Consider the following 55,262-nt stretch of genomic DNA (forward strand, 5'->3'; position numbering starts at 1 on the left):
GTAACATTGAGTCTCCAAGGCCGATGAAAGTCCCGCACCTTAACAATGGGACATGCCATGAGACAAGGCTTAATAAGCTGGTCGGATCCCGTGTTCGGCTGGCAGCCAGGGTGCGCGGCCATAAAAAAACCGGAGCTGGGCTCCGGTTTTGGCAAGGGTGACAAGGCGTCTCAGCGGCCGGATTCGGCGATCACCCGGGCAATGATGTCGGCACGCTTGCTGGCTTCCAGCTCACCCAGGGCGATCAAGCCAGCCTTGAAAATCACATTCTTCGGCAGGCTGACGTCGTCCAGGGTGGCGATGGCTTCGACGTGCATACCGTTCAGACGGCTGGCATCGCGCGGGCTCAGGTTGACCTGGGTGTTCAGCACCTGCTTGCCTTTCTTCTTGGCAGGGGCGGCTTTTTTCGGTTGTTCCTGCTCGTCTTCCGGCAGCTCGTCATCAAAATCGTAAATAGACATAGTCAATCCTGTTGGTTAGGCAATGGGGCATGGTTGCCCGATGTCGTTTTTCAGAGGGGTCGATCAGCCCATATCCTCGTTGCGGATAAAGGCGCGCCAGGAGCCTAGCACCTGGGCAAAATCTTCCAGCCCGCACATGGCCAGCTGTTCATCATCGTAGTAGGCGAGATCGTCGAGATCCTCATCCTGCTCGATATTGAGGACGTTGGCTTTCACCTCGGCCTCCTCGTGGGTCAGCAGCAGGGAGTAGTCGCCGCCCAGCAGCCGGTATTCGATACGAGTCCGGCTGGAGAGCTGATCGATGATGGCGAACAGCTCGTCGAGTTTCTCCTCGTCCTTGCCCACTTCGTCGATCAGCCACTGGCCGATGGCCTCATGGCCCATGGAGAACCGGGCGCGATAACCGCCGAACGGATCGCGGCGAAATTCATAATCCATAGTTCAGTCCATAGCGGAAGAGTGAGTCGTCATGGGCAGGGCAAATCCTGCTCCATGGCGGGGCGCATATAGCGTAAAGTGGCCTATTCTAGCGAGCCCCCCCTCGCTTGTCTTGAAGATGTGGCATCTTTGCCCCGCTACCGGCGCTTTGTGGCCGGTCCGGCCCCCGCTTTGGAGATGTGATGCAGCTAAACGATACCCTCGCGCGCCAGCGCCAGATAGTCAGTCGGGCGGTAAGGATCCGTTCGTGCTCGGCCAACATGATGGACGAGCCACAGAGACTCATCATCGCCTCAGGCTATTCCCGGTTCATTCAGCGGAGTATCTATGCAGCTCAATGACACGCTCGCACGGCAGATTGTCAGCCGGGCGATGAAGATCCTGTCGTTCTCGGTCAACGTGATGGACGAGCACGGCCTGATCATCGCGTCCGGTAACCCGGAGCGGCTCCATCAGCGTCACGAAGGGGCCGTGCTGGCATTGACCGAAAACCGGGTGGTGGAGATCAGCGAAGCGACTGCCCGCGAGCTCAAGGGGGTACGCCCCGGCATCAACCTCCCCATCGCCTATCAGGGGGAGCTGCTCGGGGTCATCGGCATCTCGGGCGATCCGGACGAAGTTCGTGCTTACGCCGAACTGGTGCGCATGACCGCCGAGCTCATTCTGGAGCAGGCGGCGCTCACCGAACAGCTGCAGTGGGACAAGCGCCACAAGGAGGAGCTGGTGCTGCAGCTGATCCGTGGTGAAGGGCGGGAAGATCAGCTGCAGCAGGCGGCCCGTTTCCTTGGGCTGGATCTGGCCCAGCCGCGGGTGGTGGCGGTGCTGGCGCTGGAGGAGGCCGACCCGGCCCGGCTGCGGGAGCTGGTGCATCTGCTGGAAAACCCGGAGCGGGACAACCTGGTGGCCATCAACGGCCTGGACGAGATAGTGGTGCTCAAGCCGGCCCAGCTCAGCGACGGCATCTGGCAGTCGGCGCAGGAGCGCAGTCGCATCAAGCAGCTGCTGGCCCGCATCCCCCACTTTCGGGTGCGCATCGGGGTGGGTGATTACTTCGCCGGCACCGGCGGGCTGGCGCGTTCCTACCAGACGGCGCGGGACACCTTGCGCCGCGGCATGCGACAGGCGCCGCGCAAACAGGTCTATTTCTTCGAGGATTACCGGCTGCCGGTGCTGCTCGGCAGTCTGGCGGACTCCTGGCAGGCGGATCAGCTGCGGGCCCCGCTGCACAAGCTGGCACAGGAGGACACAAAGGGAACGCTGCAGAAGACGCTGCGCCAATATTTCTTGCAGGATTGTGATCTGCATCCCTGCGCCGAAGCCCTGTTCATCCACCCCAATACCCTGCGCTATCGGCTGACCCGGATTGAGCAGATAACCGGGTTGAATTTCAACAAGTTAGATGACAAGTTTCTGCTCTATCTCGGGCTCAACCTCGACAGCTGATTTGTTCATTAATACAAAAAGTTGCGTTATAAAACGCTGATATTTGGTTTTTTGACCAAAGCATTCCGATCCCGGATCACCATAATGGCCACCACTCACTCATTTGAAAGGTGCCCGTCATGATCCCTGTATCCGCGCTCGGCGCTCTCGCCGCGCTCTCCATCGCCATCTTCCTGATCCTGAAGAAGGTGCCGCCCGCTTACGGCATGATCGTCGGCGCCCTGGCCGGCGGCCTGATCGGCGGCGCCGATCTGACCCAGACCGTCGCCCTGATGATCGGCGGCGCCCAGGGGATCACCACGGCGGTGATGCGGATCCTGGCGGCGGGCGTGCTGGCCGGCGTGCTGATCGAATCGGGCGCCGCCACCACCATCGCCGAGACCATCGTCAAGAAGCTGGGCGAGACCCGCGCCCTGCTGGCGCTGGCGCTGGCCACCCTGATTCTGACCGCGGTCGGCGTGTTCGTGGACGTGGCCGTCATCACGGTCGCCCCCATCGCGCTGGCCATCGCCCGCCGTGCCGACCTCTCCAAGGCTGCCATCCTGCTGGCGATGATCGGCGGCGGCAAGGCGGGCAACGTCATGTCTCCCAACCCCAACGCCATCGCTGCAGCCGATGCCTTCCATCTGCCGCTCACCTCGGTGATGGCGGCCGGCATCATCCCGGGCCTGTTCGGGCTGGTGATGGCCTACTGGCTGGCCAAACGCCTCAACCACAAGGGCAGCAAGGTCGCCGCCGACGAGGTGGTGAGCTTCAATGGCAGCAAGCTGCCGGGCTTTGCCGCCGCCATCAGTGCGCCGCTGGTAGCCATCCTGCTGCTGGCCCTGCGCCCCATCGCCGGCATCGTGGTGGATCCGCTCATCGCTCTGCCCCTCGGCGGCCTGGTCGGTGCCCTGATGATGGGCAAGTTCAGCAAGGTGAACCAGTTTGCGGTCTCGGGTCTCGCCCGCATGGCGCCGGTGGCCATCATGCTGCTGGGTACCGGTACCCTGGCGGGTATCATCGCCAACTCCGGTCTCAAGGATGTGCTGATCAGCGGCCTGACCGCCTCCGGCCTGCCCTCCTATCTGCTGGCTCCCATCTCCGGTGCCCTGATGTCGCTGGCAACCGCCTCGACCACCGCCGGTACCGTGGTGGCCTCCAACGTGTTCAGCTCCACCCTGCTCGAGCTCGGCATCAGCAGCCTGGCGGGGGCCGCCATGATCCACGCCGGTGCCACCGTGTTCGACCACATGCCCCACGGCTCCTTCTTCCATGCCACCGGCGGCAGCGTCCACATGGGCGTGGGTGAGCGGCTCAAGCTCATCCCCTACGAAACCGCGGTCGGTCTGACCATTGCCGCCGTCTCCACCCTGATGTTTGGCGTGTTTGGCCTCGCCTAAGGAATTGATATGAAAATTGTTATCGCCCCCGATTCATTCAAGGAGAGCCTCAGCGCCATGGCGGTGGCCGATGCCATCGAGGCCGGCTTCAAGCAGGTGTTGCCGGATGCCACCTACGTCAAATTGCCGATGGCCGATGGCGGCGAGGGGACGGTGCAGTCCCTGGTGGACGCCACCGGTGGCCGCATTCTGCCCTTCTATGTGACCGCTCCCCTTGGCAACAAGGTACAGGGCTTCGTCGGTCTGCTGGGGGATGGCGAGCGCGCCGTCATCGAGATGGCGGCGGCCTCCGGCCTGCATCTGGTGGCGCCTGAGCTGCGCAATCCGCTGCACACCTCTAGCAGCGGCACCGGCGAGCTGATCCTGGCGGCCCTCGACATGGGGGTGAAGCATCTGATCCTCGGCATCGGCGGCAGTGCCACCAATGACGGCGGTGCCGGCATGATCCAGGCGCTTGGTGGCAAACTGCTCAAGCGCGACGGCACTCCCATCGCGCCGGGCGGCGCCGGTCTGGCCGAGCTGGCCACCATCGATCTGAGCGGGCTCGATTCGCGCCTCGCCAAGATCACCATTGAAGTGGCCTGCGACGTGGACAACCCGCTGTGCGGGCCGAAAGGGGCCTCCGCCGTGTTTGGTCCGCAGAAGGGGGCGACCCCCGCTATGGTGGCGCAGCTGGACGCCAACCTGGCCCACTACGCCGACTGCATCGAGCAGGCGCTTGGCAAGAAGGTGAAGGAGATTGCGGGGGCGGGCGCCGCCGGTGGCATGGGCGCGGCCCTGGTGGGTCTGCTCGGCGCCGAACTGAAACCCGGCATCCAGATCGTCATCGAGGCGCTGAAACTGGCCGAGGCGGTGGCCGACGCGGATCTGGTCATCACTGGTGAGGGACGCATCGATAGCCAGACCATCCACGGCAAGACGCCAATCGGTGTCGCACGCTGCGCCAAGCAGTTCGGCAAGCCGGTGATCGGCATTGCGGGCTGCCTGACCGACGATTACGGTGTGGTGCACGAGCACGAGCACGGGCTGGATGCGGTGTTCGCCGTGGTCAACCGTGCCATGTCGCTGCCGGAGGCGCTGGCCACCGCCACCACCAACCTGCAGCTCACGGCCCGCAACGTGGCGGCGCTTTATCTGCTGCGACCCTGACTCTCTTCTGGCCGGTGCATGGCGCCGGCCAACCTAGCCCCGTGTCGCGGTGACGACCTGCCCCGCAGCAGGTCTGCCCGAAACACCTTGCCGATCAGATGATCGGCTTTTTTCATTATCCTGCTGTATAGCCAGTGCTTTTCTGCGGTTTCTGTATTCTGGCCGCCGACTTTGCGGCATAGTGATCCCCCATAGTACAAGGAGCAACCCATGATCTTGCTGACCCTGGGGGTACTGCTGTTTACCCTGATCCACCTCTATCCCTGCTTCGCAGGTGCCCATCGGGCCCGCTTGCGCGAGCGGCTGGGGGAGAATCGCTACAAGGGACTCTTCTCGTTGCTGGTGTTCATCGCCATCGCCTGCATCATCGCCGGCTGGCGTACCGCCAGCCCGCTGCCGCTCTATTTTCTGCCCGCCTGGGGACCGACCCTGATGATGGCGGTCATGCCCATCGCCCTGATCCTGTTCTGCTCCGGTCAGGGGCCCAACCACCTGCGGCGCTGGCTGGTGCATCCCCAGCTGCTCGGCACCCTGCTCTGGGCTGGCGCTCATCTGGCAGTCAACAGCGAGGCCCGCTCCCTGGTGCTGTTTGGCGGCATCGGCCTGTGGGCGCTGGTGAGCATCGTCTGGATTTCGGTGCGGGACTGGCAGCGCCATCCCCGTCCGGTGGCCAACTGGTACGGCACCGGGCTCAGCGTGGGGGCCGGGCTGGCGCTCACCGCCCTGTTGATCTTCTGGGGGCACGGCATGCTCACCGGCATCCCCCTCTATTGAGCGGGTGAACCGGCCGGCGTGCCCGCGCGTATGTCACTCATCTGTCTGACAGGAGTCGCTCGATGAAATGGATCATGTTGTTGCTGACACTCGGGGCCGGGGTGGCCGTCGCCTCCTGCCCGGACTACTTCAACGTGGAGATGCGGGAGCTCAACAGCACCCAGCGCCACAACCTCTGCCAGCTGACCGAGGGCAAGGTGGTACTGGTGGTCAATACCGCCTCCTACTGCGGCTATCGCGGCCAGTTCCGGGATCTGGAGACGCTCTACCAGACCTACAAGGAGAAGGGATTGGTGGTGCTCGGCTTCCCCTCCAACGACTTCTGGCAGGAGGCGGGGGAGGAGGGCAAGACAGCCTCGGTCTGCCGACGCGATTACGGGGTCACCTTCCCCATGTTCAACCGGATTGCCGTGCGCGGGGCCGATGCCAGCCCGCTTTACCGGGGGTTGGCCACGGCGGCAGGCGAAGCGCCGGGCTGGAACTTTCACAAGTATCTGATCGGGCGTGACGGCAAGCTGGTCGCGAGTTATGGGGCGAACCAGAATCCGGCGGACGATCCCCTGCAAAAAGAGGTCAAACGGGCGCTCGGCCTTTAGCGCTACCCCGCGGCGGGCGGCTCTGGAATAATGGGGGCCCGCTCTTCTCTCTGGTAATCCCGTGCTGCAACGTCTGCCCCAAATGGTGATCTTCGATGCCCTGGTCCGTGAACAGGGCATCTCGGCGGCCGCCCGGCGGCTTGGGGTCTCCAAATCCCACATCAGCAAGCAGCTGGCCCAGCTGGAGACCGAACTCGGTGCCCAGCTGGTGCAGCGCACCACTCGCCGCTTCTCCCTCACCGAGCTTGGTCAGGAGTATGCCCGCCACTGCCGCGCCCTGGTGGCGGTGGCACTGGAGGCGGACTCCATGGTGGCGGAGCGGCGCGGCAAGGTGAGCGGTATCCTGCATCTGGGGGTTGGCCAGTCTTTCGGCCGGCTGCACGTGATCCCGCGCCTCAAGGCGTTTCAGGATCGCTACCCCGAGCTGGAGCTGGAGGTCTCGCTGTTCGATCACCGTACCAACCTGGTGGATGAGGGGCTGGATCTCTGGATCACCACCTACGAGGACAAACCCGAGGCCCTGGTGGGGCAGCGGCTGGCGGACATTCACTTCGTGCTGGTGGCCTCGCCGGACTATCTGCTGAGCCACGGCACCCCGCTGCACCCCAGAGACCTGGCCCAGCACAACTGCATCACCTACCAGAGCCGGGAGCGGCGCTACCACGAGTGGTCGTTTCGCCAGGGCAAGGAGCGCCAGACGGTGCAGGTGGCCGGCAACTACCGAGTGGATCTGGCGGAGGCGGTGCGCGACGCCGCCCTGGCCGGGCTCGGCATCGCCTACGTGGCCAACTACCTGCTGGACAAGGAGTTGCAGTCCGGCCAGCTGATCCCGCTGCTGCCCCAGTGGCGGCCGAACCAGAAGATGGCGGTGCACGCCGTCTATGCCAGACGCGAGCACCTGGATCCCAAGATCCGGCTGTTCATCGATTTCCTCAAGGAGAGCTTCGGCCCGAATCCCTACTGGGAGCAGCGGCTGGCCCCCTGGCTCGGCGGCAAATTGTCCGGCACGGAGGAATAATCGTTTCCATATAAGAACACTGGCTTTCGCTTGAAACCAAAATCGAGTCAAATCAGCCAGTTGCCGCAACCGGTATCGTGCAAACGTTTTTTCTAACAGGGCTGTAACCAAGTGGACTTGCAGTGGCGAGGCCGGGAGCGCAGAATCCGCGCCCATCTTTCGCCCCACCTGATGGAGTCCCTATGATTGCCCTGCTCGGCATCCTGAGCATTCTGGCCGTGGCCACGCTCTGCTCTGATAATCGTCGTCGTATCCCGTTGCGAACAGTGGGCCTGGCCCTCTGCCTGCAGATCCTCTTCGCCGGCCTGGTGCTCTGGCTGCCCGCCGGTCAGCATGTACTGAACGGGGTGAGCGAAAGCGTCAGCAGCGTGATCGGTTACGGTCAGGAGGGGATCGCCTTCCTGTTTGGCGATCTGGCCAAGTTCAAGCTAGGCTTCATCTTTGCCTTCAACGTGCTGCCGGTCATCATCTTCTTCTCTGCGGTGATCGCCATCCTCTACCACATCGGCCTGATGCCGAAAGTGATCGCCCTGCTCGGCGGCGGCCTGCAGAAGCTGCTGGGCACCGGCCGCGCCGAGAGCCTCTCCGCCACCGCCAACATCTTCGTCGGCATGGTGGAGGCGCCGCTGGTGGTCAAACCCTATCTCTCCAAGATGTCCGACTCCCAGTTCTTCGCGGTGATGAGCTGCGGCCTCGCCTCTGTGGCCGGTGGTACCCTGGTGGGGTACGCCAGCATCGGGGTCGAGCTGAAATACCTGATCGCGGCGGCCTTCATGTCGGCACCGGCTGGTCTGGCCATGGCCAAGATCCTGGTGCCGCCTGCCGCCGAAGAGCAGGACCACCATCAGGACGTAGTGATCCCGCGCGCCACCAACGTGATTGAAGCGGCCGCCGATGGCGCCATGTCCGGCCTCAACATCGCGGTTGCCGTGGGTGCCACCCTGCTGGCGTTCGTCGGGGTGATCGCCATGCTCAACGGCCTGCTGGGCTGGGCCGGCGACCTGGTGGGGCTGGAGCTGAGCTTCCAGATCATCCTGGGCTGGCTGTTTGCACCCGTCTCCTGGCTGATCGGCATTCCCTGGGAGCAGGCTCAGGCCGCCGGCGCCCTGATCGGGGCCAAGATAGTGGTGAACGAGTTCGTCGCCTTCATCGCCCTGGTGCAGGATCAGACCCTGAGCGAGTCGAGCAAGGCCATCGTTACCTTCGCCCTGTGTGGTTTCGCCAACATCTCCTCCATGGCAATCCTGATCGGTGGCTTGGGCGCCATGGTGCCGGAGCGCAAATCCTTCATCGCCCGTTACGGCATGCGCGCCATCCTGGCGGGTGTGCTGGCGAACCTGATGAGTGCCTCGCTGGCAGGCTTGTTCCTCGCCCTCTGATTGACCCTGAAGCTAGCACCTTCCGGTCAGAGCCCGCTTCGGCGGGCTTTTTTGTGGCCGCTTGCCGGCAAAAAAAAGCGCCTCAGGGAGGCGCGGGGAAAAAGACAGATTGGAAGCGTCACATGGGTGCCACTTGAATGAGGGATGAGCCATGCAATCCAAGTGTGAAGCCATGATGCCTGATGCTGTCTGAAGCCCTTCTGAGGCGATTCTTCATACTATGTTCATTTTGCTAAACGCAATGGGACTGACTGGTTAGAGGCTCAGGGGTCAGCGCGAAGTTGTCGGCGGTCTGTTGCTCCAGCGCTGGCAGCCAGCGTTGTGAACGGGATGCCGCTGGCTGGTCAGGGGTCAGCACGACGTCGTCAGTGGGGCTGCGGCGCCGGTGTCTGCCCCGTGTTGTTAACAGGGTGCCTCTGGTTGGTCAGGGAGTCAGCACAAAGTGATCGGCAGTCTGCTGTTCCAGCGCCAGCAACCAACGTTTGATGGGAATGCCGCCGGCATAACCGGTCAGCTCGCCGCTGCGGCCGATCACCCGGTGACAGGGCACTATGATGCTGAGCGGATTGCGCCCGTTGGCGGCACCGACCGCCCGCACTGCCTTGGGATTGCCGATGGCCTGGGCAATCTCGAGGTAGCTGACGGTCTCGCCATAGGGAATATCGCCCAGGGCGCGCCACACCGATTGCTGAAAAGGGGTGCCTCGGGCGGCGAGCGGCAAATCGAAGCGGCGCAGGCGACCGGCGAAGTAGGCAGCGAACTGTTCGACGAAGGGGGCCAGCGCCTGATCGTCGCGCTGCCACTCGTCGGTCGGGGTCACCGGCTGCTCGCCTAGCACGAACTCCACATAGCGCAGCCCGTCCCGGTCGATGGCGATGAGCAGGGGGCCGTGGACGCTGTCGCAAAAACTGAATTTCATTCTGTCATCCTCGGGCGTTGGGCAAGGGCCCGGCTAGTCCACTACCGGCTTGCCGCGGGTCGATTTTATCTCCCCCTTGCGCTTCTTGGCATCGACCCGCTTGCGCTGGGAGCTGCGGGTCGGCTTGGTGGCGTGGCGGGCCTTGGGGCGCCAGGCCGCTTTCTTCAGCAGCTCCACCAGACGGTTCATCGCCTCCTTGCGGTTCATGTCCTGGCTGCGGTGGGTCTCGACCCGGATCATGATGAAGCCGTCGTGAACCCGGCTGTCGCTCAGCTTGTCGAGCCCCTCCTTGTAGAGCGGGGTGAGGCTGGGGGAGTTGCGGTAATCGAAGCGCAACCAGACGGCGGAGTCGGTCTTGTTGACGTGCTGGCCACCGTTGCCCTGCGCCCGCATGGTCTGGAATTGCAGTTCATGCCAGGGCAGGGTAACGCTGTTGGAGATGACTAACATACTGCGGTGCTCTTGTTTGGTGCATCGGCTGTGGCTGGCTCAGCTTGGTGCCTCATAATGGGGCGAGATGCGCTCCCTTGGTGATGCCGGGAGAGTCCTGCTCCAGGCCTGAATGCTATCTTTTTGAAATTAAACAATAAAAAGACTTGGCACAAGAATTGATTCCCCATTCATGACATACCATGGATTGGGAGCAACCAGATGAAGCTGATTACTGCGATTATCAAACCCTTCAAGTTGGACGACGTGCGCGAGGCCATCGCCAACCTGGGGGTCGAGGGTCTGACCGTGTCTGAGGTCAAAGGGTTTGGCCGCCAGAAGGGGCACACCGAATTATACCGGGGAGCCGAGTATCAGGTCGACTTCCTGCCCAAGGTAAAGCTGGAGATAGCGACGGCCGACGACAACGTCGAAGGGGTGATCGAGGCGATCTGCAAGGCCGCCTATACCGGCAAGATCGGTGACGGCAAGATCTTCGTCTACGACCTGCTGCAGGCCGTGCGCATTCGGACCGGTGAGAGCGACGACGAGGCGCTCTGATCGCGCTGGATGGGGCGAATGATCGGTACTTTGTCGCTGATTGACTCCATGGTGGGGCCGGATAGGATTCTATCCGGCTCCTTTGTTTGAACAGGGTTTAAATATGTGATCCCGCCACATCAGGATTTCTTGATCCGGCTGTCGAGCTCAATGCAAAATGCAAACAGCAATGGTTCTCACTCGATATAGCAACTCAAGGAATGGATGATGAAAATGAAGATGTTGGCACTGGCTTTCTCTGCGTTGGCGGCTCAGTCGGCATTGGCGGCAGGGGAGGTGAATGTCTACTCCAACCGGCAGGATGAGCTGATCAAGCCCATCATCCAGCAGTTCGAAAAGGAATCGGGCATCAAGGTCAACGTGGTGTTCGCCAAAGAGGGGCTGAACGAGCGTCTGGAGCGGGAAGGCAAGCTCTCCCCGGCTGACCTGATGCTGACCGTCGACATCAGCCGGCTGACCGATCTGGTGGACAAGGGGCTGGTGCAGCCGGTGGACAGCAAGATCTTGCAGGAGAACATCCCCGCCATCTATCGCGATCCGGACAACCGCTGGTTCGCGCTGACAACCCGGGTGCGTGCCATCTATTCCAGCAAGGATCGTCTCGGCAAGCTCGATACCATCAGCTACGAAGATCTGGCCAAGCCTGAATTCAAAGGAAAAATCTGCACCCGTAGCGGCAAGCATGAGTACAATGTGGCGCTGGTCTCCTCCATGATCGCTCATCACGGCATGGCCGAGACCAAGAGCTGGCTGGAAGGGGTCAAGGCCAACCTGGCGCGCAAGCCGCAGGGCAACGACCGGGATCAGGTCAAGGCGATCAAGGATGGTATCTGTGACCTGTCGCTCGGCAACAGCTACTACCTGGGTGCCATGCTGAAGGACCCGGCGCAGAAAGCCTGGGCCGATGCCGTCTACATCAACTTCCCGAACCAGGCTGACCGCGGCGCCCACGTCAACGTGAGCGGCGTGGCCATGACCAAGTACGCCAAGAACAAGGCCGAGGCCCAGCAGCTGATGGAGTTCCTGGCCGGCGACACCGCCCAGCACATGTATGCGGACGTGAACGCCGAGTATCCGGTCAAGGCCGGGGTCGAGCCTTCCGCCATGGTCAAGTCCTGGGGCAGTTTCAAGTCTGATGCGCTACCGGTCAGCGATTACGCCAAGCACCGCAAGGACGCCTTGCAACTGCTGGATGAAGTGAAATTCGACTTGTAATCAGATGGGGCCAATGGCCCCATCAACCTCTGTGGTCTCATGAAAAATTTTGGATGGATTACCGGCAGCTGGGCCAGCGCCCTGCTGCTGGCTTTGCCGGTGCTTGCTCTGGTCTTCTCAGCCTTGTCGGCCGACGGAGATCTGTTTGGCCACCTCGCCGATACCGTGTTGTTCGACTATCTGGCCAATACCCTGGGGCTGGTGGTCGGTGTCGTGCTGCTCAGCCTGCTGTTCGGGGTGCCGACCGCCTGGCTGGTGGCCATGTGCCAGGTGCCAGGGCGGCGCGCCCTGCAGTGGGCGCTGATGCTGCCGATGGCCATGCCCTCCTATATCGTCGCCTACGTCTATACCGATCTGCTCGACTACTCGGGCCCGCTACAAGCCGGGTTGCGAGCGCTCTTTGGCTGGAACAGTCCGGCCGATTACTGGTTTCCGGCTATTCGCTCCCTCGGCGGCGCCGCCTGGGTGCTGGCGCTGGTGCTGTTCCCCTATGTCTATCTGCTGACCCGCGCCTCTTTTCTGGAGCAGTCGGTCAGCCTCATCCACTCCAGCCGCCTGCTCGGCTGTACCCCGTGGCAGAGCTTTCGCCGCCTCAGCCTGCCGCTGGCGCGTCCCGCCATCATGGTGGCGGTATCGCTGGTGGCGATGGAGACGTTGGCTGACTTTGCCACCGTCCACTTCTTTGCCATCAACACCCTGACCACGGCGGTCTACGACACCTGGCTCGGTTACGGCAGTCTGGCCACTGCTGCCAAACTCTCCTGCCTGATGCTGCTGGCAGTGGTGCTGTTGATCGCGCTGGAGCGCCGCTCGCGCAGTCAGCAGCAGGTGTTCCAGAAGTCGATGGGCCACGAACAGCCGCTGCGCTACCCGCTCAAGGGGATTCGCCGCGCTCTGGCCGGGCTCTGGTGCTGGGGACTGGTATTGGCCGGCTTCGGTCTGCCGTTCGCCATCCTGCTCGATTACGGCGTGCGCTACTTCGAATTGTCGTGGACGCCGGAGTTTGTCCGCTTCGCCGGCAACAGCTTGGCTATCTCGGCGCTGACCGCCCTGCTGGCCATGGGCATCGCCCTGCTGCTCGGCTTCTTCCGCCGCCTCGATGGCGGAGTCAAGAGCCTGTTGCCCCTGCGCATCGCCGCCATGGGCTACGCCATGCCGGGTACCGTGCTGGCCATCGGGGTGCTGGTGCCGCTCACCGCCCTCGACTTTGCCATCAACGATCTGGCCGAGTGGCTGGGGCGTCAGGGGCCGGGGCTGCTGCTGACCGGCACCATCACCGCCATCGTGTTCGGCTATCTGGTGCGCTTCGTGGCTATCGCCATCGGCTCGGTGGAGAGCAGCATGGGCAAGATCTCCCCCAGCCTCGACATGGCGGCCCGCTCCCTGGGGCAGGGGGGTGGCGCCATGCTGCGGCGGGTGCACCTGCCGCTGGTGCGGCGCGGCCTGTTTGCCGGCGCCATGCTGGTGTTCATCGAATCCATGAAGGAGCTGCCCGCCGCCCTGCTGCTGCGGCCGTTCAACTTCGATACCCTGGCGACTCACGTCTACCAGTTCGTGTCGGACGAGATGCTGGAGCGCGGTGCGCTCGGCGCCATCGTCATCGTGCTGGTGGGGCTGTTGCCGCTGATCTGGGTCAACCGCAACCTGGATGGGGCGAGGCACTGAGTTCGCCTACCCTGGAATGTTGTCCGGCCGCCGGTCGGTCTGGTTCAAAAGAATATGAGGAAGTCAGCCTTGTCCTGTTTGCAGGTTGAAAATGTCAGCTGCCGTTACAACGGCCGCAATGTGCTGGAGCAGCTCTCCCTGACGGTGACAGACAACGAGATCGTCTGCCTGCTGGGAGCGAGCGGCTGTGGCAAGACCACGCTGCTCAAGGCCATCGCCGGCCTGCTGCCGCTGGCGGAGGGCACGATCCGCCTCGGCGATACCCTGCTCGACGGGCCAGATACCAGCGTGCCGCCCGAGGCGCGCAACATCGGCATGATCTTTCAGGATTACGCCCTCTTTCCCCACCTGGCGGTGGCCGACAACGTCGGCTTCGGCCTGACCAAACTCGATCGCCGTGCCCGCCAGCAGCAGGTGGACGAGGCGCTGGCGCTGGTCAATCTGCAGGGGTTGGGGGATCGCTATCCGCACCAGCTCTCCGGTGGCCAGCAGCAGCGGGTGGCCATCGCCCGGGCGCTGGTGTGCAAGCCGCGGCTGATGCTGCTGGACGAGCCCTTCTCCAACATCGACACCCAGGTGCGGATGAAGTTGATCCTGGAGATCCGCGCCCTGCTCAAGCAGCAGGGGATCGGCGCCATCTTCGTCAGTCACAGCAAGGAAGAGGCCTTTGCCTTCGCCGATCGGCTAGCGCTGTTTCGCGCGGGTCACATCGAGCAGGTGGGTCAGCCGGAGCAGCTCTATCGCCGCCCGCAGAATCGCTTCGTGGCGGAGTTTCTCGGCGGGGTCAACTATCTGACTGCCGAGGTAGTGGACAGCCACTGCGTGCGCACGGCGCTCGGGGTCATCTGCGGCAACGAGCCCCATGGCAGGGCCGCGGGTGAGCTGCTGCAACTGATGCTCAGGCCCCAGCAGCTGCTGCTGGAGAGCGCCGCGGATGGCGAGCTCAAGGTGGTGGAGCAGCAGTTCCTCGGCCATCACTGCCGGGTGCTGTTCGAGAGCGGCGAGCTGCGGCTGGAGGCGAGCATTGGCGAGCCGCTGGAGGGGGCGCGGGCGCGGGTCAGGGTGACGCCTCACGCGCTGGTGTTGTTTGACCCTTTACCCTGAACGCGTGATATCGTCGTGAAATCAATGAACTGGAACCGCGCTGGTTTATAATCGCGCAACGCTAACCGCCCATATCGCCAATGTCTGTTCAGGGGAGAGATATATGAAAGCCCAAGCCGGGATCTGCGCAGAGCCCAATCTGCACGCCCTCTATCTGATGTTCAACCGCACCGGTGACGCCGCCGAGCTGGTGGCCCGTTTGGCCAAGTTACCGGCCCTGTGGGAGGCGGTGGCCGCCGATTTCCCCGCTGCCGGCTTCAGCGGTCTGGTCGCCGTCGGTGCCGATGCCTGGGATGGCCTCTATCCTGCCGCCCGTCCGCCCCAGTTCCGCAGCTTCATGGCGCAATCCGCCAACGGTCAGGAGGCCCCCAACACCCCGTTCGATCTGTTCGTGCAACTGCGCGCCGATCGGGTGGATGTGTTGCATCACGCCGGTCAGCGCGTCATGGCTCTGCTGGCCGGGTTGGTGGAGCTGGCGGAAGAGGTGCGCGGTTTTCGCAACCTCGACTGCCGCGATCTGACCGGTTTCGTCGATGGCACCGAGAACCCGCAAGATGAGCACCGCGCCGGAGTGGCGCTGCTGGATGGCGGCGAGTTTGCCGGCGGCTCCTACATCCACGTGCAGCGCTGGGTCCACGCCATGAGCGATTGGGAGAAGCTGGCACTGAAGGAGCAGGAAGACATTATCGGTCGCACCAAGGTCGACAACATCGAGTACGAGTCGGCCGACAAGCCGCTGACCGCCCACATCAAGCGGGTCAACCTCAAGACGCCGAAGGGGGAGTCCATGGAGATCCTGCGCCAGAGCATGCCCTGGGGCACCATGACCGAGCAGGGGCTCTACTTCATCTCCTGCTGCCGCACCCCGCTGCACTTCAACGCCATGCTGGCCAGCATGTACAAGGGGGAGGGCAGTCACTTCGATCACCTGCTGCGCTTCACCAAGGCGGTGACCGGCGCAGCCTTCTTCGCCCCTTCAGAAGATTTTCTGGTGGCGCAGGGCAAATAAGGCTCGCCCACCCGTAGATAACAAAAATCCCGGCCTTGGCCGGGATTTTGCGTTTTGGCGGGACCGCGATGACGCGGCGCTCACCATTACGGCGTCTGTTCGAACAGCTCGAGGGCGGAGAGGTAGAGCTCTTCGATGTCGGTGTCGCTGGTCGGGGTGATGAAGATGGTGTCGTCACCGGCGATGGTGCCGAGGATCCCTTCGGCCTTGCCGAGGGAGTCGAGCAGGCGGGCGATCAACTGGGCCGCACCCGGGCTGGTGTGGATCACCACCAGAGCACCGTTGTGGTCGACATCCAGCACCAGATTCTTGAGCGGGCTGGAGGTGGTGGGCACGCCCAGTTCCACCGGCAGGCAGTAGACCATCTCCATCTTGGCATTGCGGGTGCGAACGGCGCCGAAGCGGCTCAGCATGCGCGATACCTTGGATTGGTTGATGTTTTCGAAGCCCATCTCTTGCAGGGCAGTCACTATCTCTGCCTGGGAGCCAAATCGTTCTTCTTTCAGCAAGGCTTTAAAGGCCTTGGCCAGTTTTTCTTGCTTGTCGTTATGCTTCATCTTGGACTCACGAATGAGGAGGTTTGGCTGCCTGTCACGCTCAGGCGGCAGATATGAACAGCGTGCCCATTTTGCATTCATATGCCTATTTTTGCAAGGAAGCGGCGCTTGTTCTGCATATTGATTCAAATATAGCTTGCATCCACCCATGCCAGCGTTAGAATCAGGACGAAATTTTGAAAACTTATTCAATTGGGCTGTATGGGTATTGAATTAATCGGTATCGAAAAATCCTGGCACAAGGTGCCGGTACTGCAACAGGTCAGCTTTCGGACCGCTCCCGGTGAAACCTTGGTGCTGCTGGGCCCGAGCGGTGCCGGCAAGAGTTCTCTGCTGCGCATGATGAACCTGCTGGACACCCCGGATGCCGGTGTTCTGCGCATCGGTGAAAGTGAATTTTCTTTCCCGTCCAGCCTCTCCACCGCCGAGTTCAACCGCCAGACCCAGGCGCTGCGGCGCAAGGTGGGCATGGTGTTCCAGCAGTACAATCTCTGGCCCCATCTCACCGTGATGGAAAATCTCATCGAGGCGCCGGTCAAGCTGCTCGGCATGAGCAAGGCGGCGGCCATGGAGAAGGGGGGCTATCTGCTGGCCCAGCTGCAACTGGCCGACAAGCGCGACGCCTGGCCTGCGCGACTGTCTGGCGGTCAGCAGCAGCGGGTGGCCATCGCCCGTACCCTGATGATGGACCCCCAGGTGCTGCTGTTTGACGAGCCGACGGCGGCCCTCGACCCCGAGATCACCAAGGAAGTGGCGGAGATCATCCGCAACCTGGGCCAGACCGGCATTACCCAGGTGGTGGTGACCCACGAAGTGGAGTTCGCCCGCAAGGTGGCCAGCCAGGTGATCTATCTGGAGAAGGGGCGGATCATCGAAGCCGGCTCCGCCGCCATTTTCCAAGCCCCGCAAACCAGCCGGTTTGCCGAATTCTTGATGCATTGATATTCAAATCGATAAGGAAGCTGTCATGAAAAAGAGTCTGTTGCTGGTCGCCGCCATGGGCCTGCTGAGCACCTCGGTGCTGGCCAAGGAGATCAAGTTCGCCACCGAGGCCACCTACGCGCCGTTCGAATACCTGGACGACAAGAACGAGTTCCAGGGTTTTGACATCGATCTGGCCCGCGCCATCTGTGAACAGGCCAAGCTGGAGTGCAGCTTCCACAACCAGGCCTTCGACAGCCTGATCCCAAGCCTGAAATTCCGTCGCTATGACGCCGCCATCGCCGCCATGGACGTGACCCCGGAGCGGGCCGCCCAGGTCGATTTCTCCGACATTTATTACCAGAACTCCGCGGTGTTCGTGACCAAGAAGGGCGCCTTCAAGGGGCCGGAAGAGCTGGTGGACAAGACCGTCGGCGTGCAGAACGGCACTTCCCATCAGTCCTATCTGGTGGACAACTGGGTGAGCAAGGGTCTGCTGACCGTGCCCTACGCCAGCTACCAGAGCGCCTTCCTCGACATGATGAACGGCCGCACCGACGGCGTGTTTGCCGATACCGCGGTCGCCGCCGACTGGCTCAAGCAGCACAAGGAGTATGCCGTGATCGGCACGCCGGTGACTGACGCCAAGTACTTCGGTACCGGTTTTGGCATCGCGGTGGCCAAGGGCAATCAGGAGCTGCTGATTCAGCTGAACAAGGGGCTGGCCGACATCAAGGCCAACGGCACCTATCAGAAGATCTACGACAAATATTTCGCGCACTAAGTCATGTTGAGCCTGTTGTTGGATGCAGCCTGGATGACCCTCGGGCTGGCCTTGGCATCCCTGGTCGGAGGCATGGTGCTGGCGCTGGCGTTCAGCGCTGCCGAACTGAGCAAGCAGCGCGCTCTGGTGTGGCCGGTGGCTACCCTGACCACGCTTATTCGCGGGTTGCCCGAGCTGCTGGTGGTGCTGTTCATCTACTTCGGCTCGACCCAGGTGCTGTTCCTCATCACCGGCGAGTACGTGGAGTTCAGCCCGTTCGCCTGCGGTGTGCTGGCGCTCTCCCTGCTGTTCGCCAGCTACGCCACCCAGACCCTGCGGGCCGCCCTCAATGCGGTGCCTGCCGGGCAGCGGCTGGCGGCGCTGGCGCTCGGTCTTGGCAAGCGTCACATCTTCTTTCGCATCGTGCTGCCCCAGGCGTGGCGGCACGCCCTGCCGGGGCTCGGCAACCAGTGGCTGGTGCTGCTCAAGGACACCGCACTGGTCTCCCTCATCGGGGTGAACGAGATGATGCGCCAGGCCCAGATGGCTTCGGCCAGCACCTATCAACCCTTCACCTGGTATGCCGCGGCGGCCCTCATCTACCTGGCCATCAGCCTGGTGAGTGAGTTTGGCTTGAAGCAGGCGTCCCGTTACACCCGTCGTTACGGAGGCTGATCATGCAGGATTACCTGATGACCCTGCTGGGTGGCCTGGCGATTACCCTGCAACTCACGGCATTCAGCTTGCTGCTCGGCGTGCTGATGGCGGCTGCCATGACCTGGGTGCTGGAGCGCCGCATTCCGGTAGCGACCCAGCTGGTACAGCTGTGGGTGCTGATCTTCACCGGCACGCCGCTGCTGATCCAGATCTTCCTCATCTACTACGGGCCGGGCCAGTTTGCCTGGCTCAAAGAGGGGCCGCTCTGGCCGCTGCTCAAGCAGCCCTGGTTCTGCGCCGTGCTGGCGCTCGGCTTCAATACCGCCGCCTACTCTACCCGGTTGTTCAAAGGGGCGCTCGATGCGATTCCGGCCGGTGAGGTAGAGGCCTGCCGCGCACTCGGTTTCTCCGCCGGCCAGACTCTGTGGATGAAGGTGCGTCACGCCGCCCGGCGACTGGTGCCCGCCTATTCCAACGAGGTGATCCTGGTGCTCAAGGGGAGTTCGCTCGCCAGTACCATCACCATCATGGATGTGATGGGGCTGGCCCAGCGCCTCAATGCCCAGACCTATGACACCCTGGCGGTGTTCACCGTGGCCGGTGCCCTCTACCTGACCATGAACGGATTGTTAACAATTGGTTTTCGTTGGTGTGAACGCCGGGCGTTGGCCTTCCAGGGCTGAAGCTGGTAGATCTACCTATTAATGGTGAGTGGAAGTGCAGGAAATCTGTGCTTCCCCTCCAATTTTTTGCATTTTCCCCCATTTTTATTCGCCGCCTGTTTATTGGCTCACAGAACCTGTGATTACAACTGTTATCAGATTGTTTTTTAGGGGGGGATCCTTTAAGGTTGGGCGCACAACAAGAAACAACCTTAAACCTACGCTTAAACATGGAGTTGATCATGAAAGTTGCCGTTCTGGGTGCCGCCGGTGGCATCGGCCAAGCCCTCGCTCTGCTGTTGAAAAACCGTCTGCCTGCTGGTTCCGAATTGAGCCTGTATGACATCGCTCCGGTGACCCCGGGCGTGGCGGTCGATCTGAGCCATATCCCGACTGACGTGAAAGTAAAAGGTTTCTGCGGTGAAGATCCGAGCCCGGCTCTGGTCGGCGCCGATGTCGTGCTGATCTCCGCCGGCGTGGCTCGCAAGCCCGGTATGGATCGTTCCGACCTGTTCAACATCAATGCCGGCATCGTCAAGAATCTGGTGGAAAAGTGCGCTGCCTCCTGCCCGAAAGCGCTGATCGGCATCATCACCAACCCGGTCAACACCACGGTCGCCATCGCTGCCGAAGTGCTGAAGAAAGCCGGTGTCTATGACAAGCGTCGCCTGTTCGGCGTCACCACCCTGGACGTGATCCGTGCCGAGACCTTCGTGGCCGACGCCAAGGGTCTGAACGTCGACAAGGTGCGCGTCAACGTGATCGGTGGCCACAGTGGCGTGACCATTCTGCCGCTGCTCTCCCAGATCGAAGGTGCCAGCTTTACCGCCGACGAAGTGGCCGCCATGACCAAGCGGATCCAGAACGCCGGTACCGAAGTGGTGGAAGCCAAGGCTGGTGGCGGTTCCGCTACCCTCTCCATGGGTCAGGCTGCCTGCCGTTTCGGCCTGTCGCTCATCAAGGGTTTGCAGGGTGAAGCCAACGTCATCGAGTGCGCCTACGTGGAAGGCGACGGCAAACACGCCACCTTCTTCGCGCAGCCCATCCTGCTTGGCAAGAACGGTGTCGAAACCGTGCTGGACTACGGCAAGCTGAGCGCCTTCGAACAAGAGGCGATGGATGGCATGCTGGCCACTCTGAAAGCCGATATCCAGCTGGGTGTCGACTTCGTCAAGTAAGTTGTCCGGATGGACAGCAAGGGGAGCTTCGGCTCCCCTTTGTCGTTATGGTGACGGATGCAGGCGGTGCCGGCCTAAGGGGATGTCACTGGCTGCCGATAACAGGGTGCTGCAGGAGATCCTTATGATGAAACCCATTACCCTTGTCGGCCTTCTCTGTTTGCTGACGCCCCCACTGCTGACGAGCCAAGCGCAGGGGGCCGAGCCTTCCGCCTCTGCCGCCGCCGCGACGAGCGGGGCCGTGGCCGCCTCCGCACCGGCCAGTACGCCGGCGCAGCCAGAGGTTGCCACTCAGGCTTCCACTGCTGCCTCGTCCTCTGCTGCGGCACCTGCATCGGCGGCCGTGCAAACCACGGCAACGCCAGCTGTCAGTCCGGTCACCCCCTCTGCGCCGGTAGTGGCAGAGAGCTCAACATCCTCAGCTTCTGCACCTGCGGCAGCCCCCATCCCCACGCCTGTCGCCGCTGAGGGCGATCGCTCGCCGAACAATCGTCCCATGACCAGCACACCGACCAGCAGTAGTGGCCTGAATGTGGACAGTGGCACGCTGCAGGCGGTACCGCTTTATCGCCAGGACGAGCTGCTCAACTGGATTGAACAGGGACGTCACCTGCAGCAGGTGAAGCAGGACAGGTGCCAGCTTACCCAGGATATCGAGGTGCGGGCCGAGGTGATGAAGATCCCGTCTTATCAATTTCTGTGGGGGGACATGCTGGCTTGGGGGGTCTGTACCAAGCCCAATGCGGAGCTGGGGGTCAAATTCATGTGGGATGCTGCCAATCAGGGGTTGGCGCCGGCACTGGAACAGCTGGGCCGCTACTACTGGAAGGGTACGCTGGTGCAAAAGGATCTGCTCAAGGCCGAGACCCTGATGCGGGAGGCCGCCAGCCTGGGCTTCCAGCGGGCGCAGATAGAGTGGGTGGAGATGCTGCTGCAGGGAATGGGCAGCCCGCTCGACTATGAAGAGGCCTACCACTGGTTGCACAGCACTGTGATCGGCGACAAGGCGCTGCACCAGAAGGCGACCAGCCTGCTGAGCCGGCTTGGCAACCGGATGCCGGCCAATGCCATCGCCCGTGCCAAGGCGATGCACTGACCCAAAAAAATGACCCACGGATCTGCATCCGTGGGCCGGGAGGAGCCGGCCGCCGTGCCGTGACAGGCTGGCTCCTCATCTGGTTATAGTGATTAGCCCGCCTTACAGATCTTGGTGGGGACCAAAAACTTCGTAATGGAGCTGGCCGGCTGGAATGCCTGCCGCGATCAGCTGCCGCTTGACTGCCTGCATGAAGCCGACGGGGCCACAGAAGTAGTAGTGGGCCTGCGGCGTGATGCGCTCCTTCACTGCACTCAGATCCATCGTACCGGCAAAGTCGTAATCTTCGCCCTGCACATCACTGGCCTGCGGCTCCCGATACCAGACCTGGCTCAGCAGGTTGGCGTGTTGGCGGGATTTTTGCTGAATATCCTCCCTGAAGGCATGTACGGCACCCTGTTCGCAGGCGTGCAGCCAGGTGATGTCGGCTTGATGGCCGTTCGCCAGCAGCTGGTTGAGCATGCTCATCATCGGCGTGACACCCACACCGGCCGAGAGCAACACCACCGGGGTATGACCATCGGCTTTCAGGTAGAAGTCGCCGGTGGGTGGCATCACCTCAATCTGGTCACCTTCCTGCAGATGATCGTGCAGCAGGTTGGAAACCTGACCCTGCGGCTCGCGCTTGACGCTGATGCGGTAGTGCTGGCCGTTGGGCGCATCTGAGAGGGAGTACTGGCGGATCTCCTGATATTCCAGCTCGGGGTGGATCAGCTTGATGCTGAGGTACTGGCCCGGTTTGAAGTCCAGTACCGGCTTGCCATCCACCGGCGCCAGCAGGAAGGAGGTGATGAGTTCGCTCTCGACCCGCTTCTCCTTGATCAGGAAGGGGCGGGAACCCTGCCAGCCACCTGCCTGGCTTGCCTTCTCCTGATAAATCTCGCTCTCGCGGCCGATGAAGATGCTGGCGAGCACGCCATACGCCTTGCCCCAGGCATCCAGCACCTCGTCGGTTACCGCACTTCCACCCAATTCTTTGAGCGTGGCCAAGAGATGACTACCTACAATGTGATATTGTTCTGGCTGGATCAGGAAACCCGTGTGCTTGTGGGCGATACGCTCCACGGCCCCGGCCAGTGCCCCCAGGTTGTCGATGTTCTTGGCATAGGCCGCTACCGCATTGAACAGCGCCAGCGGCTGGCCGCCACTACGCTGGTGCGCCAGGTTGAAAATGTCTTTCAGTTCCGGGTTATGGCTGAACATGCGCTGGTAGAAGTGCTGGGTGAGCGCGGGGCCCGCCGATTCGAGCAAAGGGATGGTGCTTTTGATGACGGCGATGGTGGCTTGGTCTAACATAGGAGGTCCTTGCTAATTGAACATCTAAAATGTTACTTAATAAGCTGCATCCTAGATGTTTATTTGATCTGAATCAATAATCAATTTCCGCGCGATGCGCCACAGGCACTATGAGACTAACTAGCTATACCGATTTTGGATTGAGAGCCCTGCTCTATCTGGCGACCCTGCCGGAGGGCGAATTGTCGAGCGTGGCCAAGGTTTCCGCCTTGTATGACGTCTCCCGCAATCACATGGTGAAGGTGGTGAACCAGCTGGTGAAACTGGGCTATCTGCAGTCCCAGCGCGGCAAGAATGGCGGGATCCGCATGGCCTGCGCGCCGGAGACCGTCAATATCGGTCAGGTGATCCGGGCGCTGGAAGGCAATCTTGACGGTATCGACTGCAATTCGCCGGCCTGTCATATCGTCTCGGTCTGCCTGCTGAAGAATGCCCTGAAGGAGGCGATGAACGCCTTTCTGGCGGTGATGGACAGCTATACCCTGCAAGACCTGCTGGCCAATCGCGACGAGCTGCAGAAGGTATTTAGCGAATTGATTCCGACCCTGGTGCTGGAGCCGGAGCCGGACGAGGAGAGCGAGTGAGCAAGAAAAAAGGCTGCCAGTGGCAGCCTTTTTTCAATCCTCAAAACCAGACTCGTTACGGTATAAATCGGGCATGATCCGCGCCATCTTCACCATGTTGTTCTCCACTTCCAGGATCTCGATGGGGTAGCCGGCCAGCCGCAGGCTGATGTTGGGCTGGGGGATCTCCTCCAGGTATTCCAGGATGGCGCCATTGAGCGTTCTGGGCCCGTCGATGGGCAGTTGCCAGCTCATCTCCTTGTTCAGCTCGCGGATGCTGGCCGAGCCCTCCACCAGGAAGGAGCCGTCCGGCTGGGGGTGGATCTCGTCGCTGGGAGCGGGGGTCATGGAGGTGGTGAAGTCGCCCACTATCTCTTCTAGAATGTCGTCCAGGGTGATCAGTCCCTGAATGTCGCCATATTCGTCGACGATCAGGCCAATTCGTTCCTTGTTGCGCTGGAATTTGGCCAGCTGCACGTTGAGCGGCGTACCTTCCGGAATGAAGTAGATCTCGTCCACCTCCCGCAGCAGGCTCGACTTGTTGAACTGATCCCTGGCCATCAGCCGCAGTGCGTCGCGGGCGTGCAGAAAGCCCACCACGTCGTCGATGTTGTCGCGATAGAGCAGGATCTTGGTGTGGGCACAGTGGGCCAGCTGGCGCAGTATGGTTTTCCAGTCGTCGTTGATGTCGATGGCGTAGATCTCGCTGCGCGGCACCATGATGTTCTCCACCGTCATCTTGTCCAGATCCAGAATGCTGAGCAGCATCTCCTGATGGCGCTGGGGGATGAGGCTGCCGGCCTCGTTGACGATGGTGCGCAGCTCCTCGGTATTGAGGGAGTCATCCTTGCTGGGGTTGAGCCGCAGTAGCTTGAGCAGGCCGGTGGTGATGCCGTTGATCAGCCAGACCAGCGGCGAGAGCGGTACCATCAGCCCCTTGAGCACCCAGGAGGCTGGGTAGGCAATCTTCTCCGGGAACATGGCAGCCAGAGTCTTGGGGGTTACTTCACCAAACACCAGCACGATCAGGGTCAGGCCGAAGGTAGCGATGGCCACCCCCAGATCGCCGAAGATGCGGATGCAGACGATGGTGGCGATGGCCGAGGCGAGGATGTTGACCAGGTTGTTGCCGATCAGGATCAGCCCCAGCAGGCGATCCGGGCGGGATAGCAGCTTTTCTACCCGGCGGGCAGCCTTGTGTTTGGTCTGGGCCAGATGCCGCAACTTGTAACGGTTGAGGGACATCATGCCGGTTTCGGAACTGGAGAAAAAAGCAGACAAGAGGATCAAGATAACGAGAACAATCAGTAATGTACTCGTTGAGATACTGTCCAAGAAGGGCTCCTGTGGGAGTGGGTGATAAAAAGGGTGGCGGTCAGCTCAACAAGACTTCTTTGACGAAGCGGCTGCCAAAATAGGCCAGAGTCAGGATGAAGCTGCCGATCAGACTCAGGGTGATGACCTTGCGACCGCGCCAGCCACGGGTATGGTGGCCCCACAGCAGCAGCACATAGACGCACCAGGCCAGGATCGAGAGGATAGCCTTGTGGGACTTGCCCTGGGCGAACATGTCTTCGAGGAAGAACAGGCCGGAGGCAATGGATAGGGTCAGCAGGAACAGACCTGCCGAGATGAGCTGGAACAGCCGCTTCTCTACCGTCATCAGGGGGGGCATGGCGGGCAGCTGGCTGATCTTGCGCGACTTCAGCTGCCGGTCCAGACAGGCTAGCTGCAGCGCAAACAGGCAGGCGATCATCAATACCGAGTAAGCCATCAGCGCGAGACCAATGTGGAGCAGCAACTGGGGATGGGCCTCCAGATGGGTGATGTAGCGGCCGGGAATGAGGGCGCTGGCGGCCAGCAGCAGGGCCGAGAAGCTGTAGACCACCGGCAGCAGGATCCAGCCGTTGAAGCGGCGAGTGACGCAAGTCATGAAGCAGCTGATGATGAGACTGACCAGGGAGGCCACGTTGAGCATGCTCAGATTCTGGCCGGAGTGTGTCACCAGCACTTCGCTAGCCACGGCGGTGCCATGGGCGATCAGGGCCAGTCCGATACAGGCAAACAGGGGGGCTTGTCCCACTGGTTTGGCACTGAGCAGCAGGTGCAGAGAGGCGATGATGGCCAGCAGATAGAACGCCAGGGCCAGAACAGAGATCACGATCATAACCGGGTCGTTGTCGAGCAAGCGATTGGGAACAGGAAGGGCAGTATACCTTGCACAAGATGTGCTCGCCAGTTGTGCTGCCGCCGATCCGCCCATATATAGACAGCAGTCTGCCGCTGCGGCGTGCACCAGAAGGCGCACCGGCACCGGCCGAAATACCAGCCTGGGTTCATTGTGCCTGCCCTTTTGAGGGCAGGTCACCGTCGTGTGCGGCGAATAATCGTCCTCATTGCGCCGGCTGAGGTATAATGCCCCCATTTGTTACGCCAAAAACCGGAATGCGTCATGTTTGAGAATTTGACTGAACGACTCTCGCGCACCCTGCGCAATGTCAGCGGCCGTGGTCGTCTGACCGAAGAGAACATCAAAGAGACCTTGCGCGAAGTTCGCATGGCGCTGCTCGAGGCGGACGTCGCCCTGCCGGTGGTGCGTGACTTCGTGGCTCGCGTCAAGGAGCGGGCGGTTGGCCAGGAAGTGGCCAAGTCCCTGAGCCCGGGCCAGGCCTTCATCAAGATTGTGCATGGCGAACTGGTCTCCGTGATGGGGGAGGCCAACGAGCAGCTCAACCTGGCAGCCCAGCCACCGGCCATCATCCTGATGGCGGGTCTGCAGGGTGCCGGTAAAACCACCACGGTCGGCAAGCTGGCCAAGCTGCTCAAAGAGCGCAGCAAGAAGAAGGTGCTGGTGGTCAGTGCCGACGTCTATCGTCCGGCGGCGATCAAACAGCTGGAAACCCTGGCCAATGACATCGGTGTCGACTTCTTCCCGAGTGATGCCAGCCAGAAGCCGGTCGACATCGCCAATGCAGCCATCGATCAGGCGCGCAAGAAGTTCTATGACGTGGTGATCGTCGATACCGCCGGCCGCCTGCACGTCGACAGCGACATGATGGACGAGATCAAGCATCTCCACGCTACCATCAAGCCGGTCGAGACCTTGTTCGTGGTGGATGCCATGACCGGTCAGGATGCCGCCAACACCGCCAAGGCCTTCAACGAGGCGCTGCCGCTGACCGGCGTGATCCTCACCAAAGCGGACGGCGATGCCCGCGGTGGTGCCGCTCTGTCGGTGCGCCACATCACCGGCAAACCGGTCAAGTTCATCGGTATGGGCGAGAAGACCGATGCGCTGGAGCCGTTCCACCCGGATCGTCTGGCCTCCCGCATCCTCGGCATGGGCGACGTGCTCTCTCTGATCGAAGAGGTGGAGCGCAACGTCGATAAAGAGAAGGCGGCCAAGCTGGCCAGCAAGGTCAAGAGCGGCAAGGGCTTCGATCTGGAAGATTTCCGCGAGCAGCTGGCCCAGATGCGCAACATGGGCGGCATGATGGGCATGCTCGACAAGCTGCCAGGCATGTCCGGCCTGCCGGACAACATCAAGGATCAGATGGATGACAAGCTCACCGTGCGGATGGAGGCCATCATCAGCTCCATGACGCCCAAGGAGCGTGCCCATCCCGACCTCATCAAGGGCTCTCGCAAGCGTCGTATCGCCGCGGGTTCCGGCATGCAGGTGCAGGATGTGAACAAGCTGCTCAAGCAGTTCACCGAGATGCAGCGGATGATGAAGAAGATGTCCGGCAAGGGCGGCATGCGCAAGATGATGGGGCAGATGAAGAACATGCTGCCGCCGGGATTCGGTGGTGGCCGCGGCCCCTTCTGATTGCCGGGTCGTCATGCACACGTCGAGGGCTCACCATGGGTGGGCCCTTTTCATGGGGCCGCTTGTGCAAAAAATGGCTGGCTTGGTTGCAATTATTACGAATCCAAGTAGAATTACGCGGCTTATTTTAAGCTAGGGTCCGCGTGTTTGCGGGCCTTGTTCATTAGATGTTAATGAGGACGATATGGTAACCATTCGTTTACAACGTGGTGGCGCGAAAAAGCGTCCGTTCTACCAGGTAGTAGTTGCTGACAGCCGTAACGCCCGTGACGGTCGTTTTATCGAGCGCGTTGGTTTCTTCAACCCGGTTGCTTCTGGTAACGCTGAAAAGCTGAACCTGGACCTGGCTCGCATCGAGCATTGGGTTGGTACTGGTGCCGCTGTTTCTGACCGCGTTGCCAAGCTGATCAAAGACGCTGCCAAAGCTGCTTAATCAGCCAAACGGTAAGGAGTTAAGGTGGAAAAACCTGTAGTTCTGGGCACTCTGGGTACCGTTTACGGCATCAAGGGCTGGCTTAAAGTGAACTCCTTCACCGATGTTGCCGAAGCGATTTTCGATTACAACCCCTGGCTGATCAATCAGAACGGGGTGTGGCGTGAAATTCAGGTTTCATCCTGGAAGCGTCACAACAAGGGTCTGATCTGCAAACTCGATGGTATCGACGTGCGCGAGGATGCCCTGGCATTGACCAATGTCGAGATTGGCGTAGCCGCCGATCTGTTGCCTGCGTTGCCTGAGGGCGAGTTCTACTGGCGTGACCTGATTGGTTGCTCGGTAGTGACCACCAAGGGATACGACCTGGGCAAGGTGACCGAATTGATGGAAACCGGCTCCAACGATGTGTTGGTGGTTGAGGCCAATGTAAAAGATGCCTTTGGTGCGAAGGAGCGGTTGATTCCGTTCCTGGAAGAGCAGGTGATCAAGAACATTGATCTGACTGCTCGAACAATCGAAGTTGATTGGGATCCTGGTTTCTAGTTTCCCGCGCTAACACGGGTGCCGGAGGTTTCTTATGTGGATTGGGGTGATTAGCCTCTTCCCTGAAATGTTCCGAGCCATTACCGAGCACGGGGTAACGGGTCGGGCCGTCAAGAGTGGCCTGCTGCAGATTGAGTGCTGGAACCCCCGGGACTTTACCCACGACAAACACCGTACGGTCGATGATCGTCCTTATGGTGGTGGGCCCGGCATGTTAATGATGGTTCAGCCGCTGCGTGACGCGATTCATGCAGCCAAGCAAGCGGCGGGAGACGGGGCGAAAGTCATTTATCTCTCTCCTCAGGGACGCAAGCTGACTCAAGCTGGCGTGACCGAGTTGGCGACGAATCAGAAACTGATTCTGGTCGCCGGTCGATACGAAGGTATCGATGAACGCGTGATACAAACCGAAGTCGACGAAGAGTGGTCTATCGGGGATTACGTGTTAAGTGGTGGCGAGTTGCCTGCCATGACCCTGATCGATGCGGTTTCGCGTCTGGTCCCTGGGGTTTTGGGCGATCAGGCCAGTGCCGAGCAGGACTCCTTCACGGATGGCCTGCTGGATCATCCCCACTACACTCGGCCGGAGTTGTTGGATGGATTGGCGGTGCCAGAGGCGCTGACAAGCGGCAATCACGAAGTGATTCGGCGCTGGCGGCTCAAGCAATCGCTCGGACGAACCTGGCAGAGAAGGCCGGAACTTATTAACAACCTAGCTCTGACTGACGAGCAAGAATCACTTCTTGCCGAGTATGTCCGCGAAGTGCGTGACAGCGTTAAGTAGAGTTTTCAGTTTATCCTAGGTAAGGAAAGACAATGAGCAAGATTATTCAGCAGCTTGAACAAGAGCAACTGCGTACCGACATCCCGGCTTTTGCCCAGGGCGACACCGTACGTGTTCAAGTTCGTGTTAAAGAAGGTGGTAAAGAGCGTCTGCAGGCTTTCGAAGGCATCGTTATTGCCAAGCGTAACCGCGGTCTGCACTCTGCTTTCACCGTTCGCAAGATCTCCAACGGCGAAGGTGTTGAGCGTGTATTCCAGACTCACTCTCCGCTGATCCACAGTGTAGAACTGAAGCGTCGTGGTGATGTTCGCCGCGCCAAACTGTACTACCTGCGCAACCTGTCCGGCAAAGCTGCTCGTATCAAAGAGAAGCTCAACTAATTCGATTCGAATTGGTGTCGGTATGTCGGCGAAAAGCTCGACAGGTAGTGAAAAGGCTCGCCAATGGCGAGCCTTTTTTGTATCCGCTTTTGGGTGTTCCGGCTCAACCTGGCTGGCTGACCCGCACCACCGAGTTGTCGCGTCCAAAAGGACCTGGCACGTAGTCATCCGCCGCCCAGTCATTGTCGTAGTGGGTCTCCCCATTGGGTTGCACCAGCTGGTAGCAATACTCGAAATGAGCGGGACCGTCGGTCGGCAGATTGAGGGTTGTCTTGAACTCACCGCTCTTCATCCGCTTGAGCTCGATGGGTTGCCACTGGCTGAACTCCCCCAGCAACAGCACCTGCTCGGCCTCTCCTGCTGCCTCTTTTTCCACGGCAAAGGTCACCTTGACCTCGGGGCGGGACTTGAGAAATTGCTTGTTGATCGGCATGACGCCTCCTTGTCCTGATTGCGAAGAAATAGCTGCTGGCTATTTTTATATCACTTTATGACAAGGATGTTGATAACCGAGATCAAGCGGGCAGGGCAAAGTGGCGCTGCAGCAGCCCGTGGGTAAAGCCTATCTTGAGGTAAAAGCCGCGCGGCAGGGTCATGATCGGCTGACCGTTGCGGCCGATGGCCCGGGTCAGTGCCTTGTTGTTGGCCGCCTTGGGGCGCAGTTGCAGCACCTGGCCGTGGCGGGCGCTGATCTGCTCCACCTCTCCCAGCACTATCATGTCCATCAGCTCTTCCCAGTCCTGGCGTAGCAGCCGCTCCTCCTCTTCATTAGGACTCCACAACAGCGGCATGCCGATCCGGCGCTCACCGATGGGGATCTCGCGGCTGCCCTCCACCGGGATCCAGAGCACGTGAGAGAGCTTGTTGCGCACATTGGACTGTTCCCACTGCTGGCCGCTGACACCGATCAGCGGTGCCACGCAGACGAAGGTCGTCTCCAGTGGTTTGCCCTGAGGATCGATGGGGATCGTCTTGAGTTCGATGCCAAGATCCGGGAAGTCCTGTTCGGGCTTGCTGCCAGCGCTGGCCCCCAGCTGCCACTCGATCAGCTGACCAACCCAGCCCTTGTCACGACGCAGATCCGCCGGCACGGCGATGCCGGCCGTGGCGGCCAGCTGGGCCAGCGTGAAGCCCGCCATGGCATAGGCGCGGGCCAGCAATTCCTGCTCGGACTGGGGGTTGGTGGGCATGGGTCACTCCTGCAAAGGGGAATTATTCTAGCAACTCTGATCCTCGCTGAGGATCGCTGTTTTTATAACCGATCCTGGCAGGGGTATGCACAGGGGGGGCTGTTTTGTGAGTAAGTACTTATCATAATGATTTTAAACAAATTTGTCTCTATGCCCTCGGTCATTGACCAGCAGGATCCAGGCACAAAATAGTTGTCCAAGGGTTTGCTTGCGCTGTTGCACACAGTTATCCACAGAAATCTTGGATAACTGCCGGCAAGTGCTAATAGTTGGCTCATTGTTACAAAAAAATGTGAAACAGCACCGATTTCAACGGCGATTCCAGAGCAGATAGTGTGCCACTCCTGTGGATAAAATAGCCGTGGCGGATCTTTGAACAGTCGAACTTGTTCACAATCGAGATCCCGGATCGCTGGCCGTGAAAGACATGGATCTTGATCCAGCATTGATTGTTTAACATCATGTATTTAAATACATATTTTGTTTTTATCAACATGGGGTATGCTGTCGCCTGGTTTGGATCAGATAAATGAAACTACTGTATATACCTGCTTGCTCACAGGCTTATGCACAGTCTGGGTGGGCAACTTGGCTCGGTTGATCCTTGGATTTGTTTATAAGTCGGCTTGAAATTGAAAGTTATTCATGAGTGGGGGATCGCAGTCCCTGTTTGCTGCCACGAGGTGAATGTGGAACAATCCCCTTATAGATTCAGCCTTTATAAGGTGATCACGTGATAGATGGCGACGGGTTTCGTCCCAATGTCGGAATCGTGATCTGTAACCGTGACGGACAAGTATTGTGGGCTAAGCGCTATGGGCAGCACTCCTGGCAGTTTCCGCAGGGAGGGGTTGATGATGGTGAGACGCCGGAGCAGGCCATGTATCGTGAGCTATATGAGGAGATAGGCCTCAAGCCCGAAGATGTGACCATCATGGCCACCAGTCGCAACTGGCTGAAGTACCGCTTGCCCAAACGCCTCGTTCGTTGGGACAGTTCACCGGTCTGTATTGGCCAAAAACAAAAATGGTTCTTGCTGCAGCTGGATCCGGGCAGGGAGTCCAGGATCCAGTTCGGCTGTCATGGTCATCCCGAGTTTGATGACTGGCGTTGGGTCAGCTTCTGGTATCCGGTCCGTCAGGTCGTCTCCTTCAAGCGGGAAGTCTATCGACGGGTAATGAAGGAGTTTGCCCCGCTGGCGATGCCGGTGCCGGCAGTTCAGGTCAACAAGAAGGATGGGCGGCGCAATCGCCCCCGTTAAGGAGCACAGATTAGTTGTTAACGGAACTCAGACGCATCGTCGAAAGCATGGCCGAGGCCAATACCCTCGAGCTGGCCTTGCAGGCACTGGTCAGCCAGACCCGGCTGGCCATGATGGTGGACTGCTGTTCCGTTTATGTCTCAGAACCCGAGATGCGCCGCTACCGACTGGCCGCGACCGATGGTCTAGCCGAGTCGGCGGTGGGCAAGGCCACCCTGCCGTTCGAGCAGGGCATCGTCGGTCTGGTGGGTCAGCGGGAAGAGCTGATCAACTTGGCCGATGCACCCTCCCATCCCAGCTTCAAGTTCCTGCCCGATGTGGCTGAAGAGGCGTTTCGCTCCTTCCTCGGCGCCCCCATCATGCATCAGCGTCAGGTGGTGGGCATTCTGGTGGTGCAGCAGAAGGAGAGCCGCCTCTTCGATGAGGGGGAAGAGTCCTTCATGGTGACCCTGGCGGCCCAGCTGGCGGCCCGGATCGCCCAGGCCCAAGCCAAGGGCTGGCTGCAGAAGACCGACTGGAGCAAGCCGTTGCGCGGCATTGCCGGTGCCAGCGGCATCGCCATGGCCAAGGCCTGGGTGTGGCGGCCGCGCAAGGAGCTCAACTCCATCACCCCGCGCAAAGATGAGGATCACGCCAGACAGCTGGAGCGGCTGAATGTGGCGGTGGAGGAGGTGCGCCACGATCTGGAGAGCCTGGCACTGCGGTTTCGCGAGAGCTACAGCCAGGACTCGGTCGCCATCTTCGACATTTATCTGCATCTGCTGAACGATCCGGGCTACATCAAGCCCATTCGCAACAAGGTGAGCAAGGAGCACTGGACGGCGGTATCGGCGGTCAAGCTCATCAGTGACCGGCTGATCGATCAGTTCAAGGGGATGAAGGATCCCTATCTGCAGGAGCGCTCCACCGATGTGAAGGACATCGCCCAGCGGCTCATCAGCCGGCTGGTGCAAAACGAGCCAGAGCATATCGCCATCGGCGAGCCGGTGGTGCTGGTTGCCGACGAGGTGACCGCCACCATCCTGGCTGAAGTCCCCCGCGAGTTTCTGACCGGGGTGGTGTCGCTCAAGGGGGGCACCAACTCCCACGCCGCCATTCTGGCTCGCGCCATGGGGGTGGCGGCCATCATGGGGGTGGATCTGCCGCTCGGCGACATCGGTGGTCGCATGTTGGTGGTCGATGGCTACAGCGGCGATCTCTTCATCGAACCCAACCAGGTGATCCTGACCGAGTACCGCCAGCTGCTGAGCGAGGAGCGGGCGCTCGATACCCTGGTGCGCAGCGTCGACAACCAGCCCTCCGAGACGGCCGACGGCGTGCCTGTTTCCCTGCTGCTCAACGCCGGGCTCAGTGCCGACACCGAAATATCCCTCAATCAGCTGGCGGACGGGGTCGGCCTCTATCGCACCGAAATTCCCTTCATGCTGCAGGACAGCTTCCCCTCCGAGTGGGAGCAGACCGCCCGTTATCGCGGCATTCTGGAGACCTACCGCAACCGGCCGGTCTGCATGCGAACCCTGGATGTGGGCGGCGACAAGCAGCTGCCCTATTTCCCCATCGTCGAGGAAAATCCCTTCCTTGGCTGGCGGGGGATCCGGCTCACCCTGGATCACCCCGAACTGTTCCTGGTGCAGCTCAAGGCGATGCTGCGGGCCAGCGAAGGGCTGGACAATCTGGCCATCATGCTGCCGATGATCAGCAGCGTCAGCGAAATCAAGGCTTCCCGCCGCCTGCTGGATCAGGCCTGGCGAGAAGTGTCGGAAGAGGCGGCCAGCCGGGAGGCGGTGATCCGCTATCCGAGCCTGGGGGTGATGATCGAGGTGCCTTCCGCACTCTACATCCTGCCCGAAATGGCGCCACTCATCGATTTCTGGTCGGTGGGCAGCAATGATCTGACCCAGTACCTGCTGGCGGTAGATCGCAACAACGCCAGGGTCGCCAATATCTACGATGCTTTCCATCCGGCGGTGATCCGCGCCCTGCAACTGCTGGTCGATGCCTCCCATCGTTACCAGAAGCCGGTGTCGGTGTGTGGTGAGCTGGCCGGTGATCCGGTCGGGGTGCTGCTGCTGTTGGCCATGGGCTATCGCCGCTTCAGCATGAACACCCACAACATCGCCCGCATCAAGTACGTGCTGTGTCAGTCCACCCTGAGCGAACTGACGGTGCTGCTGACGGATGGCCTCAAGCACGACAACCCGCACGTGCTGCGCGGCCTGTTTGCCCGCTATCTGGAAGAGCACGGCCTGGGCGGTTTGCTGCGCGCCGGTCACAAAACGAAACAGACTGATTGATAATCATGCCTTGTCCCTGCTGACGAATGATCGGAAAATGCGGCTTTTCTTATGACTGGGGCCGCTTATGCAGCACGATGGATATTGGGTTTTCTCGCAGATTGATCCCGTAGCATTCAGTTTGGGACCACTATCGGTACGCTGGTATGGTCTCATGTACCTGTTTGGTTTCGCCTTTGCCATGTGGCTGGCGGGGCGCCGCGCGGATGCGCCGAACAGTGGCTGGACCCGCAACGAGGTCTCGGACCTGCTGTTTTACGGCTTCCTCGGGGTGATCCTGGGTGGTCGGGTCGGTTACGTGCTGTTCTACAACTTCGACCTGTTCCTGGCCGATCCTCTCTACCTGTTCAAGATCTGGACCGGTGGCATGTCGTTCCACGGCGGCCTGATCGGGGTCATTACCGCCATGGTCTGGTTTGCCCACAAGACCAACCGCCACTTCTTCACCGTGGCTGACTTCGTGGCACCGCTCATTCCGTTCGGCCTCGGCGTCGGTCGCATCGGCAACTTCCTCAACGGCGAGCTGTGGGGCCGGGTCACCGATGTGCCCTGGGCCATCATCTTCCCGGAGGCGGGCCCCGAGCCGCGCCATCCGTCCCAGCTCTATCAGTTCGCACTGGAAGGGGTGGTGCTGTTCATCATTCTCAACCTGTTCTGGCGCAAGAACCCACCCCGTGGCGCCATCTCCGGCATGTTCCTGCTGTTCTACGGCCTGTTCCGCTTCCTGGTGGAATTCGTGCGCCAGCCGGACAGCCAGCTCGGTCTCTACTTCCAGGAGATCAGCATGGGCCAGATCCTCTCCACCCCGATGATCATCATCGGAGCCCTGATGATCTGGGTTGCCTACAAGCGGCCACAGCTGTTCGGTAACAGCGTCAAGGAGGCAAAGCAATGAGAGCCTATCTCGACCTGATGCAGAAGATCCTCGATGAGGGGACCGTGAAATCCGACCGTACCGGTACCGGCACCGTCTCCCTGTTCGGCCATCAGATGCGCTTCAATCTGGCGGAAGGCTTTCCGCTGGTTACCACCAAGAAGTGCCACCTGCGCTCCATCATTCACGAGCTGCTGTGGTTCCTCAATGGCGATACCAACACCGCCTACCTGAAAGAGCACGGCGTCAGCATCTGGGACGAGTGGGCCGACGAGAACGGCGATCTGGGGCCGGTATATGGCGCCCAGTGGCGCTCCTGGCCGGCGGCTGACGGGTCTGTCATCGATCAGATCCAGAAGGCGGTGGATGACATCAAGCACAATCCGGATTCGCGCCGCATCATCGTCTCCGCCTGGAACGTGGGCGAACTGGACAAGATGGCGCTGGCACCCTGCCATGCCTTCTTCCAGTTCTATGTGGCCGACGGCAAGCTCTCCTGCCAGCTCTACCAGCGCAGCTGTGACGTGTTCCTCGGCCTGCCGTTCAACATCGCCAGCTATGCTTTGCTGACCCATATGATGGCCCAGCAGTGTGACCTGGAAGTGGGCGACTTCGTCTGGACCGGTGGTGACGTGCACCTCTACTCCAACCACATGGAGCAGACCGCACTGCAGCTCTCCCGCGAGCCGCGCCCGCTGCCGACCCTGGTGATCAAACGCAAGCCAGACTCCATCTTCGATTACAGGTTCGAGGATTTCGAGATAGAGGGTTACGACCCCCATCCCGGCATCAAGGCGCCTGTCGCCATCTGATGTGAAAGGCGCCCATGAGGCGCCTTTTTTATGCATAAAAACCACAGAATATTCACTCTGATGACTGGGCTTCGAGTGAAATCCGTGTGGGAGAAAACCTGCCTATAGCAGGCATGTTTGATTTTGCCTTCGGTTTTCTCGTTGTATTTCGCAGTAAGAAACGATTTTCCATTAATTGTTATGGGATATAGACTCAAAACAAAGTAATACTGTGGATAATTTAACCATGAGCGACGTAATCAAAAAGTTCCTCAAGCTGGAGGCCGCCTCCGGAATAATTCTGATCATGGCGGCCATGCTGGCGATGATCCTGGCCAACAGTGGCCTGGCCGGCAGCTATCAGGCCTTCCTCGATACCCAGGTGCAGGTGCGCATCGCCGCCCTCGACATCAACAAGCCGCTGCTGCTCTGGATCAACGATGGCTTCATGGCCGTCTTCTTCCTGCTGGTCGGCCTCGAGGTGAAGCGCGAGATGCTGGAAGGGGCCCTCTCTTCCCGGGTGCAGGCCACCTTCCCGGCCATCGCCGCGGTGGGCGGCATGCTGGCTCCTGCGCTCATCTATGCCTTCTTCAACTACTCGGATGAAGTGGCGCGCGCCGGTTGGGCCATTCCCGCCGCCACCGACATCGCTTTCGCCCTCGGGGTGATGGCGCTGCTGGGCAAGCGGGTGCCGGTCAGCCTCAAGGTGTTCCTGCTGGCGCTGGCCATCATGGATGACCTGGGCGTGATCATCATCATCGCGCTGTTCTACACCCAGCAGCTGTCGCTGACGGCGCTGGCGATCGGCATTCTGGCGACCCTGACCCTGCTGTGGATGAACCGCCGCGGCGAGGATCGGATCAGCCTCTACATGCTGGTGGGGCTGGTGCTCTGGGTGGCGGTGCTGAAATCGGGCGTCCATGCGACCCTGGCCGGGGTCATCGTGGGCTTCATGATCCCCCTCAACGGCAAGCGCTATGCCTCGCCGCTCAAGCAACTGGAGCATGCCCTGCACCCTTGGAGTGCCTACCTGATCCTGCCGCTGTTCGCCTTTGCCAATGCCGGGGTATCGCTGGAGGGGATCGGTCTCTCCGCCCTGCTGAGCCCGGTGCCGCTCGGCATCATGCTGGGGCTGTTCATCGGCAAGCCGCTCGGGGTGTTCACCATCAGCTGGCTGGCGGTGAAGCTCGGCATTGCCCAATTGCCCAACGGGGTCAACTTCAAACAGATCTTCGCGGTCAGCATCCTGTGCGGCATCGGCTTTACCATGTCGATGTTCATCGCCTCGCTGGCCTTCGAGCACGGCGGATTGGATTACGGCAGCTATTCGCGCCTCGGGATCCTGGTGGGATCGACCCTGGCGGCGATCGTCGGTTATCTCGCCCTGCGCATGGCGCTCCCGAACCGGGAGGCCGACCAAAGCACGGAGGGGTTATGAAAAGACTAGGATGGCTGGCCTTGCTGGCGCTGAGCCAGACGGCCTGGGCCGGCAGTCTGCAGGATTGCCAGCAGGATGCGGCCTCGGCCGGCTGCTCGGCCTACCTCAACGGGGTGGTCGACAGCGCCCTGATGCTGGGAGACAAGCAGGCCAAGGCCCAGTTTGGCGAGACCTTCGCCGAACGGGCGCTGAGCAGCCGGGCCGGCGAGCGGGTCAAACAGTCCAACAAGCGTTACTGCGGGGAGCGGATGCCGGATCCGGCCCGCCTCAAGGCCCATCTGCAGGCGCAGTTCGACGCGAACAAGGTTGACTCGATCAGCGACATGTATGACATTCTGGCGGCTGAACTCAGTTGCTACCGGAGTCCGCGCAGCGCGGGAACCCCATCGGATGTCACACCTTAACTACAACCATCTCTACTATTTTTGGATGACTCAGAAGAAGGGCTCCGTCACGCAAGCGGCGGAAGCCCTCTTCTTGACGCCGCAGACCGTGACCGGCCAGATCAAGCTGCTGGAGCAGCGCCTGGGCGGCAAGCTGTTGATGCGCAAAGGGCGCTCCCTCGAGGCGACCGAGCTGGGTCAGCTGGTGTTTCGCTATGCCGACAAGATGTTCAGCCTCTCCTACGAGATGCTGGATATCGTCAACTACCGCAAGGAGAGCCAGATCCTGTTCGACGTCGGCATCGCCGATGCACTCTCTAAACGCCTTGCCAGCCGGGTACTGCTCTCCGTTATTCCGAACGATGGCTCCATCCACCTGCGTTGCTTCGAATCGACCCATGAGTTGCTGCTGGAACAGCTGAGCGAGCACAAGCTCGACATGATCCTCTCCGACTGCCCGGTGGACTCCAGCCAGCACGCCGGCCTGCTCTCCAAGCGGCTCGGTGGTTGCGGGGTCAGCTTCTTCTGCAAGGCGCCGCTGCCATCGCTCCCTTTTCCCGCCTGTCTGGAGGAGCGAAAGCTGCTGATCCCGGGCCGGCGCACTGCCATGGGGCGCCAGCTGACCCAGTGGTTCGAGCAGCAAGGGGTATCGCCCAGCATCCTCGGCGAGTTTGACGATGCGGCCCTGATGAAGGCGTTCGGCTTCTTCAACCAGGGTATCTTCATGGCTCCCACCATCTATCGGGAGGAGATCCTGGAAGGGGAGGAGGTGATGCTGCTGGGGGAGACCCAGGATCTGATGGAGGAGTATTACGTCATCTTCGCCGAACGGATGATCCAGCATCCGGCGGTCAAACGGGTATGCGAGAGCGATTTCTCCTTTCTGTTTGCCGGTCAGGAGGATTTCACTACGATTCAACCGGCAACCCTGTCATTTTAAATCGACGGGCCACAGAGTATGATTCTTGCCTCGAACGAGAGGGAATGAGATGCAACTGGAAGAGATGGAGGCAAATGCAAGCCGGGCGGTCGCTCTGCTCAAGGCGCTGGCCAACGAGCGGCGCTTGTTTATCCTGTGTCAGCTGCTGGAGCGGGAGCTGTCGGTGGGCGAGCTAAACGAGCGGCTTGGTTTGAGCCAGTCGGCGTTGTCACAGCATCTGGCTGTGTTGCGGCGGGATGAGCTGGTGGAGACGCGCAAGGAGGCCCAGACGGTCTACTATTCGCTGCGCAGCCATGAGGTGCGTGAGATGATAGGATTGCTGCACAAGTTGTACTGCAGCGAACAGAAATAAAAAACCGGCACGAAGGCCGGTTTTTTTAGCTTTGTTCAGCAGATGCTGAATTAAGCCATAGCTTTGATCTGGGCAGACAGGCGGCTCTTGTGACGAGCAGCTTTGTTCTTGTGGATCAGGCCTTTGGTCGCCATACGATCCATGATCGGCTGAGCAACAGCGAAAGCGGCAGTCGCGGCGGCCTTGTCGCCGGAGGCGATGGCAGCGATGACTTTCTTCAGGTAGGTACGGGTCATGGAACGACGGCTGGCGTTGTGCTGACGACGTTTCTCTGACTGAAGAGCGCGCTTCTTAGCAGATTTGATGTTAGCCAAGGTAAAACTCCTAAAACTGTCTTAGCGAGTGTATTGAAAAGGCCCGGAAATATGCCTTCTCAACCACATATTGTCAAATGATTTGTGCAAATAAACACCGCCCCCCGGTGGTGTGTCAGATGGGAGACGGTTAAACTGTCGGCCGATTCTAACAGCATTCTTTTCTTTCCGACAGTTCCAGAGGCCTCGTCTTGAGTAAGAAATTGATCAAATCCGGCATGATAGTGTCCGGAATGACGTTGGCGTCCCGCGTGATGGGCTTGGTGCGCGATGTGGTCATCGCAAATCTGCTCGGTGCCGGGGTGGCCGCAGACGTCTTCTTCTTTGCCAACCGCATTCCCAACTTTCTGCGTCGCCTGTTCGCCGAAGGTGCCTTCAACCAGGCCTTTGTTCCCGTGATGACGGAGTACAAGAAAAAGGGCGACGAGAGCGAAGTGCGCGAGTTGCTGGCCGCGGTGGCGGGCACCCTCGGGGGGATCGTCACCGTGGTCACCCTGCTCGGGGTGTTGGGCTCTGGGGTGTTGACCGCCCTGTTCGGCTGGGGCTGGTTCTGGGACTGGTTGCATGGCGGGCCGGCGGCCGAGAAGTTCGAGATGGCGAGCCTGATGCTCAAGATCACCTTCCCCTATCTCTGGTTCATCACCTTTACCGCCATGGCGGGGGCCATCCTCAATACCTTCGGCCGCTTCGGGGTCTCCTCCTTCACGCCTATCTTTCTCAACATCACCATGATCGCCGCCGCCTGGTGGATCTCGCCCTGGCTGGACGACCCCGAACTGGCGCTGGCCATCGGCGTCTTCCTCGGCGGTCTGGTGCAGTTCCTGTTCCAGTTCCCGTTCCTGCGCCAGATCAACATGCTGGTGTGGCCCAAGTGGGGTTGGCACCATCCAGGGGTGGTGAAGATCCGCACCCTGATGATCCCGGCGCTGTTCGGGGTGTCGGTCAGCCAGATCAACCTGCTGGTCAACACCATGCTCGCCTCGTTTCTGGCGACCGGCGCCATCAGCTATCTCTATTACTCGGACCGACTGCTGGAGTTCCCGCTCGGCATGTTCGGTGTCGCCATCAGTACCGTCATCCTGCCGGCGCTGGCCAAAAAACACGTGGATGCAGATCCGGCCGACTTCTCCCGCACCATGGACTGGGGGGTTCGGATGGTGATGCTGCTCGGCCTGCCGGCCATGGTGGGCATCGCCGTGCTGCGCGAACCCATTCTGCGGGTGCTGTTCATGCGCGGCGAGTTCGGCTTGCACGAGGTGAGCATGTCCAGCGCCAGCCTGCTGGCATCCACCACGGGCCTGCTGTCGCTGATGCTGATCAAGGTGCTGGCCCCTGGCTACTACGCCCGCCAGGATACCCGCACTCCGGTGCGGATCGGGATGATGTCGATGGCGGCCAACATGGCCTGCAACCTCATCTTCATCTATCCGCTCGGTTACGTGGGGCTGGCGCTGTCGACTGCCTGCTCGGGCACGCTGAACGCGGCCCTGTTGTTCAAGGGGCTCCATCAGCAGAACGTCTACCGGCCCTCCCGCCACACCGGGGTATTCTGCCTCAAGCTGCTGACCGCAAGTCTGCTGATGGGGGGCGTGCTCCTCTACCTCTCGCCGGATCTGGCCCAATGGGGCGCCTGGCACATGAGCAAGGCGAGCATGCAGTTGACCATGCTGCTGGTGCTGGGGGGCGCCATCTATGCCGGTGTCTTGCTGGCGCTGGGCATTCGGCCAAAAGATCTGAGAGCAGGGCGGGATGATTGAGTCGGCGCACTATGGCGGAAGTCCCGCCTGAGCCAGCAATCAGGGCTGGATGGCTGAAATCGGGTCAGCAACAGGGCTGACCCAGAGTGCCGCCTGATATATAATCCGGCGATTTTCATAGCAGCGACGCACAAGGCATTGATGGAGCTTATCCGCGGTATTCACAATATCAAGCCCCGTCACCGGGGGTGTGTATTGACCATTGGCAACTTTGATGGGGTTCATCAGGGTCATCATGCCGTGCTGTCTCGCCTGCAGGAAAAAGCAGCCCAACTGGGCCTGCCGGCCTGCGTCATGCTGTTTGAACCGCAGCCGCTGGAGCTGTTTGCTGGGGCCGCGGCGCCGGCTCGCCTCAGCCGCCTGCGGGAGAAGTATGAAGCGCTCAAGGGGATGCAGATTGATCGCATGCTCTGCGTGCGCTTCAACCATCGCTTCGCCGAGCAGTCCGCCACTACCTTCATCGAGCAACTGCTGGTGGAGAAACTCGGTGTGCACTATCTGGTGGTGGGCGACGATTTTCGTTTCGGCAAGGGGCGAGAAGGGGACTTCCACCTGCTGGAAGAGGCTGGCCGGCGCTTCGGTTTCGAGGTGATCAGCACCCAGAGTTTCCAGTTGTCCCGTCAGCGGGTCAGCAGCACGCTAGTGCGCGAGGCCCTCGCGGCCGGTCGCATGGCGGAGGTGGAGCTGATGCTCGGCCGTCCCTATACCATCAGCGGCCGGGTGGCCCACGGCGACAAGCTGGGCCGCACCATAGGTTTTCCCACCGCCAATCTGGCCCTCAAGCGCCAGGTGATCCCGGTCGGTGGCGTGTTCGCGGTGGAAGTGTTATGTTCCGGCAAGACCTTCCCCGGTGTCGCCAATGTGGGTGTACGGCCGACCTTGAGCGGTACACAAGCCAGATTGGAAGTACATCTATTTGATTTTTCTGGCGACCTATATGGTCAACAGGTCAAGGTGCTGCTTCGCCACAAGCTGCGCGAAGAGCAGAAGTTTGCCTCTTTCACCGCCTTGAAAGAGCAGATCGAACGAGATGCCCTGGCGGCCCGAGCCTGGTTCGGGCTGCCACTACTCCATTTACCCAGCACTCTTTTAGAAAAGAAGGGAACCCAGGACTGATGAGCGACTATAAACACACCCTGAATCTTCCGGAAACCGAGTTTCCGATGCGTGGCGATCTGGCCAAGCGCGAACCCAACATGCTGAAACGTTGGTACGATCAGGATCTTTACGGCGCCATTCGCCGCGCCAAAGCGGGCAAGCCTTCGTTCATTCTGCACGATGGCCCCCCCTATGCGAACGGCAGCATTCACATCGGTCACTCGGTCAACAAGATCCTCAAAGACATCATCATCAAGTCCAAGGGCCTCTCCGGCTTCGACTCCCCCTATGTGCCGGGCTGGGATTGCCACGGTCTGCCCATCGAACTGAAAGTAGAAGGCATGGTCGGCAAGCCGGGCGAGAAGGTCTCCGCCGCCGAGTTCCGCGCCGAGTGCCGCAAATACGCCAAGACCCAGATCGAAGCGCAGAAGACCGACTTCATCCGGCTGGGCGTGCTGGGTGACTGGGAACACCCCTACCTGACCATGGACTTTGGCACCGAAGCCAACATCATCCGCTCCATGGCCAAGATCGTTGAAAACGGTCACCTGCACAAAGGCTCCAAGCCGGTGCACTGGTGTACCGACTGTGGCTCCGCGCTGGCTGAAGCCGAAGTGGAGTACTACGACAAGAACTCCCCCTCCATCGATGTGCGCTTCAAGGCCGTTGACGAGGCGGGCGTTGCCGCCAAGTTTGACTGCGCCGAAGGCCACACCGGCAAGGGCCCGATCTCTGCCGTGATCTGGACCACCACCCCCTGGACTCTGCCCGCCAACCGCGGCATCGCCATGCACGCCGACCTGGACTACGCACTGGTGCAGGTTGAAGGGGAGCATCCCGAGCGCCTGATCCTGGCCGCCGAGCTGGTCAAGGACGTGATGGACCGCGCCGGTATCGAGCAGTTCCACAACCTGGGCTACGCCAAGGGCGCTGCGCTCGAGCTGCTGCGCTTCAACCACCCCTTCTACAGCTTCGACGTGCCGGTAGTGCTGGGTGACCACGTCACCCTGGATGCTGGTACCGGCGCCGTACACACTGCGCCTGGTCACGGTCAGGAAGACTTCGTGGTCGGTCAGAAGTACGGTCTGGAAGTCGCCAACCCGGTTGGCAGCAACGGCGTGTACCTGCCGGATACCGAACTGTTTGCCGGCCAGCACGTGTTCAAGGCCAACGCCTCCGTGGTCGAGGTGCTGACCGAGCGCGGCGCCCTGCTGCATCACAAGGTATTCAACCACTCCTACCCGCATTGCTGGCGTCACAAGACCCCGATCATCTTCCGTGCCACCCCGCAGTGGTTCATCAGCATGGAGCAGAAGGGTCTGCGCAAGCGTGCGCTGGAGGAGATCGAACGCATCGAGCAAGACGGCATCAAACAGCATGGCCAGAGCGGCTGGGTGCCGGCCTGGGGGAAAAACCGCATTCAGGCGATGGTCGAGAACCGTCCTGACTGGTGTATCTCCCGCCAGCGTACCTGGGGCGTGCCCATCTCTCTGTTCGTCCACAAGGAGACCCAGGAGCTGCACCCGGAATCCGTGCGCCTGATGCACGAAGTGGCCAAGCGGGTCGAGCAGTCCGGCATCCAGGCCTGGTGGGATCTGGACAAGGCCGAGCTGCTGGGCAGCGACGCCGACCTGTACGACAAGGTGCCCGACACCCTGGACGTCTGGTTTGACTCAGGTTCGACCCACTCCTCCGTGGTCGACGCCCGTCCCGAGTTCAACGGCAATCCGGCCGACATGTATCTGGAAGGCTCTGACCAGCACCGCGGCTGGTTCATGTCCTCCCTGATGATCGGCGTGGCCATGAAAGACAAGGCTCCCTACAACCAGGTGCTGACTCACGGCTTCACCGTGGATGGCCAGGGTCGCAAGATGTCCAAGTCTATCGGCAACGTGGTGAGCCCGCAGGACGTGATGAACAAGCTGGGTGCCGATATCCTGCGTCTGTGGGTAGCGAGCACTGACTACACCGGCGAGATGACTGTCTCCGACGAGATCCTCAAGCGCTCTGCCGACGCCTATCGCCGCATCCGCAACACTGCCCGCTTCCTGCTGGCCAACCTGAACGGCTTCAATCCGGCGACCGACATGGTGGCGCCTGCCGACATGGTGGTGGTGGATCGCTGGGCTGTAGGTCGTGCCAAAGCGGTACAGGCCGAGATCATGGCGGCGTTCGACGAGTACAACTTCCACGGTGTGACCCAGAAGCTGATGCAGTTCTGCTCCATCGAGATGGGCTCCTTCTACCTGGACGTCATCAAGGACCGTCAGTACACCGCCAAGGCTGACAGCCTGGCCCGTCGCTCCTGCCAGACCGCCCTGTATCACATCGCCGAAGCCATGGTGCGCTGGATGGCGCCGATCATGAGCTTCACCGCCGACGAGATCTGGGCGCTGCTGCCGGGTGAGCGCGGCGAGTTCGTGTTCACTGAGGAGTGGTACGACGGCCTGTTCGGGCTGGAAGCGGGTGAAGCCCTCAACGACGATTTCTGGGCCGAGATCCTCACCGTGCGTGGTGAAGTAAACAAGGCACTGGAAGTGGCTCGTGGCGAGAAACGCATCGGTGGCTCCCTGCAGGCCGAGCTGACCCTGTTCGCCAAGCCGGCACTGGCTGCGCGTCTGAACGCCCTGGCCGATGAGCTGCGCTTCGTGCTGCTCACCTCCAAGGCCAAGGTTGTCAGCGTCGATGCCGCTCCGGCAGATGCCGTGGCGACCGAGCGCGATGACCTGTGGCTGAGTGTGGCCCAGTCTGCTGCCGCCAAGTGCGACCGCTGCTGGCACCATGTGGAAGACGTGGGCACCATCGCTGGTCACGAAGAGATCTGTGGCCGCTGCGTCACCAACGTCGAGGGTGACGGCGAAACTCGTCAATTTGCCTGATGAACATGACTCACCATAAAAGCGGCCTGCGTTGGCTGTGGCTGGCAGTGCTGGCCTTTGTACTGGACCAGGCGAGCAAGCTCGCCGTGGTCAAGCTGCTGCCATTTGGCTACCCGGGGGTGGAGATCACCCCCTTCTTCAACCTGGTCCATGTCTACAACAAGGGGGCGGCTTTCAGCTTCCTGGCTGATCAGGGCGGCTGGCAGCGCTGGTTCTTCGCGGTGCTGGCGTTTGCCATCTGCGGCTTGCTGATCCACTGGCTGCGCAAGCAGTCCGTCGCTCAGCGCTGGAGCGGCATCGCCTACTCGCTGATCATCGGCGGGGCGCTCGGCAACGTGTTTGACCGGCTGGTGTTGGGCCACGTGGTCGACTTCCTCGATTTCTACTGGCAGCGTGCCCACTGGCCGGCGTTCAACCTGGCGGACAGCTTCATCTTCATCGGCGCCGCCATGATAGTGTTGGACGGTTTTCGCAGTGAGAAGAAGAAGGACGTGACGCCATGAGCCAGCCGATTGCGGTAGACAGCAGCGTGCTGTTCCACTTCGCCATCAAGCTGGAAGATGGCTCGGTGGCCGACAGCACTGCGCTGCAAGGCAAGCCTGCCCGCCTGCGGATGGGCGATGGCAGCCTGACCTCCAGTTTCGAGCAGTGCCTGCTGGGGCTGCGCGAAGGGGAGAGCAAGAGCTTCACGCTGGCGCCGGAAGAGGCGTTCGGCCTCTCCAATCCCGACAACATCTATCATCTGGACCGCGCCAAGTTCGGTGCCGATGTAGAACCCAAGGTCGGCACCATCATCCTGTTCGACCAGCCCAACGGCAGTGAGCTGCCGGGTATCATCCGGGCGGTGGCAGGGATGTCGGTGACGGTCGATTTCAACCATCCCCTGGCCGGTCACACCGTCACGTTCGAGGTGGAGATCCTGGGGGTTGATGACGAGGAAGCGGTTCACTGATGAATATTCTTCTGGCCAATCCCCGTGGTTTTTGTGCCGGTGTCGACCGGGCGATCAGCATTGTCGAGAGCGCACTGGAGAAGTTTGGCGCCCCCATCTATGTCCGTCACGAGGTGGTGCACAACCGCTACGTGGTGAACAAGCTCAAGGAGGCGGGCGCCGTTTTCGTCGAAGAGCTGGATGAGGTGCCGGATGACAGCATCGTCATCTTCTCCGCCCACGGCGTCTCCAAAGCGGTGCGCGAGATGGCCAAGTCCCGTGCCCTCAAGGTGTTCGATGCGACTTGTCCGCTGGTGACCAAGGTGCACATGGAGGTCCATCGCGCCAGTCGCAAGGGCTCCGAGGCCGTGCTCATCGGTCATGCCGGTCACCCCGAGGTGATCGGCACTATGGGTCAGTACGAGAATCGCGAGGGGGGCATGTATCTGGTGGAGACGCCGGAAGATGTGGCCAAGCTCAAGGTGAAGAACCCGGATGACCTCTGCTTCGTCACCCAGACCACCCTCAGCGTGGACGAGACCTCGGATGTCATCGATGCCTTGCGTGCCCACTTCCCCAAGATCCAGGGGCCGCGCAAGGACGACATCTGCTACGCCACCCAGAACCGCCAGGACGCGGTGCGGGAGATGGCAGGGCTGGTGGACGCCATGCTGGTGGTGGGGTCGCGCAACTCCTCCAACTCTAACCGCTTGCGGGAGCTTGCCGAGAAGGTGGGTGCCAAGGCCTATCTCATCGACGATGCCTCCATGATCGAGGCCGACTGGCTGGCGGGAGTAGAGGCGATCGGTGTCACCGCCGGTGCTTCCGCCCCCGAGGTGCTGGTGCAGTCGGTCATCACGCGCCTGCGCGAGCTGGGTGGCAAGGTGGTGGCCGAGCATCCCGGTCGTGAAGAGAACGTGGTGTTTGAGGTGCCGCCGGAACTTAGAATTATTTGAGCGAAGCCAGGAAGGCTTAAGAATAAAGTGCAATGATATTGACGCCGAGTTTGTTCTAGTGACAGGCTCGGCGTTAAACTTATAAAGCCGTCAATCACACCAAGGATGGGATATGATTGGGTTCTTTCGAGGCTTTTCTCTAGTCGAGCTGATGATTGTTGTTGCCATTGTGGCAATTCTTGGCTCAATTGCTTACCCCTCCTATCAGCGATATCTGCTGACCAGCCATCGTGTCGATGCAAAAAAAATGCTGTTGGATGCCGCCAACCGGCAAGAAACCTATTTTATGGATTTCAATCGATATGCATCTTCGGCTGCTGCACTCAATATTTCCGAGAATTCCGATGCGGGTTTGTACCATCTGGTGATATCTGCCGGTACTAATACGTATGTCTTGTCCGCCACAGCATCAGGTTCACAGGGCTCTGATGAGGACTGTGTCATCTATTCAATCGACCAAAATGGCACTAAAAGTGCCTTCAATGTTGGCAATACTGTCAACAATGATTGCTGGGACTAGTCCATGAAATGGCCCATCTTGAGTTCAATGAAAGGGTTCAGTCTACTGGAAGTAATGATTGCGGCTGTCGTGCTGTCTTTTGGATTACTGGGATTGGTGGGAATGCAGGTGACATCCAAGCTATCTGGCTATGAGGCCAGACAAAGAACGATTGCAAGCTGGTTGGCAACTGACATCGTTGAACGTGCCAGAATCAATCGTTCTATATGGGAGCTTCAGACTGCACAGGCTTGGACTGTCAGTTCGGGTTCTTCCATCAGCAAGCCAAGCTGTGGTAACGAGGATGGCACCATGACCAGTTGCAGTGCAAACGATCTGCTCGCTTTGGATATGTTCAGTTGGCAGCAGTCCTTGTTGGGCGTTGCAGTATCAGGTGCCTCCTCAGTACTACAGAATCCATCCGGCTGTATTATTCGAGGAAATGCCAATGCTATGACAGTCATTGTTACCTGGCAGGGGCGAGAGAGCATTTCTGACGGTACATCGGCCATATCGAATAATATCCGCAACCTGTGTGGTTTTGGCAACGGAACGCTCCAGTCAAGGCGTTACTATATGCTGGCAACAACGTTATGAAAACCAAAGGCTTTACGCTTATCGAATGGCTTATTGCCATGGTTATTGGCGTATTTCTACTGGGGGGGGTACTAAGCATTTATGTGGCTTCCCGTGCCACAACGGAAGATGTTTTTGATCAAAGTGAACTGCAAGAAAATGGTCGCCTGGCCATGCGGATGATTACTCAAGACCTGCGATGGGCCGGTTTTTGGGGTGACTATACCGGAATGCCGATGCAAAAAGATGCTGGTGTTAGTTTAAGTAGTGGAGCCGTTATTTCTGGTAGCAATGATTGCATCGATGAAAGAGGAGAGGGTAGTTTTCCATCCTCAACAACAGTCACGCGGGCACTTTGGGTCGCCAGAGTCGATGCCAGTAAAAATATGACAGGTTTTTCTTGTATTACGTCCTCGTCCAGAATAGCGAATTCAGATGTCATCAGTATAAAACGGCTGATTGGACGACCTCTCACTGGTAGTCTCGATAGTAATCGGTTCTATATGGCGACAACGACTCAAGCTGCATATATTTTTCGTGGTAATGAAGTTGCACCGACCGACACAGCAATGCCAGCACGGCAAATATGGGAATATCAACATTATATTTACTACCTCGCATCAGGTTCATCAGGCATTCCTGAGTTGAGAAAAAGAATGTTAACTGCAAATGGCGGTTCTTTTCTGATAACGGGGTCGATGGCTGACGGTATTGAAAGTATTGTTGTTCTTTATGGAGTGGATACCACTCCCGTGCCAGATGGCGTTATCGATAAATATGTTGGCAGTGTCAATGTTTCATCACAGGAATGGAATGAGGGCCGAGTTGTTTCAGCCAGGGTATTTATTCTGGTTCGTTCCTTACAGGCATCTGCGAAATACAAAAACAATAATGTATATCAGGTTGGTAATATCTCAGTGTCTGGCAATGGTGATGGATTTAGACGCTTGTTATTGGAAAGCAGTGTTGCTATTCGTAATCCTGCAATGATCGCTACAGGAGGCAAGTGATGCGCATACGAGGAGTTGCCTTGATCATTGCTCTTATTATTTTAGTTCCCTTGACTTTAATTGCGGTCATCGTGATGCAGTCAAGTGGAATTGATCTGCGTATGGCGGGAGCTTCAGCAAGTATCCAGCAAGCAGAGCATCAAGTTGAAGGTGTGCTCGAGAGTGCATTGCAACAGAGTGGTCTTTCAACTCGCATTGCAACGATGGGCACAAGTGCAGCATTAAGTATATCGGGAAATAATATCACAACATCAGTTAGCATGACACGTCGAGCAGAGACGATATGTAAAAGAAAGTTCAATGCAAGTAGTCAAAATGTTATCCCTTCCTGCCGCTATGTAGAAATGCAGGCAGGAGTAAATTATGGAAAAAACTCACGTCCATTAAACTGGACTGCAGGTGTCGAGCAACCATTGCTCAAATCTGAATGAGGGGCATAGGATATGCTTGATTATCTAAAATTGTTGTTACTCATGCTGGTTACTGTCATGCCAGCGATGGCAACCAATAGTTACTCAGATGATACTGAACTATTTGTCTATGATTTCTCTAAAGCTGGGGATTTTAGACCGAAAATATTAATTGTTTTCGATAACTCTGGTAGCATGAGTGAGACAATGGATGTTGTTAAAGAAGAATATAATCCATCTACAACATATGCTGCTTTAAACAAAGACCCTGATACTGGTAATAGTAAAAAATATATATACTATTCAACAGATGGTAGCGTGCCGACCATTACTAGTACCAAACGTTTTTCGGATAAAGTTAATGCATGTGCCTCTTCAAAAACACCATTAAGCAACGTAGGATATTTTCAATCACAAGTATGGAGTTATCTATACTCTAGTTTTAATAACAGCGGAGTTCCTCGGCAAGGTTCGTGGACATCAGTTTCTCCATATGTAGAGAGTGAGATTTACTTAGTTGATTGCAAGCAAGATATTACAGCGAAAAATACCGCAAACCCTTTCAGTGGTACCGTTCCTGTCGGAAGTGTGACTGCAGGATATCCTATCAATAAAACATCCAATAATTCAGGCTCTTGGTATTACACTTCAAATATAGCCAATGCAGTAACGGGCAGTAATACTAGTGTTACACTATATTCAGCAAATTACATTCGTTGGTACTATGGCCCTACTGGTTATAGCGTTCAGTCAAGACTGAAAATTGCCAAGGATGCAGTCAAAGGATTGGTCTCTTCAACTCCAGGTGTGGATTTTGGGTTGGCTGTTTATAATTACAATGACAGTAATGGTGGCAGAAACGGCGGGCGTATAGTTAGACGAATTTTAAGTAATGATGAAAATATGGGAGGTGGAGTAACGGCAGAACAAAATTTGTTGTCAACAATTGATAGCTTAAGTGCCGAAACCAATACGCCATTGTGTGAAACTCTGTATGAGGCTTATCGTTTTTTTGGTGGGCAAAGTGTGTATTATGGTGATGATGATAGTACGAGAGTGCCAGCAAGAGACACTTTGGCAGAAAATCCCGTTGGAACTTATAAGTCGCCTTATGACAATTGTTCAAACAATGGTTATGTTATTTATATAACAGACGGTGAACCCACTCAAGATATAGCTGCTAACACCTTGGTCCAAGGGCTTATTAATAATCTTAGCGCGGATGAAAAAGCTGCTTATGGTACAACGGTTGGTTATGGCACCAGTGGTAGTAAAAGTTATCTTGCCGCGCTTGCTGGTTATATGAAACATAAAGATGTGAATAGTGGCTCACCTGGTGTGCAGACTGTGACAACATTCACTGTTGGGTTTGGGGATGATGCGGTAACCGGGGCCGGTAATTTGTTGGCGGAGACGGCTCGTCGTGGTGGAGGGACGTATTATCCAGCAACAGATGCAACAGCTCTGACTCAGGCGCTGAAGTCCTCTTTGTTGGCGATACTGAAAATTAACACATCTCTAGTCTCGCCGGCAATTGCAACTAATAACTTTGATCGCACTCGTAGCCTCAATAATATATATTACGCAATGTTTGAACCTGACTCAGGCCCGCGTTGGAAAGGCAATCTGAAGAAATTGATTTTTTCTAGCAAAGGCTATGTGGCAGATGTTAATGACTTGCCAGCGATAAAAACGGATGGTTCGATTATAGAAAATGCACAGACATATTGGTCTGGTGAGCGTGATGGAAATATTGTTGTGAAAGGTGGTGCCCAAGCAATGCTGGCAGAAAAAGCTTCACGTAGCATTTATGTGATCAATAAAGCCCAGTCACGTTTGGATAACTTCACCAGATCCAATCTGGAAAGCATAGCGGGTAGTGCCTCTACTTTAATTAGCGATCTACAGGTCACCGATTCTGCCGCGGCGGACTCACTGATAAACTGGACACGTGGTGTAGATGTTGATGATGAAGACTTTGATGCTACGACATCTACCAGACAATTCATTCTCGGTGATCCACTCCACTCAAGACCATTAGTCATAAATTATGGGCCACCCTCCGGCAACGCTAATGACGCGCCAGACCTTCGGATTATCATGGGAACAAATGCTGGTTTTCTCCATATGTTTAAGGACTTAGGTTCCAGTATTGATGAAAGCTGGGCTATTATCCCATACGAATTTATGGCAAACCAAAAGGCGCTTCGAGAAAATGTAGAGTCTTCGACACATATCTACGGAGTTGACTCATCTCCTGTTGCATTGATCAAAGATGCTAACCGAAATGGTGTTATCAAGTCTTCAGAAGGAGACTTTGCATGGCTGTTTATAGGATTGAGAGGGGGTGGTAAGAGTTATTATGCATTCAATATTTCCAATCCTGATGCGCCTGCACTGAAATGGAATATCAGCAATCAAACCACAGGTTTTTCTCAGTTGGGGCAGACATGGTCTGTACCTGAAGTTGCTTTTATTCCGGGGGTAACCGATCCGGTATTAGTTTTCGCTGGTGGTTATGATTTGAACAAAAGTAATGCCGGTATCGGTGCTGGAGATAGCTCAGGTGCCGGGATTTATTTCATTAATGCTAACACCGGGGCGTTGATTTTCAGTGCTACACCTGCAGTTGCTTCTTCATCAAATCTCAGCGTGCCTGGTATGACGGATAGCATGCCGGGGACTGTTGCCACCTTGGATAGTGATGGTGATGGAAAAATAGATAGAGTTTATGCAGGTGATACGGGGGGGAATATATGGAGAATGGACCTTCCATCAACCAATAAAACAGAGTGGAGTATTTATAAGTTCGCCAACCTGGGGTCTGATTCTGTACAAAGTGCTGATCGACGCTTCTTTACTCAACCTGTCATTGTCAGGACAATTAATAAGGAAGTGACTAGAACCACTGTAAATGGAAAAGATCAATATACCTATAAAGAGCGTCCATTTGATGCTGTGCTGATCGGAAGTGGTGACCGTAATAGACCATCATCTGAGTCTACGGTAAAAAATGCCTATTTCATGTTGAGAGATTACAATGTCATCGCCAAAAATTATCAAACCAATACACCCACTCCATTGCTAGTCTCAGATCTGTATGATGTGACCAGTGATCCTCTCATTGGCAAAACTACCGATGCCGATATCTTGAATGTGAGGGCTGCAATAACAAGTAAGAAGGGATGGGTATACTGGTTAAATGAACCAGGGGAGAAATCGATGGGGGCTGGTGTCGTATTGCAAGGAAAGCTATATTTCACCTCATTTTTGCCTCAAGTTCAGTCTTTTCAGGAGTGTACCATTCAATCGATTGGTGCAATGCGCCAATATATGATTGATATGCACTATGGTACGACATTTCGATATGTTATAGATCAAGATGGCAATGAGAGTCCTATCCGATATGTTGATGTGAACAACAAAGTTGCTGATGACCTTGTTGTTCATGCTGGGGATGACTCCAAGATCCGTATTATTGGTGGCGCACCAGGGGAAGAGGTGATTCTCAAGAATGAAGGTCAGGGTGAGCCTGAGCGTTGCACCACCGAGGGAGAATGTTCTCAGGGCGCAGATGAAGCAGAAATGGACATGTCTCCCAAAAAGATATACCTCTATGAAGGAGTTCAGTAATGAAATTTATATATTCATTTTCTATGTTGTTTTTTTTGCTTTCGAGTGTGGCTGTGGCTGCTGATATAAAATGCTATGTTGAACTAGAGAATGGCCAAAAGGTGATCTTGCAGACTTCATTATCCGATAATAGCCAAGACAGTATTCACAGAGCCTTCACCAAGAAAGGCTTCGAATATCAAGGGAGAGTAAGCAAAGTCAAAAACATTATTGAGTGTGCTGATGTTAATCGAGAATTCAATCTTGAATCGGCTAAAAAGCAGGAGTTAAGTCAGCCGAGATAATCGTCATGGACATATATTGGCCTGCGGAGTATTTGTACTGCGACCTGATTGGGCTATGACTAGATTGACTTGAGGTTGACCTGATTCACATAGAGTGAGGGTTGCATTTGTGCCAATGCTGGTACCATCCGAACTATATATGGTTGAAATTCTATTTGCCGTCACAACAATCCCATCTGATAGAGATTGACTGCGAGCCAGCAGTGTTTCACCTGTGCTGAGCTCGCTATTGCTGTTATCGTCGATGAAGACAAGAAAATGGTCTGGACTATTTTGCACACATTTATCAGATGCATCAGCAAGGCAGGCAGTTACATTTTGTTGATTATCAATGGCTTGTGTTCTGGCAAAGCGAATAAGCTTCAGAATCATTTCTGACTGGAATGACAGGCTGTTGCTACTGATAAGTTCTTTTAAGGAGGGTAAGCCGACCCCTAACAGAATGACCAGCAGTGAGACAGTAACCATCAGCTCCAGTAGGGTAAATCCATGGTTTTTCATATAGCCCTGAATATGTCGTTCCTTGACTTCTTACAGCTTATCACTGCCAGTGAAGGACTGTCACATTAGAGCTCCCGTCTTGAACTGGCAGAGTCTTCTCCTTTTCTTTATCATTCCCCATCATTTTCGAATTCAAGATGCATCGCCATGGCAAAAGCCCTCTCTCTGATGCTTGCCCAGTTGAATCTGACGGTAGGCGCCATCGAAGATAACTGTGACAAGGTGTTGGCGGCAGCCGCCGAAGCCGACCGGCAAGGCGCCGATCTGCTGGTCTGCTCCGAACTGGCTCTGACCGGCTATCCACCGGAAGATCTGCTGCTGCGCGCCGACCTGATGATCCGGGTGGAGGCCGGCCTGGCCCGCATCGCGGCATGGCAGGGTAACTGCGCCATTCTGGTGGGTCACCCCTGGCGCGACGGGGAGGCACTCTACAACGCCGCCTCCCTCTACGAGCAAGGCAAGCTGGTCGCACGCTACTTCAAGCAGGACTTGCCCAACTACGGGGTATTCGACGAGAAGCGCTACTTCACCGCGGCAACCGAGACCTGTGTGGTCCCCTTCCGTGGTCATCAGCTGGGACTGCTCATCTGCGAAGACCTCTGGCAGCCGGGGCCGGCGCTGGCCGCCAAGGCCGCGGGGGCCGAGCTGCTGCTCACCATCAATGCCTCACCCTATGATCAGGAGAAACCCTGGATCCGCCGCGAGCTGATGGCCGAGCGCTGCGATCAGACGGGTCTGCCGCTGGTCTACCTCAATCAGGTATGTGGTCAGGACGAGTTGATCTTCGACGGTTGCTCCAAGGTGTTCAACAGCCAGGGCGAGCTGACCCACAAGCTGGCTCCGTTTGCCGAAGAGCTGGCGCTGGTGCGCTTTGCCGATGGCCAGCCAGTGAAAGAGCGGGAACCCGCAGCGCCGCTGGAACCCTTGGCAGAGACCTATCAGGCGCTGGTACTGGCGGTGCGCGACTACGTCACCAAGAATGGGTTCCACGGCGCCGTGCTGGGCCTCTCCGGCGGTATCGACTCGGCACTGACCCTGGCCATCGCGGCCGATGCCATCGGCGCCGACAAGGTGCAGGCGGTGATGATGCCGTTCCGCTACACCGCCCAGATGAGCGTGGAAGATGCCAAGGAGCAGGCCGAGCGGATGGGGGTGGAGTTCAATATCATCTCCATCGAGCCCATGTTCGAGGGCTTTATGGCCCAGCTGGCACCGCTGTTTGAAGGTACCGCTCGCGACACCACCGAAGAGAACTTGCAGGCGCGCTGCCGTGGCGTGCTGTTGATGGCGCTCTCCAACAAGCGTCGCCGCATCGTGCTGACCACCGGCAACAAGAGTGAGATGGCGGTGGGCTATGCCACCCTGTACGGCGACATGGCCGGTGGTTTCGACGTGCTCAAGGACGTCCCCAAGACGCTGGTCTTCAAGCTGTGCGAATACCGCAATTCCGTCGATTATGTGATCCCGCAGCGGGTCATCGACCGTCCTCCTTCGGCAGAATTGGCACCGGACCAGGTGGATCAGGACAGCCTGCCCCCCTATGACATCCTGGATGCCATCCTCAAGCGCTACGTGGAAGAGGATGCCTCCGTAGCCGACATGGTGGCGGAAGGCTTCGAGGAGGCGGTGGTGCGCAAGGTGATCCGGCTGGTGGATCTCAACGAATACAAGCGCCGTCAGGCGG

General features: G+C 58.7%; 59 protein-coding genes (2 of these 59 cut by a window edge). 45 read left to right on the forward strand and 14 right to left on the reverse strand.

Annotation, left to right across the window (positions count from 1 at the left end):
• From AACQ43_RS17490 to AACQ43_RS17500, 3 genes are all read right to left on the reverse strand, one after another.
• Window positions 1–7 carry the 5' end (the start) of a CPBP family intramembrane glutamic endopeptidase gene (locus tag AACQ43_RS17490; protein ID WP_168968028.1) on the reverse strand. 824 nt of this gene lie to the left of the window's left edge, so only the first 7 of its 831 coding nucleotides appear in the window; the start codon lies at window positions 5–7; its stop codon lies beyond the left edge, outside the window.
• Between the two features lie 163 nt (window positions 8–170).
• Window positions 171–461 carry a hypothetical protein gene (locus tag AACQ43_RS17495; protein ID WP_011704604.1) on the reverse strand — a complete coding sequence of 97 codons (291 nt, stop codon included), beginning with the start codon at window positions 459–461 and terminating at the stop codon, window positions 171–173.
• Window positions 462–524: 63 nt separating this feature from the next.
• Window positions 525–899 (reverse strand): YacL family protein, encoded by a 375-nt coding sequence (locus tag AACQ43_RS17500; RefSeq protein ID WP_168968029.1) that lies wholly within the window; start codon window positions 897–899, stop codon window positions 525–527.
• A gap of 327 nt (window positions 900–1,226) precedes the next feature.
• Here AACQ43_RS17500 and AACQ43_RS17505 point away from each other — a divergent pair, with 327 nt between their 5' ends.
• The 7 genes from AACQ43_RS17505 (at window position 1,227) to AACQ43_RS17535 (ending at window position 8,640) form a co-directional block, all read left to right on the forward strand.
• A complete protein-coding gene (locus AACQ43_RS17505) occupies window positions 1,227–2,342 on the forward strand; it encodes a sugar diacid recognition domain-containing protein (protein ID WP_044799129.1) in 1,116 nt (371 codons plus the stop codon).
• Window positions 2,343–2,461: 119 nt separating this feature from the next.
• The gene (locus AACQ43_RS17510; RefSeq protein ID WP_168968030.1) at window positions 2,462–3,724 is read left to right on the forward strand and encodes a GntP family permease; all 1,263 of its coding nucleotides are present in this window, start codon (window positions 2,462–2,464) and stop codon (window positions 3,722–3,724) included.
• Between the two features lie 9 nt (window positions 3,725–3,733).
• On the forward strand, window positions 3,734–4,873 hold the full coding sequence (locus AACQ43_RS17515; protein ID WP_168968031.1) for a glycerate kinase: 1,140 nt from the start codon (window positions 3,734–3,736) through the stop codon (window positions 4,871–4,873).
• 210 nt (window positions 4,874–5,083) lie between these two features.
• The gene (locus tag AACQ43_RS17520) at window positions 5,084–5,647 is read left to right on the forward strand and encodes an NnrU family protein (RefSeq protein ID WP_130633078.1); all 564 of its coding nucleotides are present in this window, start codon (window positions 5,084–5,086) and stop codon (window positions 5,645–5,647) included.
• 62 nt (window positions 5,648–5,709) lie between these two features.
• Window positions 5,710–6,243, forward strand: a complete 534-nt coding sequence (locus AACQ43_RS17525; protein WP_168968032.1) for a glutathione peroxidase — start codon at window positions 5,710–5,712, stop codon at window positions 6,241–6,243.
• 82 nt (window positions 6,244–6,325) lie between these two features.
• The gene (locus tag AACQ43_RS17530) at window positions 6,326–7,261 is read left to right on the forward strand and encodes a LysR family transcriptional regulator (RefSeq protein ID WP_016349403.1); all 936 of its coding nucleotides are present in this window, start codon (window positions 6,326–6,328) and stop codon (window positions 7,259–7,261) included.
• Between the two features lie 182 nt (window positions 7,262–7,443).
• Window positions 7,444–8,640 (forward strand): NupC/NupG family nucleoside CNT transporter, encoded by a 1,197-nt coding sequence (locus AACQ43_RS17535; protein ID WP_168968033.1) that lies wholly within the window; start codon window positions 7,444–7,446, stop codon window positions 8,638–8,640.
• Between the two features lie 424 nt (window positions 8,641–9,064).
• On the opposite strand, the gene AACQ43_RS17540 is transcribed toward AACQ43_RS17535, so the two are convergent.
• Both AACQ43_RS17540 and arfB read right to left on the reverse strand, forming a co-directional pair.
• Window positions 9,065–9,559, reverse strand: a complete 495-nt coding sequence (locus tag AACQ43_RS17540) for a methylated-DNA--[protein]-cysteine S-methyltransferase (protein WP_113995207.1) — start codon at window positions 9,557–9,559, stop codon at window positions 9,065–9,067.
• A gap of 33 nt (window positions 9,560–9,592) precedes the next feature.
• On the reverse strand, window positions 9,593–10,009 hold the full coding sequence (gene arfB / locus AACQ43_RS17545; protein WP_011704614.1) for an alternative ribosome rescue aminoacyl-tRNA hydrolase ArfB: 417 nt from the start codon (window positions 10,007–10,009) through the stop codon (window positions 9,593–9,595).
• Window positions 10,010–10,210: 201 nt separating this feature from the next.
• Between arfB and glnK the strand changes: the two genes are divergently transcribed.
• The 5 genes from glnK to AACQ43_RS17570 all read left to right on the forward strand — a co-directional run bounded on the left by glnK (window position 10,211) and on the right by AACQ43_RS17570 (window position 15,542).
• Window positions 10,211–10,549, forward strand: a complete 339-nt coding sequence (glnK, locus tag AACQ43_RS17550; RefSeq protein WP_011704615.1) for a P-II family nitrogen regulator — start codon at window positions 10,211–10,213, stop codon at window positions 10,547–10,549.
• 207 nt (window positions 10,550–10,756) lie between these two features.
• Window positions 10,757–11,764, forward strand: coding sequence for a Fe(3+) ABC transporter substrate-binding protein (locus AACQ43_RS17555; protein WP_081086402.1), 1,008 nt, complete (start codon window positions 10,757–10,759; stop codon window positions 11,762–11,764).
• A gap of 39 nt (window positions 11,765–11,803) precedes the next feature.
• Window positions 11,804–13,429, forward strand: coding sequence for an ABC transporter permease (locus tag AACQ43_RS17560; protein WP_168968034.1), 1,626 nt, complete (start codon window positions 11,804–11,806; stop codon window positions 13,427–13,429).
• A gap of 69 nt (window positions 13,430–13,498) precedes the next feature.
• The gene (locus AACQ43_RS17565; RefSeq protein ID WP_168968035.1) at window positions 13,499–14,533 is read left to right on the forward strand and encodes an ABC transporter ATP-binding protein; all 1,035 of its coding nucleotides are present in this window, start codon (window positions 13,499–13,501) and stop codon (window positions 14,531–14,533) included.
• A 103-nt stretch (window positions 14,534–14,636) separates the two neighbouring features.
• A complete protein-coding gene (locus tag AACQ43_RS17570) occupies window positions 14,637–15,542 on the forward strand; it encodes a Dyp-type peroxidase (RefSeq protein WP_168968036.1) in 906 nt (301 codons plus the stop codon).
• Window positions 15,543–15,628: 86 nt separating this feature from the next.
• Here the strand turns inward: AACQ43_RS17570 and argR are convergent, their stop codons facing one another.
• The gene (gene argR / locus AACQ43_RS17575) at window positions 15,629–16,099 is read right to left on the reverse strand and encodes a transcriptional regulator ArgR (RefSeq protein WP_005308670.1); all 471 of its coding nucleotides are present in this window, start codon (window positions 16,097–16,099) and stop codon (window positions 15,629–15,631) included.
• Window positions 16,100–16,300: 201 nt separating this feature from the next.
• Between argR and AACQ43_RS17580 the strand changes: the two genes are divergently transcribed.
• From AACQ43_RS17580 to AACQ43_RS17605, 6 genes are all read left to right on the forward strand, one after another.
• Entirely contained in the window at window positions 16,301–17,041 is a 741-nt protein-coding gene (locus tag AACQ43_RS17580) for an ATP-binding cassette domain-containing protein (RefSeq protein ID WP_005308671.1), read from the forward strand.
• Between the two features lie 25 nt (window positions 17,042–17,066).
• Window positions 17,067–17,804, forward strand: a complete 738-nt coding sequence (locus tag AACQ43_RS17585; protein WP_168968037.1) for a transporter substrate-binding domain-containing protein — start codon at window positions 17,067–17,069, stop codon at window positions 17,802–17,804.
• A gap of 3 nt (window positions 17,805–17,807) precedes the next feature.
• On the forward strand, window positions 17,808–18,458 hold the full coding sequence (gene artQ, locus AACQ43_RS17590; protein ID WP_011704621.1) for an arginine ABC transporter permease ArtQ: 651 nt from the start codon (window positions 17,808–17,810) through the stop codon (window positions 18,456–18,458).
• Window positions 18,459–18,460: 2 nt separating this feature from the next.
• Window positions 18,461–19,123: an arginine ABC transporter permease ArtM gene (gene artM / locus AACQ43_RS17595; RefSeq protein ID WP_016349411.1), complete on the forward strand. Its 663-nt coding sequence runs from the start codon at window positions 18,461–18,463 to the stop codon at window positions 19,121–19,123.
• A gap of 221 nt (window positions 19,124–19,344) precedes the next feature.
• On the forward strand, window positions 19,345–20,280 hold the full coding sequence (gene mdh / locus AACQ43_RS17600; RefSeq protein ID WP_017780273.1) for a malate dehydrogenase: 936 nt from the start codon (window positions 19,345–19,347) through the stop codon (window positions 20,278–20,280).
• Window positions 20,281–20,776: 496 nt separating this feature from the next.
• Entirely contained in the window at window positions 20,777–21,376 is a 600-nt protein-coding gene (locus AACQ43_RS17605) for a tetratricopeptide repeat protein (RefSeq protein WP_168968038.1), read from the forward strand.
• A gap of 102 nt (window positions 21,377–21,478) precedes the next feature.
• Here the strand turns inward: AACQ43_RS17605 and hmpA are convergent, their stop codons facing one another.
• The gene (hmpA, locus tag AACQ43_RS17610; protein ID WP_168968039.1) at window positions 21,479–22,672 is read right to left on the reverse strand and encodes an NO-inducible flavohemoprotein; all 1,194 of its coding nucleotides are present in this window, start codon (window positions 22,670–22,672) and stop codon (window positions 21,479–21,481) included.
• 110 nt (window positions 22,673–22,782) lie between these two features.
• On the opposite strand from hmpA, the gene AACQ43_RS17615 reads away from it, so the two are divergent.
• The gene (locus AACQ43_RS17615; protein ID WP_168968040.1) at window positions 22,783–23,256 is read left to right on the forward strand and encodes an Rrf2 family transcriptional regulator; all 474 of its coding nucleotides are present in this window, start codon (window positions 22,783–22,785) and stop codon (window positions 23,254–23,256) included.
• A gap of 33 nt (window positions 23,257–23,289) precedes the next feature.
• Here AACQ43_RS17615 and AACQ43_RS17620 read toward each other — a convergent pair whose 3' ends face one another.
• Both AACQ43_RS17620 and AACQ43_RS17625 read right to left on the reverse strand, forming a co-directional pair.
• On the reverse strand, window positions 23,290–24,570 hold the full coding sequence (locus tag AACQ43_RS17620; protein ID WP_076361507.1) for an HlyC/CorC family transporter: 1,281 nt from the start codon (window positions 24,568–24,570) through the stop codon (window positions 23,290–23,292).
• A 40-nt stretch (window positions 24,571–24,610) separates the two neighbouring features.
• A complete protein-coding gene (locus AACQ43_RS17625) occupies window positions 24,611–25,402 on the reverse strand; it encodes a cytochrome C assembly family protein (protein WP_076361719.1) in 792 nt (263 codons plus the stop codon).
• 285 nt (window positions 25,403–25,687) lie between these two features.
• On the opposite strand from AACQ43_RS17625, the gene ffh reads away from it, so the two are divergent.
• The 5 genes from ffh (at window position 25,688) to rplS (ending at window position 29,207) form a co-directional block, all read left to right on the forward strand.
• Complete coding sequence (gene ffh, locus AACQ43_RS17630) at window positions 25,688–27,064, forward strand: signal recognition particle protein (RefSeq protein WP_011704629.1); 1,377 nt, start codon at window positions 25,688–25,690, stop codon at window positions 27,062–27,064.
• Between the two features lie 184 nt (window positions 27,065–27,248).
• Window positions 27,249–27,497 carry a 30S ribosomal protein S16 gene (gene rpsP / locus AACQ43_RS17635; RefSeq protein ID WP_005341383.1) on the forward strand — a complete coding sequence of 83 codons (249 nt, stop codon included), beginning with the start codon at window positions 27,249–27,251 and terminating at the stop codon, window positions 27,495–27,497.
• Window positions 27,498–27,521: 24 nt separating this feature from the next.
• Entirely contained in the window at window positions 27,522–28,043 is a 522-nt protein-coding gene (gene rimM, locus AACQ43_RS17640) for a ribosome maturation factor RimM (protein WP_011704630.1), read from the forward strand.
• A gap of 34 nt (window positions 28,044–28,077) precedes the next feature.
• A complete protein-coding gene (trmD, locus tag AACQ43_RS17645; RefSeq protein WP_011704631.1) occupies window positions 28,078–28,827 on the forward strand; it encodes a tRNA (guanosine(37)-N1)-methyltransferase TrmD in 750 nt (249 codons plus the stop codon).
• Window positions 28,828–28,859: 32 nt separating this feature from the next.
• Window positions 28,860–29,207 carry a 50S ribosomal protein L19 gene (gene rplS, locus AACQ43_RS17650; RefSeq protein WP_005313505.1) on the forward strand — a complete coding sequence of 116 codons (348 nt, stop codon included), beginning with the start codon at window positions 28,860–28,862 and terminating at the stop codon, window positions 29,205–29,207.
• Between the two features lie 103 nt (window positions 29,208–29,310).
• Here the strand turns inward: rplS and AACQ43_RS17655 are convergent, their stop codons facing one another.
• The gene (locus AACQ43_RS17655) at window positions 29,311–29,640 is read right to left on the reverse strand and encodes an isoamylase early set domain-containing protein (protein WP_011704632.1); all 330 of its coding nucleotides are present in this window, start codon (window positions 29,638–29,640) and stop codon (window positions 29,311–29,313) included.
• Window positions 29,641–29,722: 82 nt separating this feature from the next.
• The gene (gene mutH, locus AACQ43_RS17660; protein ID WP_168968041.1) at window positions 29,723–30,397 is read right to left on the reverse strand and encodes a DNA mismatch repair endonuclease MutH; all 675 of its coding nucleotides are present in this window, start codon (window positions 30,395–30,397) and stop codon (window positions 29,723–29,725) included.
• 733 nt (window positions 30,398–31,130) lie between these two features.
• On the opposite strand from mutH, the gene rppH reads away from it, so the two are divergent.
• From rppH to AACQ43_RS17700, 8 genes are all read left to right on the forward strand, one after another.
• Window positions 31,131–31,658 carry an RNA pyrophosphohydrolase gene (rppH, locus tag AACQ43_RS17665; protein ID WP_011704634.1) on the forward strand — a complete coding sequence of 176 codons (528 nt, stop codon included), beginning with the start codon at window positions 31,131–31,133 and terminating at the stop codon, window positions 31,656–31,658.
• Window positions 31,659–31,672: 14 nt separating this feature from the next.
• Entirely contained in the window at window positions 31,673–33,952 is a 2,280-nt protein-coding gene (gene ptsP, locus AACQ43_RS17670; protein ID WP_076361506.1) for a phosphoenolpyruvate--protein phosphotransferase, read from the forward strand.
• A gap of 67 nt (window positions 33,953–34,019) precedes the next feature.
• Entirely contained in the window at window positions 34,020–34,847 is an 828-nt protein-coding gene (gene lgt / locus AACQ43_RS17675; RefSeq protein ID WP_168968042.1) for a prolipoprotein diacylglyceryl transferase, read from the forward strand.
• Complete coding sequence (gene thyA / locus AACQ43_RS17680) at window positions 34,844–35,638, forward strand: thymidylate synthase (RefSeq protein WP_168968043.1); 795 nt, start codon at window positions 34,844–34,846, stop codon at window positions 35,636–35,638. Before lgt ends, thyA begins: the two co-directional genes overlap by 4 nt.
• 226 nt (window positions 35,639–35,864) lie before the next feature.
• On the forward strand, window positions 35,865–37,055 hold the full coding sequence (gene nhaA, locus AACQ43_RS17685; RefSeq protein WP_024944573.1) for a Na+/H+ antiporter NhaA: 1,191 nt from the start codon (window positions 35,865–35,867) through the stop codon (window positions 37,053–37,055).
• The gene (locus AACQ43_RS17690; protein ID WP_026080223.1) at window positions 37,052–37,459 is read left to right on the forward strand and encodes a hypothetical protein; all 408 of its coding nucleotides are present in this window, start codon (window positions 37,052–37,054) and stop codon (window positions 37,457–37,459) included. The genes nhaA and AACQ43_RS17690 overlap by 4 nt, the downstream gene beginning before the upstream one ends.
• The gene (gene nhaR, locus AACQ43_RS17695; RefSeq protein ID WP_017409027.1) at window positions 37,446–38,378 is read left to right on the forward strand and encodes a transcriptional activator NhaR; all 933 of its coding nucleotides are present in this window, start codon (window positions 37,446–37,448) and stop codon (window positions 38,376–38,378) included. Before AACQ43_RS17690 ends, nhaR begins: the two co-directional genes overlap by 14 nt.
• Before the next feature lie 49 nt (window positions 38,379–38,427).
• Window positions 38,428–38,730 (forward strand): ArsR/SmtB family transcription factor, encoded by a 303-nt coding sequence (locus AACQ43_RS17700; protein WP_016349423.1) that lies wholly within the window; start codon window positions 38,428–38,430, stop codon window positions 38,728–38,730.
• Window positions 38,731–38,780: 50 nt separating this feature from the next.
• Here the strand turns inward: AACQ43_RS17700 and rpsT are convergent, their stop codons facing one another.
• Window positions 38,781–39,044 (reverse strand): 30S ribosomal protein S20, encoded by a 264-nt coding sequence (gene rpsT, locus AACQ43_RS17705; RefSeq protein ID WP_005308808.1) that lies wholly within the window; start codon window positions 39,042–39,044, stop codon window positions 38,781–38,783.
• A gap of 191 nt (window positions 39,045–39,235) precedes the next feature.
• On the opposite strand from rpsT, the gene murJ reads away from it, so the two are divergent.
• Entirely contained in the window at window positions 39,236–40,801 is a 1,566-nt protein-coding gene (gene murJ, locus AACQ43_RS17710) for a murein biosynthesis integral membrane protein MurJ (protein ID WP_016349424.1), read from the forward strand.
• A 39-nt stretch (window positions 40,802–40,840) separates the two neighbouring features.
• Here murJ and AACQ43_RS17715 read toward each other — a convergent pair whose 3' ends face one another.
• Window positions 40,841–41,038 (reverse strand): hypothetical protein, encoded by a 198-nt coding sequence (locus AACQ43_RS17715; protein ID WP_168967857.1) that lies wholly within the window; start codon window positions 41,036–41,038, stop codon window positions 40,841–40,843.
• On the opposite strand from AACQ43_RS17715, the gene ribF reads away from it, so the two are divergent.
• The 11 genes from ribF (at window position 40,943) to AACQ43_RS17770 (ending at window position 53,077) form a co-directional block, all read left to right on the forward strand.
• Window positions 40,943–41,917 carry a bifunctional riboflavin kinase/FAD synthetase gene (gene ribF, locus AACQ43_RS17720; protein WP_017409028.1) on the forward strand — a complete coding sequence of 325 codons (975 nt, stop codon included), beginning with the start codon at window positions 40,943–40,945 and terminating at the stop codon, window positions 41,915–41,917. The two genes, AACQ43_RS17715 and ribF, sit on opposite strands and share 96 nt — an antisense overlap.
• On the forward strand, window positions 41,917–44,778 hold the full coding sequence (gene ileS, locus AACQ43_RS17725; RefSeq protein ID WP_043161566.1) for an isoleucine--tRNA ligase: 2,862 nt from the start codon (window positions 41,917–41,919) through the stop codon (window positions 44,776–44,778). Before ribF ends, ileS begins: the two co-directional genes overlap by 1 nt.
• A complete protein-coding gene (gene lspA, locus AACQ43_RS17730; protein ID WP_011704644.1) occupies window positions 44,778–45,281 on the forward strand; it encodes a signal peptidase II in 504 nt (167 codons plus the stop codon). Before ileS ends, lspA begins: the two co-directional genes overlap by 1 nt.
• Window positions 45,278–45,730 carry an FKBP-type peptidyl-prolyl cis-trans isomerase gene (gene fkpB / locus AACQ43_RS17735; protein WP_168968044.1) on the forward strand — a complete coding sequence of 151 codons (453 nt, stop codon included), beginning with the start codon at window positions 45,278–45,280 and terminating at the stop codon, window positions 45,728–45,730. Before lspA ends, fkpB begins: the two co-directional genes overlap by 4 nt.
• The gene (gene ispH, locus AACQ43_RS17740; protein WP_045790663.1) at window positions 45,730–46,665 is read left to right on the forward strand and encodes a 4-hydroxy-3-methylbut-2-enyl diphosphate reductase; all 936 of its coding nucleotides are present in this window, start codon (window positions 45,730–45,732) and stop codon (window positions 46,663–46,665) included. Before fkpB ends, ispH begins: the two co-directional genes overlap by 1 nt.
• Window positions 46,666–46,777: 112 nt before the next feature.
• Window positions 46,778–47,185, forward strand: a complete 408-nt coding sequence (tppA, locus tag AACQ43_RS17745; RefSeq protein ID WP_076361500.1) for a type IVa pilus pseudopilin TppA — start codon at window positions 46,778–46,780, stop codon at window positions 47,183–47,185.
• Between the two features lie 3 nt (window positions 47,186–47,188).
• Window positions 47,189–47,761: a type IV pilus modification protein PilV gene (gene pilV, locus AACQ43_RS17750; RefSeq protein ID WP_146061700.1), complete on the forward strand. Its 573-nt coding sequence runs from the start codon at window positions 47,189–47,191 to the stop codon at window positions 47,759–47,761.
• Entirely contained in the window at window positions 47,758–48,750 is a 993-nt protein-coding gene (locus AACQ43_RS17755) for a PilW family protein (RefSeq protein ID WP_168968045.1), read from the forward strand. The genes pilV and AACQ43_RS17755 overlap by 4 nt, the downstream gene beginning before the upstream one ends.
• Before the next feature lie 20 nt (window positions 48,751–48,770).
• Window positions 48,771–49,181, forward strand: a complete 411-nt coding sequence (locus AACQ43_RS17760; RefSeq protein ID WP_276844947.1) for a pilus assembly PilX family protein — start codon at window positions 48,771–48,773, stop codon at window positions 49,179–49,181.
• 12 nt (window positions 49,182–49,193) lie between these two features.
• The gene (locus AACQ43_RS17765) at window positions 49,194–52,793 is read left to right on the forward strand and encodes a pilus assembly protein (protein ID WP_168968046.1); all 3,600 of its coding nucleotides are present in this window, start codon (window positions 49,194–49,196) and stop codon (window positions 52,791–52,793) included.
• The gene (locus tag AACQ43_RS17770; protein WP_060390402.1) at window positions 52,793–53,077 is read left to right on the forward strand and encodes a TapY2 family type IVa secretion system protein; all 285 of its coding nucleotides are present in this window, start codon (window positions 52,793–52,795) and stop codon (window positions 53,075–53,077) included. Before AACQ43_RS17765 ends, AACQ43_RS17770 begins: the two co-directional genes overlap by 1 nt.
• A 3-nt stretch (window positions 53,078–53,080) precedes the next feature.
• On the opposite strand, the gene AACQ43_RS17775 is transcribed toward AACQ43_RS17770, so the two are convergent.
• Window positions 53,081–53,578: a GspH/FimT family pseudopilin gene (locus tag AACQ43_RS17775; protein ID WP_081086399.1), complete on the reverse strand. Its 498-nt coding sequence runs from the start codon at window positions 53,576–53,578 to the stop codon at window positions 53,081–53,083.
• 147 nt (window positions 53,579–53,725) lie between these two features.
• On the opposite strand from AACQ43_RS17775, the gene AACQ43_RS17780 reads away from it, so the two are divergent.
• Window positions 53,726–55,262, forward strand: the 5' portion of a protein-coding gene (locus AACQ43_RS17780) for an NAD+ synthase (RefSeq protein WP_168968047.1). Its footprint extends 86 nt past the window's final position; the window shows 1,537 of its 1,623 coding nt (coding positions 1–1,537); it begins with the start codon at window positions 53,726–53,728; its stop codon lies beyond the right edge, outside the window.

It is taken from the genome of Aeromonas sp. DNRA1, assembly GCF_963888745.1.
GTDB classification, from domain to species: Bacteria; Pseudomonadota; Gammaproteobacteria; order Enterobacterales; family Aeromonadaceae; genus Aeromonas; species Aeromonas hydrophila.

Excerpts from the sequence above, each read along its gene's own strand:
- AACQ43_RS17775 (WP_081086399.1), bottom strand. The coding sequence starts at position 53,578 with ATGAAAAACCATGGATTTACCCTACTGGAGCTGATGGTTACTGTCTCA.
- AACQ43_RS17530 (WP_016349403.1), top strand. The coding sequence starts at position 6,326 with ATGGTGATCTTCGATGCCCTGGTCCGTGAACAGGGCATCTCGGCGGCC.
- AACQ43_RS17515 (WP_168968031.1), top strand. The coding sequence starts at position 3,734 with ATGAAAATTGTTATCGCCCCCGATTCATTCAAGGAGAGCCTCAGCGCC.
- AACQ43_RS17535 (WP_168968033.1), top strand. The coding sequence starts at position 7,444 with ATGATTGCCCTGCTCGGCATCCTGAGCATTCTGGCCGTGGCCACGCTC.
- artM (WP_016349411.1), top strand. The coding sequence starts at position 18,461 with ATGCAGGATTACCTGATGACCCTGCTGGGTGGCCTGGCGATTACCCTG.
- AACQ43_RS17605 (WP_168968038.1), top strand. The coding sequence starts at position 20,777 with ATGACCAGCACACCGACCAGCAGTAGTGGCCTGAATGTGGACAGTGGC.
- AACQ43_RS17715 (WP_168967857.1), bottom strand. The coding sequence starts at position 41,038 with ATGATGACCCTGATGAACCCCATCAAAGTTGCCAATGGTCAATACACA.
- AACQ43_RS17765 (WP_168968046.1), top strand. The coding sequence starts at position 49,194 with ATGCTTGATTATCTAAAATTGTTGTTACTCATGCTGGTTACTGTCATG.
- AACQ43_RS17655 (WP_011704632.1), bottom strand. The coding sequence starts at position 29,640 with ATGCCGATCAACAAGCAATTTCTCAAGTCCCGCCCCGAGGTCAAGGTG.
- trmD (WP_011704631.1), top strand. The coding sequence starts at position 28,078 with ATGTGGATTGGGGTGATTAGCCTCTTCCCTGAAATGTTCCGAGCCATT.
- AACQ43_RS17520 (WP_130633078.1), top strand. The coding sequence starts at position 5,084 with ATGATCTTGCTGACCCTGGGGGTACTGCTGTTTACCCTGATCCACCTC.
- AACQ43_RS17570 (WP_168968036.1), top strand. The coding sequence starts at position 14,637 with ATGAAAGCCCAAGCCGGGATCTGCGCAGAGCCCAATCTGCACGCCCTC.
- tppA (WP_076361500.1), top strand. The coding sequence starts at position 46,778 with ATGATTGGGTTCTTTCGAGGCTTTTCTCTAGTCGAGCTGATGATTGTT.
- pilV (WP_146061700.1), top strand. The coding sequence starts at position 47,189 with ATGAAATGGCCCATCTTGAGTTCAATGAAAGGGTTCAGTCTACTGGAA.
- rplS (WP_005313505.1), top strand. The coding sequence starts at position 28,860 with ATGAGCAAGATTATTCAGCAGCTTGAACAAGAGCAACTGCGTACCGAC.
- lgt (WP_168968042.1), top strand. The coding sequence starts at position 34,020 with ATGCAGCACGATGGATATTGGGTTTTCTCGCAGATTGATCCCGTAGCA.
- AACQ43_RS17555 (WP_081086402.1), top strand. The coding sequence starts at position 10,757 with ATGAAAATGAAGATGTTGGCACTGGCTTTCTCTGCGTTGGCGGCTCAG.
- nhaA (WP_024944573.1), top strand. The coding sequence starts at position 35,865 with ATGAGCGACGTAATCAAAAAGTTCCTCAAGCTGGAGGCCGCCTCCGGA.
- arfB (WP_011704614.1), bottom strand. The coding sequence starts at position 10,009 with ATGTTAGTCATCTCCAACAGCGTTACCCTGCCCTGGCATGAACTGCAA.
- AACQ43_RS17525 (WP_168968032.1), top strand. The coding sequence starts at position 5,710 with ATGAAATGGATCATGTTGTTGCTGACACTCGGGGCCGGGGTGGCCGTC.
- AACQ43_RS17510 (WP_168968030.1), top strand. The coding sequence starts at position 2,462 with ATGATCCCTGTATCCGCGCTCGGCGCTCTCGCCGCGCTCTCCATCGCC.
- mdh (WP_017780273.1), top strand. The coding sequence starts at position 19,345 with ATGAAAGTTGCCGTTCTGGGTGCCGCCGGTGGCATCGGCCAAGCCCTC.
- fkpB (WP_168968044.1), top strand. The coding sequence starts at position 45,278 with ATGAGCCAGCCGATTGCGGTAGACAGCAGCGTGCTGTTCCACTTCGCC.
- glnK (WP_011704615.1), top strand. The coding sequence starts at position 10,211 with ATGAAGCTGATTACTGCGATTATCAAACCCTTCAAGTTGGACGACGTG.
- thyA (WP_168968043.1), top strand. The coding sequence starts at position 34,844 with ATGAGAGCCTATCTCGACCTGATGCAGAAGATCCTCGATGAGGGGACC.
- AACQ43_RS17540 (WP_113995207.1), bottom strand. The coding sequence starts at position 9,559 with ATGAAATTCAGTTTTTGCGACAGCGTCCACGGCCCCCTGCTCATCGCC.
- AACQ43_RS17755 (WP_168968045.1), top strand. The coding sequence starts at position 47,758 with ATGAAAACCAAAGGCTTTACGCTTATCGAATGGCTTATTGCCATGGTT.
- AACQ43_RS17615 (WP_168968040.1), top strand. The coding sequence starts at position 22,783 with ATGAGACTAACTAGCTATACCGATTTTGGATTGAGAGCCCTGCTCTAT.
- AACQ43_RS17690 (WP_026080223.1), top strand. The coding sequence starts at position 37,052 with ATGAAAAGACTAGGATGGCTGGCCTTGCTGGCGCTGAGCCAGACGGCC.
- ileS (WP_043161566.1), top strand. The coding sequence starts at position 41,917 with ATGAGCGACTATAAACACACCCTGAATCTTCCGGAAACCGAGTTTCCG.
- nhaR (WP_017409027.1), top strand. The coding sequence starts at position 37,446 with ATGTCACACCTTAACTACAACCATCTCTACTATTTTTGGATGACTCAG.
- AACQ43_RS17495 (WP_011704604.1), bottom strand. The coding sequence starts at position 461 with ATGTCTATTTACGATTTTGATGACGAGCTGCCGGAAGACGAGCAGGAA.
- AACQ43_RS17700 (WP_016349423.1), top strand. The coding sequence starts at position 38,428 with ATGCAACTGGAAGAGATGGAGGCAAATGCAAGCCGGGCGGTCGCTCTG.
- AACQ43_RS17625 (WP_076361719.1), bottom strand. The coding sequence starts at position 25,402 with ATGATCGTGATCTCTGTTCTGGCCCTGGCGTTCTATCTGCTGGCCATC.
- AACQ43_RS17560 (WP_168968034.1), top strand. The coding sequence starts at position 11,804 with ATGAAAAATTTTGGATGGATTACCGGCAGCTGGGCCAGCGCCCTGCTG.
- mutH (WP_168968041.1), bottom strand. The coding sequence starts at position 30,397 with ATGCCCACCAACCCCCAGTCCGAGCAGGAATTGCTGGCCCGCGCCTAT.
- AACQ43_RS17585 (WP_168968037.1), top strand. The coding sequence starts at position 17,067 with ATGAAAAAGAGTCTGTTGCTGGTCGCCGCCATGGGCCTGCTGAGCACC.
- AACQ43_RS17505 (WP_044799129.1), top strand. The coding sequence starts at position 1,227 with ATGCAGCTCAATGACACGCTCGCACGGCAGATTGTCAGCCGGGCGATG.
- ispH (WP_045790663.1), top strand. The coding sequence starts at position 45,730 with ATGAATATTCTTCTGGCCAATCCCCGTGGTTTTTGTGCCGGTGTCGAC.
- ffh (WP_011704629.1), top strand. The coding sequence starts at position 25,688 with ATGTTTGAGAATTTGACTGAACGACTCTCGCGCACCCTGCGCAATGTC.
- lspA (WP_011704644.1), top strand. The coding sequence starts at position 44,778 with ATGAACATGACTCACCATAAAAGCGGCCTGCGTTGGCTGTGGCTGGCA.
- artQ (WP_011704621.1), top strand. The coding sequence starts at position 17,808 with ATGTTGAGCCTGTTGTTGGATGCAGCCTGGATGACCCTCGGGCTGGCC.
- AACQ43_RS17500 (WP_168968029.1), bottom strand. The coding sequence starts at position 899 with ATGGATTATGAATTTCGCCGCGATCCGTTCGGCGGTTATCGCGCCCGG.
- hmpA (WP_168968039.1), bottom strand. The coding sequence starts at position 22,672 with ATGTTAGACCAAGCCACCATCGCCGTCATCAAAAGCACCATCCCTTTG.
- argR (WP_005308670.1), bottom strand. The coding sequence starts at position 16,099 with ATGAAGCATAACGACAAGCAAGAAAAACTGGCCAAGGCCTTTAAAGCC.
- AACQ43_RS17580 (WP_005308671.1), top strand. The coding sequence starts at position 16,301 with ATGGGTATTGAATTAATCGGTATCGAAAAATCCTGGCACAAGGTGCCG.
- rpsP (WP_005341383.1), top strand. The coding sequence starts at position 27,249 with ATGGTAACCATTCGTTTACAACGTGGTGGCGCGAAAAAGCGTCCGTTC.
- AACQ43_RS17770 (WP_060390402.1), top strand. The coding sequence starts at position 52,793 with ATGAAATTTATATATTCATTTTCTATGTTGTTTTTTTTGCTTTCGAGT.
- ribF (WP_017409028.1), top strand. The coding sequence starts at position 40,943 with ATGGAGCTTATCCGCGGTATTCACAATATCAAGCCCCGTCACCGGGGG.